Origin of the sequence: Pseudomarimonas salicorniae (genome assembly GCF_023156535.1) — a bacterium.
Lineage (GTDB): Bacteria > Pseudomonadota > Gammaproteobacteria > Xanthomonadales > Xanthomonadaceae > Pseudomarimonas > Pseudomarimonas salicorniae.
The window spans coordinates 1-44,700 of sequence record NZ_JALNMH010000020.1; the positions used below are offsets into that span (position 1 = coordinate 1).

Genomic DNA, 44,700 nt, shown 5'->3' on the forward strand with positions numbered 1-44,700 from the left:
AACCGGGGATGGGTGAGGTCTTGCGGTCGCAGGCAAGCCAGCTCCTACAGGAGAGCGGCTTCATCCAGGGCGCGGCAGCGCAGCGCGGCGGCGCCGCTCTGTGGGAGTGCCCTTGGGCGCGACAGGGGCGCTGCGGTTTTCCTTGAGACAGGGGCAGGCCAGGCGCTGCGGTCGCAGGCAAGCCAGCTCCTACAGGAGAGCAGCGGCATCCATGGGGGGCGGCGAGGCGGGACGGGGCGGCGCCTTTTGTGGGAGTGCCCTTGGGCGCGACAGGGGCGGTGCGGTTTTTTCTCGAGACCGGGGAGGGGCGTCGCGCTGCGCGCCTGTGTAGGAGCGGACATGGCCGCGACAGGGGGGTATGGAATTCCCGGGAAACCGGGGATGGGTGAGGTCTTGCGGTCGCAGGCAAGCCAGCTCCTACAGGAGAGCGGCTTCATCCAGGGCGCGGCAGCGCAGCGCGGCGGCGCCGCTCTGTGGGAGTGCCCTTGGGCGCGACCGGGGCGGTGCGGTTTTCCTTGAGACAGGGGCAGGCCAGGCGCTGCGGTCGCAGGCAAGCCAGCTCCTACAGGAGAGCAGCGGCATCCAGGGGGGGCGGCGAGGCGGGACGGGGTGGCACCTTTTGTGGGAGTGCCCTTGGGCGCGACCGGGGCGGTGCGGGCCTTCAGGAAGGCTGGGGAAGGGCCGGGTGCTGCGGTCGCGGCCATGTCCGCTCCTACGCAGAGCGGTCGAAGCCTGAGGTCCGAGGCGGGGGGCGGGGCGCCGCGGTTGGGGAACCCGGCCGGGGGGATGCGGGTCCTAGCGGGGACCTGCCCGTGCTTCGAGGTGTCGCGTGTTCCGACTGCTGCTTGTCCTGCTCTGCCTGGCCGCGCCAATGGCCCGCGCCGCCCTGCCCGCCGCCGTCGATGGTCAACCGCTGCCCTCGCTGGCGCCGATGCTGGAGACGGTCACCCCCGCGGTGGTCAACATCCACAGCCGCACCGTGGTGCGGGTGCGCAGTCCGCTGGCAGACGACCCCTTCTTCCGCCACTTCTTCGGCCTGCCTTCGGTGCCGCGCGAACGCGTGCAGCAGTCGCTGGGCTCGGGGGTGATTGTTGATGCCGAGCAGGGCCTGCTGCTGACCAACAACCACGTGATCGAGGGCGCCGACGACATCCAGGTGACCCTGGCCGATGGCCGCACCCTGGCCGGCGAGTTCGTCGGCGCCGACCCCGACACCGATGTCGCCCTGGTGCGCATCCCGGCCGAGAACCTCAGCGCCGTGCGCCTGGCCGATCCTCGCGCGCTGCGCGTCGGCGACTTCGTGGTCGCGGTGGGCAATCCCTTTGGCCTCGGACAGACGGTGACCTCGGGCATCGTTTCGGCGCTGGGCCGCCAGGGCCTGTCCGGGCTGGGCTACCAGAACTTCATCCAGACCGATGCCAGCATCAATCCGGGCAACTCCGGCGGCGCCCTGGTCAACCTGCGCGGCGAGCTGGTCGGGGTGAACACGGCGATCTTCAGCCCCTCGGGCGGCAATGTCGGCATCGGCTTTGCCATTCCGGTCGGCCTTGCCACCGACGTGATGCGCCAGCTGCTGGCCTTTGGCGAGGTGCGCCGCGGCTCGCTGGGCGTGGAGAGCCAGGACATCGATGCGGCGATGGCGAAACTGCTGGGCGTGACCGAACGCCGCGGTGCGGTGATCACCCGGGTGCAGGAGGACTCCCCCGCCGACCAGGCCGGGCTCAAACCCGGCGACGTGGTGGTGGCGATCGACGGCACGCCGGTGCCCGACCGGCAGTCTCTGCACAACGCGGAAGGCCTGCTGCCGGTCGACAAGCCGGTGCGCATCGCGGTGCTCCGCGAGGGCAACCGCCGCGAGATGGAGGTGGTGCTGAAGGCGCGGGTGCGCGAGCTGGACGGCGCCCTGGTCGATGCCCGACTGGAAGGCGCGCGGCTCGCCGAACTGCCCGAGCGCATGCGCCAGCGCGGGGCCCGCGGGGTGCGGGTGGAGCAGGTGGCCCAGAACAGCCGCGCCGCACGCAACGGGCTGCGTCCGGGTGACCTGATCGTCGCCACCAATCGTCGCGACCTCAGCGATCTCGCCGAGCTGCAGCGCCGCCTCGATCCGCCCCCGGCCCAGCTGGTCCTGACCCTGGTCCGCGGGCGCGGCGCCCTGCTGGCGCCGATGCAGTAGCGGCGGGTTCGCTGCCTGCTCTGGCGCCTCGCCGGCAGCACTTGCGGGTTGGGGCGCGATTGTCCGGGGTTCGATACCTCAGCGCGAACGGTGGGACCTTGTCGCAGGCCGGTCGGGTCTTGCGCGGTGGTGTTGCGCAGCGGCGTCAAGCGGGTGTGTCGTGAACTGCCGCGACCCCCTCCCAGCCTCCCCCTACGCGCCCTTCGGGCACGCAAGGGGAGGGGCTCAAGCACCAGCGCTTGCTCTAGCCCCTCCCCTTGCCGCGCTTGGCGCTGTAGGGGGGGTGAGGAGGCGCGCTGGCGAGCCGAAGGGTCACGTGCCGAGGAATGCCCGCAGGCTGCGCCGAAGGGCCGGACGGTTGGGAGGGGGTTATTGCCGGGGGAAGCCCGCAAACGCCGCGAGCGGCTCGGTGGAGCACATCTACCGCCAGGGATGTACGCCAAGCAACGGCAACCGCAACTGCTGGTTCACCTCCCAGAACCGACGCCAATTCGCTGCGATCACGAACATCCACGAGTCATCGGCGTACGGCGGGGCGAGTGCGTAGAGTCGCTGCGGGTGGTCGATGCGATCGAGGAAGTCATTGAATCCCGCCAGGAGGGCGACAGCATCCATCAATTCGTCCGGATTGGCATGCAGCAGGTATCGGAACCTATGGTCTTCGTGGGAGAAGCTGATCCGATACGTGGGATCACCACCCAGTGGGGCAAGTCCCGCCTTTGCGAGGGTCCGGCATCGCTCCTCGGAAGGCTCGAACCCTTCGTCGCGCGAAGGGACGGTCGAATGCGAGATCTTTTCCGGGCGCTGCGAAAGGCGCACCAGGCTTGGTACCGGGCGGAGGATGGAAGCAAGCCTCGACCACGCCTCGACGTATGGGGGCTGCCGGCTGTCCGGGGCCAGCTCGACGCTGGCGAGTCGATGTCCCAGGAGCTGGAACAGGGCGTCGGGTTCCGGCCCTGCGGCCGGATTTATCAACGGCGACGGCTCCCCGCAGTCTGTCCCCCATCCATCCAGCACCGCCGCATCGGTCAACAACGGAGCGGCCTTCGTCCAATCCATCCCCTCTTGCGCCCAGTACTCCCACATTCGGGACCACGCTCCAGCGCGACGCCCTGCGGACGCCGGGAAGGAGGTGCGATCCTGCATCCATGCAAGGCTCAGCGCCCACTGCTGCGCGTGGAAGTCATCCTTCGCTGCGGCTGCGGCCTCGGATAGCCGTGCTTCCAGAAGCCGGCGCCATTCCGCCGACTCGGCCTCCCCTTGAGCACGCCCCTGAACGCGCTCCAGCAGATCGCAGCAGAACCTGCCGCCGTCGTTGGGCGATTGACCCAGAGAGTGCCGCAGCGCGGCAGACCACGCTCGTTCGAGGCGCGCGGATTGCTCCACCGTAGGGCGGAACCGACTGGCGAGGTACGTAGCTGCGCGTGGGGCTTCCGGGCGTTCGATGGCGGCGATCAGCTCGTCGAGTCCTAGCAATCCCCAATCCACCAAGCGAACGATCGAGCGCGTGGTGTCGGCTTCGCTTCCGCACAGGGCCCGGTGGATCAGCGGTCCCTTGGGCACCTCGGCTGCAAGCCCCAGCGTGTCGAGGCCGATCAGCGCTTCGACCTGTAGGGAAACAGGGTAGCGGCCATCGGCCAGCACCCGCTTCAGCAACTGATCCACCGCGGGCGGGCGAGGCGCCACCATCGCCGAGATGAGCCTCACTTGATCGAGTCCATCCGGCGCGGCAAGCGACTCGCGCCCTCCAAGCACATGGCCGTCCAGCCATCGCTCAAAGCAGCCGGCCGCAGCCGCTGCCGCGGCCTGTCGGTGCCGTCCGCCGCCGCGGCGTGCGTACTCCTCCAACACGGCGCATAGGTGCTTGCGCCAACCATGATCAGTCTTGTCTGAGTCCAGAGAGACCAACTCGCCAGCGATGAAGGCGATCGTTCCGGCATCTTCGTCACGCCTTTGGAACTGTTCGATAGCGATCCGCGCCACGGCACGATCCGGGTCATTGCGAAGCCGCTCGAACACGGGAAGCAGCCGGGGGAACAGCAGCTTTCCAGCCGCCGCGGCCCAGCGGGCCCTGTCGGCCTTGGCCGGGCCGGGTCCGCCAGGCCTACCAGCGCCGCGGCTGATGGGGCTGGCCTCGAGATGGGGCGTAACCGCGACTGCAAGTTCCCCTGCCTCGAGGGGCAGGCGTCCGGGACGGCCATCAAACCCGATGTCGGCCACGTCCAGTTCTTCGAGTTCCGCCAGCGCCAGCCCGACTACGGCCGGATCGTCCTGTTGCAGCGCGGACAGAAAGGCATGGGCGCCCAACGGATCGCCTGCGAACATCAGCGCCATTCCCAGCTGCGCGCGGTCCAGCGGATCCGAACATGAGCTTCGGCGCCGGTGGAGTTCACGTACCAGGGCCGCCTGGTCGCCGTCGAGCAGGCCGGAAAGCATCTGCCTGATCCAGCTGGGCGGGAATGCAAGCGCGTCGGCTGCCACCTCCTCCGGGCGTCTACGCTCCAGTCGCGACTTGCCTGAGGGAGCGCTCTGCGGGGGCATGGATTGATCCTGCGCGGTGGGGAGCCCCATTCTCCCTGAACCCATGCAGCGCAGCTCGCCGCGCCGCGCCGGCGTTCGCGGGCTGCGTGGTATCGTCCGGGATGGTTCTGTACGCGCCCTTCCGATGATTCGCGCCATCACCCTTGATCTCGACGACACGCTGTGGGCGGTGGCCCCGGCCATCCAGCGCGCCGAGCAGGCGGTGGACGATTATCTGGCGCGGCATTGTCCACAGACCCGGGCGCGGTTTCCGGTGGCGGCGATGCGGGCCCTGCGCGAGCGGATTGCGGCCGAGCATCCGCAGCTGGCCCACGACTTCACCACCCAGCGCCTGCTCTGCCTGCGCCACGCGCTGGAGGAGAGCGGCGAGGACCTGGCCCATGCCGAGGGCGCCTTCGAGGCCTTCTTCGACGCGCGCAATACGGTCGACCTGTACGCCGATGTGGCCGAAGGGCTGCCGCAGCTGGCCGGACGCTACCCGCTGGCGGCGCTGACCAATGGCAATGCCGACCTCGCGCGGATCGGGCTGGCGGCGCACTTCCGCTTCACCCTGGGCGCGCGCGAGCATGGCGCGGCCAAGCCCGACCCGAGCATCTTCCATGCCGCCTGCGAGCGGCTGGGGATCGAGCCCTCAGCGGTGCTGCACGTCGGCGACGACCCGCAGCTTGATGTCGAGGGCGCGCGCCGGGCCGGACTGCGCGCCTGCTGGATCAACCGCGTCGGTGCGCGCTGGCCGGATGACCTCGCGCCGCCCGACCTGGTCGCCCGCGACCTGCCAGAACTGATCTCCCAACTCAATTGACAGTCAGCCCGACATGGAACTGGGAATGAGCCTGCCGACCTGTTTTGCACCGCCCGATGCCGCCGCCCATGCGACCCCGCTGGTGGCGGTCGACCGCGAGGGCCTGCCTGCCCTGCTGGCCTCGCTGCCCTCCTCCGCCGCGCGCTGGTGCCAGTCGAGTGGATTCGCCGCCGACCCGCACAGCGTGCTGCTGGTGCCGGACGCCGACGGCCGGCCGCTGCTGGCCCTGGCCGGGATTGCCGGCGTGCGCGATCCGCTGGCCCTTGGCGCCGCGCCGCTGCTGCTGCCCGCGGGCGACTACCGCCTGGATGGCGAGCGCGGCCTGCGCCTTGACCCCGGCACCGCCCTGCTCGGCTGGGGCCTTGGCGCCTACCAGTTCACCCGCTACCGCCAGCCGACCCGCACGCCGGCCCGGCTGGTGCTGGGCGAGGATGCCTCCAGCCAGTCCGAGGCCTTCGCCCAGCTCAAGGCCAGCACCCTGGTCCGCGACCTGATCAACACGCCGACCGAGGACATGGGCCCGGACGAGCTGGAAGCCGTCGCCCGCCGCGTCGGCCTGGCCTACGGCGGCGAGGTGCGCTGCGTACGTGGCGATCAGCTGCTGGCGGAGAACTTCCCGGCCATCCACGCCGTCGGCCGCGCCAGCCACCGCGAGCCGCGACTGATCGAGGTGTTATGGGGCAATCCCGAGCACCCGCGACTGTCGATCGTCGGCAAGGGCGTCTGCTTCGACACCGGCGGCCTCGACATCAAGCCGGCCGACGGCATGCGCAACATGAAGAAGGACATGGGCGGCGCGGCGCACGCGATCGGCCTTGCCCAGCTGGTGATGGCGCGCAAGCTGCCGGTGCGCCTGCAGCTGCTGGTCGGCGCGGTGGAGAACGCGATCAGCGCCAATGCCTACCGCCCCGGCGAGGTGCTGCGCACGCGTGCCGGGATCAGCATCGAGGTGGACAACACCGACGCCGAGGGCCGCATCGTGCTCTGCGATGCGCTGACCTATGCCGCGGAGTCCAAGCCGGCCCTGCTGCTCGACTACGCCACCCTGACCGGCGCCGCGCGCATCGCCCTCGGCCCCGACCTGCCGGCGCTGTTCTGCAACGACGAGACCCTGGCGGCGGAGTACCTGCGCGCCGGCGAGGAGAGCGCCGATCCGCTGTGGCGTCTGCCGCTGTGGCGGCCGTATCTGAGCTACCTCGCCAGCAATGTCGCCGACCTTGCCAACTCCGGCGGTTCGCGGATGGCCGGGGCGATCACCGCGGCGGTCTATCTCGACCGCTTCGTGCCGCGCGAGCTGCCCTGGGCGCATATCGACGTCTACTCCTGGAACGACAGCCACCGCCCGGGCCGCCCGCCCGGCGGCGAGGCCCAGGGCCTGCGCGCCGCCTTCGCCCTGCTCAAGGCGCGCTTCGCCGCCTAGGGCGGGCGCGAAGCGCTGCCCGGTCCGTCGCCGCATCGCCGATGCGGGACGCCCGCCGGGGCCAAACGGACAGCTCGCGATGGCGCGCGCAGGCCGCGGCCTCCATCCGACTTTGCACCTGGCACGGGGCCGGATCCCGTCCCGGCGATGATGCCGGAAGAGGCGGGGTCAGCCTTCGAAACCGTCGGCGAAGATCGCGCCGAGCGAAGCGGGCTGACAGCTGCCGCGCTCGAACAGGCGGATGTCGTCGATCCACCAGCCGGTGCCGGACACCGAGCTGTCGGAGCCGAAGCGGAAGCGCAGCAGCAGCTCACGCCCGGCAAAGTCGGCCAGACTGACCCGCGATGTGGTGAACCCGGCGATGCTTCCGTGCCAGGCGCTGCGACCGGAAAGGGGGTTGGATACGCTGTTGTTGAGGGACCCATCGTACGCCCCGCCCAGAAAGCGGTTGGCATTCGCGGCAACGCCGCCCTGCGCGGCCAGGATGTCGCTCCAGTTCACGCCCCCGTCCAGCGAGTATTCGAGCACGCCGCCGTCAAAGTTGGCCTCGGTCTGGTAGCGGTGGGCGAATTCGAGGATGGACTCCCTGCCCGCGGCCAGGGACAGCGGCGTCACTAGGCTCAACTGGCGATCGGACACGTCGTCCGGGTCGGACACGAACCAGCTGCGGGTGGGCGAGCTGGCGGCGCTGCTGACCACGGCAAAGTCCGCGCCCGCGCCGCTGCCGGAGACGGTCCAGTTGCCGCTGCCCGCTTCGACGTCGTCGCTGAAGCGCAGCACGTCGGGGCCGGAGGCTGCTGCGGCGAGGATCACCACATTGCCGTCCTCGACACCGCCGCATCGTCCGTTGGCGGGCCGTGCACCGATGTCCTCCGCGCGTACCGCGTAGTACCGGGTAGCGCCGGACAGCACGTCGACATCGGCGAGACCGGTGGCGTTGCGGCATGACTCGATGAGGGTGGCCGGGCCGGGCGTGAAGCCCGGGCTGTCCGAGCGGTAGACGTTGTAGCGCAGCGCAGAGCCGGCGCCGCAGCGCCCGCTGCCGGCAGCCCAGCCAAGGTTGATCGCGCAGGCCGCGGTGCCGGCACTCTCGGCGCTGGCCAGGCCGGCAAAGTCCGGCGGCAGCGCGCAGCTGCCGGTGGCAACCGTCGAGGCGCAGGGCCCGGCCGCAGACGGGCAGACCTGGCCGCTGTCGACGGCGATCACCCGGTAGGCATAGGCGCTGCCGCCGGAAACCGTGCCGTCGACAAAGGCGGTCGTGCCGCCGCCGACCTCGCCGATCTGGACGAAGCCGCCGCCGGGGCAGCTGCCCGCGCTGCGCTGGATCCGGTAGCGGTCGGCGCCGGCCACCGCCGTCCAGCTGACGGTGATCTGGTTCTCGGCCGTCGCGCTGGCGCTGGTCGCGGGCGGTGCGGCGGGCGGATCGCAGGTGCCGACGCCATCGATGAACTGCGGCGCGCTGCCGAGCGGATCGAGATGGTCGCGCATGCGGGTCGCCGCGCTGCCGAGCCCTTCCCAGGCATGGAACAGGCCGCCGTACTGGTCGCGCAGGCTGCTGCCGGTGGCGCCGCAGGCCGAGGGGCCGCCTGAGAGCACGCCGACCAGGCGCTGTTCGGCGTTGTACAGGGGCGAGCCCGAGGAGCCGGGCTCGGTGACCGAGGGCGGCAGACTGGCCGGCATCGGACTGATGTTGGGCAGACGCGGCGGGGTCGGGTCCCAGTTGGCGCGCCAGTGCACGTCGCGGGCGCTGGCGATGCTGTCGAGGGTCAGATTGCTCTCGACGAAGGTGATGCGCTTTTCGTCGACGCCGGGATGGTGGATCGAGGCGCACAGGCCGGCGGTGCTGGCCGGGTCACCGGGGGCCTCACAGACCATGCTGGACGGCGACGGCGCCCGGCGATCCCAGCCTGCCCAGTACAGGTTGAAGCCATTGCCGGGCGCCGGAGTGGCCAGCTCGATCAGGGTGAAGTCCGAGCGCTCGCCCGCAGCGCCCGGTCCCGAGAAGGGATTGGCGGTCTGGGCGAGGAAGCGCAGTCCCTGCGTGGTGCTGCTCGGCTTGGGCAGCACCGGGCTGGAGCCGCTGGAGGCCGGCACGCGGCAGGTCGGCGACTCGTAGTTCCAATAGACCAGCACGGTCGCCGCAGCCGAATCATTGGCGACGCCGCAGTGCGTGGCGGTGGCGAACAGCATGCGCCGGTCGTTGGCAGTGTTGTTGAGCAGGGAGCCGGTGCAGGTATCGGTGCCGCCGCGGGTCCAGGCGCCGACCGCGCGCCGCGGCAGGTTCCAGGGATCGCCGTCCGACAGGCAGGCGACATCGGTGTTGCAGGCGCCCGACTTGCAGGCCTTGGACTTCACCCCGAAGCCACGATAGCCCTGATTGATCGAGTCGAGCTGCAGCTCCACCTCGGCCAGCCCGGAGGCGGGTACGCGCAGGTGCAGGAGCGCTTCCTCGCCAAGCACTACCGGGGTCCACAGCTGCCCGTGCGGGAGCATATGTTCACGGGTGAACGGACCGACCTTGCTGCGTCCATCGGTCGAAACGATGTGCAGGGAGGCGCCGGCGGGCAGGGCGAAGCGCGAGAAGCCGAAGTTGAGGTGGGCGGCACCCTCGCCGCGCACGCGAAGCCGCCAGACCCAGTCGCCGTCCGCCAGCTGCGACCAGTCGCCGGCACTGGCGGGAGTGATCTCGACAGGTCGGGCGACCGCGAAGCGCTTGGGCTGGCCGGGCAACGCATCGCGCAGCGCGTCCTCGCGGGCCAGCTTGTGCAGGTCCAGCGCCTTGAAGGTTTTCACCGGCACGTTCTGTGAGGACTCGAGCAAGTCCGCCTCGGGCGTGGCCGCCAGCGCGACCTGACCGGCGCACGCGAAAAGCGCCGCCAGGGCTAACAGGCGGAGCATCGGATGGGTACGAGTTGGCTTCATCGGCATGCTGGCGGAATTCCGGAAGACGAATCGGTACTGCGCCGCGGCCGACGGGCCCCGGAGCAGCCCGCGAGGGTACACCGCAACCGCGATCGGGCCAGCCCTGGTCACGCCGCTGTCGCGCGCGCGTCAGAACATGAGCCGGATCAATTGTCGAATCTGTGCGGCGCCGTTCGTCCATGGGTGACAGCTGTCATGCGAAGAAGGTGCCTTCCGGCACCACGATCCGAAACGGCCTGCCGTTACACTGCAGGCCCACGCCGAAACTCCTAGCGATGAACGACTCCTCGTCCCTGCTCTCCGAACTGCGCATCGACCGTGGCAGCCGCGCCGCGCCGCCGCCCAAGCCCTCGCGCTGGCCGTGGGCGGTGGCCGTGCTGGCCCTGCTGGTGGCCGCGGCCACGGTGGCCTGGAGCTTTCGCGAGGAAGCCCTGCCGGTGCGTACCGCGACAGCGCAGGAGATCGCCGCGGGCAGCGTGCCGGTCGCCTCCTCGGTGCTCGACGCCTCGGGCTATGTCACCGCGCGGCGCATCGCGACGGTCTCGTCGAAAATCACCGGCAAGGTCGCCGAAGTGCTGATCGAGGAAGGCCAGGCGGTAGAGGAAGGCGAGCTGCTGGCGCGGCTGGAGGCGGTCGACGCGCAGGCCCAGCTGGCCCTGGGCGAAGCCCAGCTCGCCGCGTCGCGCAGCGAGGTGGCGCGCGCCGAGGCGCAGCTTCGCCTGGCCGAGCAGACCCTGGTCCGCCAGCGCGATCTGGCCGGGCGCAAGCTGGTTGCCCAGGCCGCGCTGGACCAGGCGGTGGCCGAACGCGACGCCCTGGCCGCGCAGCTGCGCAGCGCGCGCGATGGCGTCCGCGTCGCCGGCCAGTCGCTGGCCCTGGCACGGATCGGGCTGGACAACACCGAGATCCGTGCGCCCTTTGCCGGCGTGATCACGGTCAAGGCCGCACAGCCGGGCGAGATGATCTCACCGGTCTCGGCCGGCGGTGGCTTCACCCGCACCGGCATCGGCACCGTGGTCGACATGGACTCACTGGAAATCCAGGTCGACGTCAACGAGAGTTTCATCGGCCGGGTCAAGCCGGGCCAGAAGGTCGAGGCGGTGCTGAATGCCTATCCCGAGTGGCGCATCCCGGCCGAGGTCATCGCCATCGTGCCGACCGCCGACCGCAGCAAGGCGACGGTCAAGGTGCGCATCGCCTTCCTCGAGCGCGACGCGCGAATCGTCCCCGACATGGGCGTGCGGGTGTCCTTTCTCGCCGACGCGCCGGAGGCCGCGCCAAGCGCTGCCCCGGTTACCGCGATCAGCGTGCCGGCCGAGGCCGTGGTCACCCGCGACGGTGCCGAGATCGTCTACGTGGTGCGCGAGAACACCGCACAGCGCCGCGAGGTCAGCGCCGACCCGGCCCGCGACGGCCGGCGACGCATCGCCCGGGGCCTGGCCGCCGGCGAGCGCGTGGTGCTCTCGCCGCCGCCCGAGCTGAAGGACGGCGGCAAGGTGACCGAGGCGGAATCGTGAGCCCGGCCTTGAACATAACGTTTCATCATGCCTTGCAGTGGTGCTGGAAGGCATCGCCAGCAAGCTGGCTCCTACACGCGGCCGAGGTCGCGTGCCGCTTTCCATCCACCGCTCCCAACCCGAGAGGCACGCCATGTCCGAGGCCCTGGTAGAGATCCGCAGCCTGACCAAGCACTACACCCGCGGCAAGCAGACCGTGGAGGTGCTGCACGGCATCGACCTCGACATCCCGCGCGGTGACTTTGTCGCCCTGATGGGGCCGTCGGGCTCGGGCAAGACCACCCTGCTCAACCTGATCGGCGGGCTCGACACCCCCACCAGCGGCAGCGTGAGCGTCGAGGGCCGACGGATTGACGAGTTCAGCACCGGCGAGCTGGCCCGCTGGCGCGCCGAGCACATCGGTTTCGTCTTCCAGTTCTACAATCTGCTGCCGGTGCTGAGCGCGCAGAAGAACGTCGAGCTGCCCCTGCTGCTGGCGAAGATGGGCAGCGCCGAGCGGGCCAAGCGGGCCAAGGTGGCACTGACCCTGGTCGGCCTGGCCGATCGTGGCGGGCACAAGCCGAACGAGCTGTCCGGCGGCCAGGAACAGCGCGTGGCCATTGCCCGCGCCCTGGTCACCGACCCGACCCTGCTGGTCTGCGACGAGCCCACCGGCGACCTCGACCGCAAGACCGCGGACGAGGTGCTCACCCTCCTGCAGACCCTCAACCGCGAGCACGGCAAGACCATCATCATGGTCACCCACGACCCCAAGGCCGCGGAGTTCGCCAACCGCACCGTGCACCTCGACAAGGGCCTGCTTGCCGACGAAGCCACCGCGCACTGAAGGGGATTCCCATGACCCGGACCGGATTCGTCCTTGCCAACCTGTTCCACAAGAAGACCCGCACCGTGCTCACGCTCGGCTGCATCATCTTCGCCTTCCTGCTGTTCGGCCTGCTGCAGTCGCTGAACCAGATCTTCAGCGCCGGGGCCGACTTCGTCGGCGCCACCCGCATCGTCACCCAGTCGCGGGTGTCCTTCACCAATTCGCTGCCGATGCGCATGGTGCCCGAGATGGACGCCATCCCCGGCGTCGAGCGGGTCATGTACCAGCAGTGGTTCGGCGCGGTGTTCCGCGACGACCCGCAGATCTTCGCCTTCGCCGTCGACCCGCAGCGCCTGCGCGACGTCTACCCGGAGTGGGTGATGCCCGACGAGCACTGGACCGCCTTCCGCGACATCCGCCAGTCGATGATCGCCGGCAAGCTGCTGGCCGAGAAGCACGGCTGGAAGGTCGGCGACCGCATCCCGATCCAGTCGAACATCTTCCCGCGCAAGGACGGCAGCAAGGACTGGGAGTTCGAGCTGGTCGGCATCTATGACGGCATCGACGAGGAGTGGAAGAAGCAGACCGCGGGCGGCCTGTACATCAACCGCGACTACTTCGCCGAGGCGGCGCAGTTCGGTGGGGGTCTGGCCGGCATCTTCATCGTCAAGCTGCAGGACCCCGGCATGGCCGAACAGGTCGCCTCGACGATCGACCGCCGCTTCGAGAACACCGCCGACGAGACCAAGTCGATGGCGGAAAAGGACTTCCAGGTCGGCTTCATCAAGCAGATGGGCGATATCGGCCTGATCGTGCGCTGGATCCTGTTCGCGGTGTTCTTCACCCTGCTGCTGGTGGTCGGCAACACCATGGCGCAGAGCGTGCGCGAGCGCGTGCCGCAGCTGGCCGTGCTCAAGACACTGGGTTTCACCGACAACGCGGTGCTCGGCTTCGTCCTGGCCGAGACCTTCGCCCTGTGCGCGATCGGCGGCCTGCTGGGCCTTGGCCTGGCCACGCTTGCCGGCGCGGGCCTGGCCGCCGCGGCCGGACCGATGCTGCCGATCGCCGTCGACGCCGCGGTCTGGATCGCCGGACTGATCGCGATCATCGTGCTGGCCCTGGCCGTCGGCCTGCTGCCCGCCCTTCGCGCGCGCAACCTGAAGATCGTCGATGCGCTGGCCGATCGCTAGCGCAACGCGCCCCGCGCGCCCCGCGGACGATGTGCGGGGGGCGGGTGTCCGGTTCGGGCGCGAAGTTCGCATTCGCCCCGGTCCCGCTGTAGGAGCCAGCTTGCTGGCGATAGTCGCCCCGGATGGGACGATCGCCAGCAAGCTGGCTCCTACATTCGGGTGTTGTGGAAGGTCTGCTTCGCGCCCAAACCCGTCATTGCCGTCCTGTTGATTCTTTCGCACCACGCATCCGATCCGGAGCCCCGCCATGCTCAGCCAGATCCTTGCCATCTCTGCCTTGAACCTGCGCAGCATCCCCGAGCGCTGGGGGCCGTCCCTGGTCATCGTGATCGGCCTTGCCGGCGTGGTCGCCGTGTTCACCGCCCTGCTGGCGATGGCCCAGGGCTTCACCGCCACGCTGCAGGACGCCGGCAGTGACCAGAACGCCATCGTGCTGCGCGGCGGCTCCGGCGCCGAGCTCAATTCCGGCTTCGGTGGCGACACTGCCGACCTGATCAAGCTCGGCCCCGGCATCCGCAAGGGCAGCGATGGCAAGCCGCTGGCATCGGGGGAGCTGATGGTGATCACCGAGCTGTTCAAGAAGGGCGAGACCCGCAACGGCTCCAACGTCACCATGCGCGGCGTCGAGCCGGCTTCCTTCGAACTGCGCCCCCAGGTGCAGATCGTCGAGGGCCGGCGCTTCGAGTCCGGACTGCGGGAGGTGATCGTCGGCGCCGGGGTGGCGCGCCAGTTCGAGGGTGTCGGGGTGGGCGAGACGCTTCGCATGCGCGGCTCGGACTGGAAGGTGGTCGGCGTGTTCGAGTCGGGCGACGTCAACGAAAGCGAGATCTGGGTCGATGCCGGCAGCGCGCAGTCGGCCTTCAATCGCGGCAACGGCTTCTCCGCCGTGCGCGTGGGCCTGACCTCGCCCGAGGCGCTGGAGACGCTGTCCGCAGCACTGGCCGACGATCCACGACTGACCGTCGAGGTGCTGAACGAGCGCACCTACTACAGCAACCAGACCCGCGGCGTGCGCGGGCAGATCATGGTTCTGGCGGTGTTCGTCACCGCGATCATGGCGATCGGCGCGATCTTCGCCGCGCTCAACACCATGTATTCGGCGGTCGCAACGCGCACCCGCGAGATCGCCACCCTGCGCGCCATCGGCTTCGGCAGCCTGCCGGTGCTGGTCTCGGTCATGATCGAGGCCATGCTGCTGTCCCTGCTCGGCGGCGCCATCGGGGCCGGCATCGCCTGGCTGCTGTTCGACAACCTGTCGGTGTCGACGCTCAACCAGGGCAGCTTCACCCAGGTGGTGTTCGCCTTCCAGGTCAGCATCGGGCTGGTCCTGTCGGGCCTTGTCATCGCCGTCCTGATCGGCTTCGTGGGCGGCCTGCTGCCGGCCATCCGGGCCGCCCGGCTGCCGGTGACCACGGCGCTCAGGGCGGGCTGATCACGCTCGATTGACGGCTACTTGCCGCCGTTTGCTGAAGGGCTGGTCAAGTCTTCGTGAAATGTGCTTTGCTCCGGGCCAGCCGGGCAGGATGCGCCGGCACCTACGGAGAGTGCTCTAGATGGGAAGCCTGCGCTGGCGAGCGCTGACCGGCGTCCTGCTCGTGACGGTGTTCATGCTGGCGGTCGGACTGCCGGCAGCACGGATCGGGCTCGATCGCAGCTTCGAGGCCTTCGAGCTGCGCCATGCCGAGCAGGCTCTTGCGCGGCTGCGCCTGCAGCTCAAGGCCGAGTGCGAGATCTTCAACCGGGGCATCCACGACTACGCCGAGTGGAACGATACGGTGGCCTTTGTCGAGGGCCACGCACCGGACTGGCTCGAGCGCAACCTCGAGGGCAGCCTGTTCGACAACTTCGAGCTGGATACGGTGGTGATCACCGACGCCGGCCTGCGCAGCCTGTCCGCCCGGGAGCCGAAGGCGCAGGGTCGCGGTACGAACCCCGCCGATCCGTCCCTGGTGGCCAGCCTGCTCGAGGAGCCGACCTCGCGCGAGGTGCTTGGCCAGGACGGCCCGTATACCCAGGTCGAGTTCCATGCCGGCCAGCCCTATCTGGTCGGCCGGGCCGCGATCCGCCGCCCCGCCTCCGATCCCGGCACCACGTCCGCAGCCGGCCTGATGGTCTGGGCCCGGGCGCTGGACAGCGACTGGCTGGATCGCGTCGCCGCGCTGACCCAGGTGCCCTTCTCGCTGGCCCCCCCCACCGCGCAGACCCCCGCCGAGCCGCAGGTGACCCTCAGTGGCACCCGGGTGCTCGGCACCCTGCCCTACCGGGACCCCTCGGGGCGGCTGACCGCGGTCAGCCTGGTCAACATGAGCAAACCCCTGGCCGACCAGCGCGCCGCCGCCGAGCAGGTGATGGGCTGGGTGCTGGTGGCGAGCATCCTGTTCACCGCCCTGATCGGTGGCTATCTGATCGAACTGCTGGTGGTGCGGCGCATCGTCCGGGTCAGCGACGCGCTCGGGCGCCTGCGCGCCTCGGCCGGCGAGCGTGCCCGCGGCGACGAGATCGACGCCCTCGACCAGGGCCTCAGCGAGCTGAGCAGCGAGCTCGACGCCACCACGCGAAGCTGGCGCGAACAGGCCGAGCGCGATTTCCTGACCGGGCTCGGCAACCGGGCCAGGCTGCTGGGCGATCTGCCGCGCGCCCTGGTCGAGGGGCCGGATAACGACACCCTGGTCGGCCTGCTGCTGGTCGACATCGATGGCTTCAAGGCGGTCAACGACTCACTCGGCCACCACGCCGGCGATGCCTTGCTCCGCGAGGTGGCCCTGCGCATCGGCGACTCGGCGCTGCAGCCGGCGACCGCCTATCGCCTCGGCGGCGACGAGTTCGCCGTGCTCGCTCCGCACCTCGGCTCGGTCGAGGAGGCAGCTGACCTTGCCGAGCGGATCAGCCTCAGCCTGCAGATGGTGCGGATGATCGAGGGCCGGCCGCTGGCGATCGGCGCCAGTATCGGCATCGCCACCTCCCCCTATCGCAACCCGGTGCCGGCCTCGGAGATGATGATCCGCGCAGATATCGCACTGTTCGACGCCAAGAACGCCGAACGCGGCGGTTCTCGGGTGTTCTCCGAACAGGCGCACGCCGACTTCCGCGACCGCATCGAGATGGAGTCCTCTCTGCGCCGGGCGCTGGAGGAGAAGCGCCTCAGCTGCGCCCTGCAGCCGATCGTCTTCAGCCGCGGCGGCGGCATCGCCGGATTCGAAGCCCTGGCGCGCTGGTTCGAGCCGGGACGCGGCTGGATCGAGCCGGCGCGCTTCATCGCCGCCGCCGAACGCGGCCAGCTGGTGACCCAGGTCGACCTTGCGGTGATCGGCCATGCGCTCGAGCACTGGGCGCGGCTGCGCGGCCAGCTGCCGCAGTCGCGGCTCAACGTCAACGTGTCGGCGCAGACCCTGCTCGATCCGCGCTTCTTCCCGGCCTTCGAGGCCCTGCTGCGCCGTCACCAGGTGCCCGCGCGCGCCCTGGCGGTGGAGTTGACCGAAAGCGAACTCGGCATCAGTGACGACCGTATCGAGTTCGGCATTGCACACCTTCGCCAGCTGCAGGTACCGGTGGTGATCGACGATTTCGGCGTCGGGGCCTCATCGCTGGGCCGGCTGGCGCGGCTGCGTCCGTCCGGCGTGAAGATCGACGGCAGCTTTGTTCGCGACCTCGACGGCGACGGCGGGCGCATCTGCCGCGTCGTGGTCGAGCTGGCCAGGGAGCTCGGCATGCGCACCACCGCCGAGTTCGTCGAGACCGCCGAGCAGGCCGAGCGGCTCATGGCCATGGGCTGCACCCTGCAGCAGGGCTTCCGCTACGGGCCGCCGATGGACAGCGACCGTCTTGACGCCTGGATCGACGAGCGCCTGCGCACCTTCGGCGGCTTCAACCCGGTGCCCTCGACGCTGAACTGAGCCAGGGGCCGTCGCTGGCCGCTGGCGATCGCGGCGGTGGCAGGCATTGCCAACGGCCCTCGGAGCCTTGGGGGTTCGCCCTTCGATACCTCAGGGCGAACGGCCGTGTTTGGACGCCATGCGACGTACGCGCGCTTCGCGCCTCTCAGGTCGGATACGAGCCCCAAACCGTTCGTGCTGAGGTATCGAAGCACGAACGGCCCGCGGCAACCTGAGGGTTCGCCCTTCGATACCTCAGGGCGAACGGCTGCTCTGGACGCCATGCCGCGTAAACGCGTTTCGAGCCGCCATGTCGAACAAAAGCCCCCGTGCCCTTCGTGCTGGGGTATCGAAGCACGAACGGCCCGCGGCAACCTGAGGGTTCGCCATTCGATACCTCAGGGCGAACGGCTGCGTGGGCTGGGCGCGGAAAGGTTGGAAGCGCTACACCTGCCCCTGCCGGAGGCACCGCCTAACCCGCAGCACGGCGCGGCAGCCGCCAGCCGGGACGGACGAAGTGGCAGGTGTAGCCGCTCGGATAGCGCTGCAGGTAGTCCTGGTGCTCGGGCTCGGCTTCCCAGAACGGGCCCACCGGCTCGACCTCGGTGACCACCTTGCCCGGCCACAGGCCGGAGGCGTCGACATCGGCGATGGTGTCCAGTGCGACCTGACGCTGGGTCTCGTCGACGTAGTAGATCGCCGAGCGGTAGCTCGGCCCGCGGTCGTTGCCCTGCCGGTTCGGCGTACTGGGGTCGTGGATCTGGAAGAAGAACTCGAGCAGCTCGCGGTAGCTGATGCGCTGCGGATCAAACACGATCTCGACCGCCTCGGCGTGGCTGCCGTGGTTGCGGTAGGTGGCGTTCGGGACGTCGCCGCCGCTGTAGCCCACCCGCGTCGAGACAACCCCGGGCAGGGCCCGGATCAGCTCCTGCACGCCCCAGAAGCAGCCTCCGGCCAGCACGGCACGTTCGGTTTCCTGGCTCATCGATGGCTCCCGGAGGTGGACACGACGCAGAGTATCGCTCCGGCCCTGCATGCCCGGGGTGGAGATGCCCGCCCTGATCTACGCTCGCAGGGCGCGGCTCATCTCGACGCAGGCAAGCAGGCTGCCATCGGCCAGCGGCTGGCTGGCCGCGCCCAGCTCGCGATACCCGGCTGCGCGATAGAAGCCGACGGCGTTCCTGGAGGCGAGCACCCGGGCAGTGGAGTTGCCGTGCTCGCGCATGGCCTTCTCGCAGGCAGCCAGCAGGCTGCGGCCGACCCCGCCCCCGGTCCTGTCGGGGTGCACGTAGAGCGCCTGCAGGAAGCCCTCGCTGGCCTCGCAGAGGGCAAAGCCGGCCACATCCTCGCCGCGTTCGGCGACGAAGGCGGCAAAGCGCCCGGACTCGAGCAGGCCGCGCATCCAGTCCATGCGCCGGGCATCCGGCTCGGGCGACCAGGCCGCCAGCACAGTGCGCGGGTAATGCTCGCGGTCGATGGCGCGGACGCTGGCATAGTGGACCGCCACCATGGCCTCGGCGTCGTCGACGCGGGCCTCGCGCAAGATCACCGCCGGGCCGCTCACGGCGGCGCCTCGCGGTTCTCGGTGCCTTCCCCCGGGGTGACGAAAAGCATCCGCGTGGGCGTCTCGATGTGCGCGGTATGCCAGATGTCGGCGGGGATGATGACGTATTCCCCGGCATGGCCGAGCACGACCTCGCGATCGCCATCGGCGAGGCGCATTCGCATCCGCGCCCTCCCCTGCAGCAGCACCACCAGCTCGTCCCCCGCGGGATGCCGCTCCCAGCACGGCCAGTCGCTATCGAAGGCGTGCTCGGCGATCAGGACATGGCCGGAGAAGCCATCGAAGCGCCGGTCAAGCTCGGCGTACAGTCCTTCGCTGACCGGGATCGGCGTCATGCGCAGCCCGGGGTCCAGCACGGCGAAGCAGTTGGCGAGGCTGGGCGGTGCGTCGGGCATGGCTGGGACATTCCGATCCGATCGTCGACGCCTGCATGCTGCAGCACCCGGGGCGCGGCGACAAGCCATGCCCGGGCGGTACTCCGCCATTCGTTCGCGCGAAGCACGCCAGGCTTGACCCCCCGGTGCGTCTGGGGTGCACTGCGGGTCCAATCGCGAAGGAGGAGCAAGCATGGGACTGTTCGACTTCGTCAAGAATGCCGGCGCCAAGATCTTCGGGAAAGAAGAGGCCAAGCTGGATCCGGGCCGGGGGTTCAGCGCGCATCTGCGTGACAACGGCATCGATCCTTCCAGCTTTCGCTTCAAGGTTTCGGGCGACGGCCAGGTGTTGGTCAGCGGCTGGGTGCCGAACCAGGAGACGCGTGAGAAGGCCGTGCTCGTCATCGGCAATATCGAGGGCATTTCCCAGGTCGACGACCGCCTGCGCGTCGGCGCGCCGCCCGCCACGTCCGCTGATGCCGCGCCACCGCCTGTCGAGGAAGCCGGCGGCGAGGTCGAGGAGGAGGAGCTGGCCGAGGAGGCGCCGTGGTCCTCGCGCACCTACACGGTGAAGAAGGGAGACACGCTGTCGGCGATCGCCAAGGAGATGTATGGCAACGCAGGCAAGTACCCGGTGATCTTCGAGGCCAACAAGCCGATGCTCAAGGACCCGGACAGGATCTACCCGGGCCAGGTACTGCGCATTCCCGAGCTGCCGGGCTGACTTCGCACCCCGTTTGAACCAACCGACCCGCCATCGCGGCGGGTCGCCCCCAGGGCCTGCCGGCGATGTTCGATCGGCGGATCGAAGGGCGGATTGGGGCGCATATTTGCCGTTCGCCCTGGCCGGCGAATGGGGCCTTCTTTCTGGATCCAGAGCCGGATCAAGATCAACATCAAGGGCGTTTCGAACCGTCCTTCGGCCGGCCCGAGTCACTTCTCTTTGCGTGCCCAAAGAGAAGTAACCAAGAGAAAGGGCACCCCGGTCAGGCGCCTTCCGGGCTTCCTGCCCTCCAGGTACGCGTGCGGGCTCCGAGGGTTCGCCGACAGCGCATCCTGCGCTGGGCGAACGCGAGCACGTCCCTATGCTCGCCCCTGCGGACCTTGTTCTCCGCCCGCCGCCAGACAGGGGCCCCATTGATCGGCCATCCTGGCCGCACAGCCCGTGGGCTGGTCGGGCAAGCCTTTTCAGGCGGCGTGTCGCGGAACGCGGCCCTCGAATCTCAAAGACCTCAACGCGCGTGGGTCCCGTGTGCAGCGCCGAGTAGCGCAGGAACCCGGCGGGGAAAGGCGTGGATGTTTGAGCGCATGGATGCGCGAGTTCACGCCGGCCGCCGGATTCCGAGCAACGCAGGGGACCGGCATTGCGCAGCAATGACGGCGCGGAAGTCGGGTCGGCTTCTCTTTGGTTACTTTCTCTTGCCGATCAAGAGAAAGTGACTCGGGCCGACCGCAGGTCGGTCTGAAAGCTCTTGATCCTGTTCTTGATCTGGCTTCGCCCGAAAGGCCCATTTCGCCGGCCAGGGCGAACGGCAAATATGCGCCCGTATGCGCCGGCGGGTGGGGCAACCTGGCGGGGCGCTACAGCGCCAGACGCTCCCGAAAGGCCCGCGCCTGGCGTCGGGAGACCTCGACCTCGGCGCCGCAGCGAAGGGTCAGGGTGTAGCCCTCGCCGACCGCAGGGTCGACGCGCACGACGTGCCGCAGGTTGACCAGGGCACCGCGCGAGGCACGAAAGAACAGGGCTGGATCAAGCCTTGACTCGAGACTGGCCAGGGAGCGGGTCAGCAGCGCGTGCTGGCCGCGGAAGTGCACCGTCGCGTAGTTGCCATCCATCTCCACATGGCTGATCTCGCCGGCGGCGACAAACCAGCAGCGCTCGCCATCGCGCAGGAACACCGGATCATCGGCACCGAGTACGCTGCGCTGGGCCTCCGCCTCGCCGCGGGCGTCGAGCGCCCGCTGCAGGGCCTGCTTGAGGCGCTCTGGCTCCACCGGCTTGAGCAGGTAGTCCAGCGCATTGCGCTCGAAGGCGCGCACGGCGTGGGCATCGTAGGCGGTGCAGAAGACCACGGCCGGCGGCGAGAGCAGCCGCTCGAGTACGTCGAATCCGCTGCCCTGGGGCAGCTGGATGTCGAGCAGCAGCAGATCGGGCGCCAGCGCCTCGCAGGCCGACACCGCGCTGTCGACGTCGTCGGCCTCGCCGACCACCTCGACCTCCGGATGCGCGGCGAGCAGGGTACGCAGCTCGCTGCGCGCCAGCCGGCTGTCGTCGACCAGCAGCACGCGCAACCGGCTCATGCGGGCCACTCCAGCGTTGCCCGAACGGTGTCGCTGTCCAGCTGGGAAAGATCGAATCGGGCCGGCGGCCCGCGCTCTTCGAGTCGCTGGCGCAGCCAGGACAGGCCCACGCCGCTGCCCGGGCTGGGCGACCGGCCAAGACGTCCGGGGTTCTCCACTACCAGTTTCACTCCCTGGGCCAGCGGCTCGGCGACCACGCGCAGCAGCCCGCCGCCGGGCGTCACCGCGATGCCGTGCTTGACGGCGTTCTCGACCAGCCCCTGCAGCAGCATCGGAGGCAGCTCGACAGCGGCGCAGCGGGCATCAAGGCGGAGGTCCGTGCGCAGGCGCTGCTCGAAGTGGACGGCCTCCACCGCCAGGTAGTCCTCGATCACCGCCCACTCCTCGTCCAGCCTGACGCGATCGCGCTGACTGTGCTGCAGGGCATGGCGCAGGGTGTTCGACAGCCGGGTGACCATATCCCGGGCGCGCGGCGGATCCTCGTTGATCAGCGCACGCACGTTGTTCAGCGCATTGAACACGAAGTGCGGATTGAGCCGCGCGCGCAGCGCCTCAAGCTCCAGCCCGCGGCGCGCGGACTCGGCGCGCAGCCGGGCCAGCTCGTTCTCCCGCGCCTGGCGCCGTGCCACGACCCCTACCCAGACCGCCAGCCAGGCGCCCAGCAGGACCGCGGTGTTGAACCAGTAGCCGAGCAGCGAACCGAAGCGGTAGTCCGCCTGCCCGCCGGGCATCTGCAGCCAGCCGAACTGAAGCCCGCCGACGAGGGCAAGTGCGATCAGCGCCTGCAGCATCGAGGCGGCCAAGGCGACGCCTGCGGCCAGCCTCCAGCCCAGAGCGGTGCCGCCGAGCCGCAGCCAGCCGCGCCGCAGGGTGAGGCTGCGCAGGGCCTCGCTGGCCGCCCACAGGCCAAGCGCCAGCATCAGCGCGATCAGCACCAGGCCGGAATGCAGGCCGACGTAGCGCTGGAATTGCCACAGGTTGAGCGCGGCGAAGCCGCCCCAGAGAGCGGCCTGGAAAAGCTGGCGAGGCCAATGGCCTCGCCAGCCCGCACCCGACGCGGAGCCCGCCGCAGTCACTCGGCGATGTGCTCGCGCACTTCGGCGAGCAGCCAGTCATGATCGTCGAACATGATGAAGTGATAGGCCTTCGGAGCCATGGCGATCTCGACCCCCTCGAGCGACGCGTACTGGGCGGCGAAGATGCCACGCGTGCTCTCCTCCGTCGATCCCATCGGCTGGTAGGCGGCCCAGGCACCGAGCACCTTGGTGTCGGCCTCGACCTGCGAGAGCTGCGGCCGCAGGTCGGTGGTGAACAGCTCGTACATGGCCTGGGTGGTGGCGTGGCGATCGCTGTCCTGGCCCCACTGCTGGATGGTCGCCACCTTGCCGGTATCCCGCGTCATGCCCATCGCTGCCGCACCCTTGGCCTGCTGGAAGAACGCCTCGTCCGGCTGCGCCTGCATTCCGGCGCGCATGCCGTCGGCCATCGGCTTGACCGCTTCGACCGTGGCCGCCGGATTGGTCGCCGCGGGAAAGAACGGCAAGGAGTCCACAACGACCAGTTTCCCCACCTTCTCCGGCGCCTCGATCGCCAGCATCAGGGCCAGCGCGCCGCCAAGGCTGTGTCCGATCACCACCGGCCGGTCGAGCCCGGCGTGGTCGATGTAGTCGAGCACCCGGGACCGCATCTCGGGCAGGAAGGGCCTGTCGGCCTGCCCCTCGATCGCCGGCAGTCCGGCAAAGCCCGGCAGCTGGATCAGATGGCACTGCACGCCGTCGGCGCGCAGTGCCTCGCAGGTCGGCGCCCAGGTCTCGGCCGCCGAGTTCAGGCCGGGAATGAACAGCACCGGCCGGCCCTCGCCACGGACCTCCACCTGCAGGCCGTCATGCAGCGCCGGCTTGGCCTGGGTGGACGCGGACAGGGTGAACAGGGCGGCGAACAGCAGGGATGTGCGCATGGGAATCTCCTCGTCGGTGCCCGCCTCGATGGAGGGGGCGTGGCGCCATCCTCCCGCCCGCCCGGCCGCGCGTCGCGGCCGCGTCCACCAGCGGCCGAATATCCGGGCAAACGGCGCACGCCGCAGTCGAGCGGCACCCCGCGGATCGGCTCGGAAGTCGGGAAGGGGACAGGTCCGCGGCGGCGGTACGCAGGGGCGAACGGCACAAGCGGGCACAAGGTTCGCATTGCCCAGGATCCTTCGAACCGGAACGCTTTCTGCGGGAGTGCCCTTGGGCGCGACCGCGGAGTTCCGCTCTGGCCACGGTGTGTGGTCACTCCGTAGCGCTGCGGTCGAAGCCAAGGGCGCTCCCACCGCCGGGCTTGGTGGGCGTCAGCGTAGCCTCGCCTTCCTTGGGCGCACCGAGACGGGCGGCCGGACGGTACGCCCGGTGCGGCCAGCCGCACCCTATGCGTGTCTTTTACGCGCCCTCAACGGCCGGCAGCGCGCAGGGATTCTCCGAGCTTCTTCAGGCCCTCGATAAAGCTGACCCTGGGCTGGTAGCCGAAGTCGCTGCGCGCCGGGCCCATGTCGTACCAGTGCGGGGTGGCGAGCTGCTCGGCGAGGAAGCGGGTCATCGGCGGCTCACCGGACAAGGGCAGCCAGCTCCAGGCCCGCTCGCAGGCCGCTCCGAGCCAGTAGGCGGCGCGATACGGCATCAGCTTGTCGACCATCGGCGCGCCGGCGGCGCGCAGCAGGCTGTTGATGACGTCGGCGACGGGCTTGGGCTCACCGTTGGAAATGAAATAGGCCTTGCCGGCGCATTTCGCCCGCGGCCTGTCATGCAGGGCATCGAAGGCGGCCAGGTGGGCGGACACCGCGTTGTCGATGTAGGTCGTGTCGATGCGGTTGCTGCCGTCACCGACCAGACGCAGGCGTCCGGCACGGGCGCGCTCGGCCAGCCGCGGCAGCAGGTGGTTGTCTCCCGGCCCCCAGATCAGGCGCGGGCGCAGCGAGACGGTGGCGAGGTCCGGCCCGTTGGCCTCCAGCACTGCCGCCTCGGCGACTGCCTTGGTGGCGGGGTAGACCGCCTTGAAGCGGGTCGCCACCGGCGCCTGCTCGGCCGACAGGCCCTCGACCGGTACCGCGCCGCGATGGGCCACGCTGGGCGTCGAGGTGTGCACCAGGGTACGCACGCCGTTCATGCCGCAGGCGGCTATCACGTTGCGCGTGCCGCGCACATTGGCCTCGAAGTAGTCGCGGAAATCGCCCCAGGCGCCGGCCTTGGCGGCGACGTGGAATACCGCATCGACGCCGCGCAGGGCCTCGCTGAGCCCGCCGAAGTCACCGATATCGACCTGGGTCTGGGAGACGCCCATCGCGGCCAGGGGCCGGTAGGTGTTGCGCGACAGGCTGCGTACCTTGATCCCTCGCTCGACCAGGGCCCGGCACAGGGCCTGTCCGAGGAATCCTCCGCCGCCGGTGACTGCTACCTGCATGTTTGTTCCTGACTGTCCGGGTCGCGGGTCCAGCGCAGACGCGCGAGCCCCGCCGCATCGTACTCAACCCAGGCCAGCTGGTCGAAGGCCTGCATCAATGCGCGGCAGGCCTCGCCGCCCAGCCCGGGCACGAACAGGCTGGGCTCGCGCCAGTCCCCGGCCGTCCCCTCCGCCGGCAAACCGATCAGACCGCGCCCGGCCAGTTCGGCGCGCAGCGTTCGCTCGCGTTCCCGGTTCCCGACATCGTCCAGCGCCCGCCCCTGCGGATTGCGGGCGCTGACCAGGCTGGCGATGGGGCAGGCATGCTCGGCCAGCCAGCGCGCCAGGCGCGGCGATGGCCGGTCGATGCGCGTCTCGATCCAATCGTCGTCGAGCAGGATCCGGTAGCAGGTAGCGCGGAAGGCCGCCTCCAGCGGATGGCTCATGCGCCGGTCTGCGCGGCGGCCCAGCGCGCCAGCTGCTCGCGGCCGATCTTGGCGTTGTGGCGGATGTCGACCGGGAAGCGCGGATGGAACATGAAGCGGTCGATACGCCGGGTGTGGGCATGATGGCTGCCCAGTTCACGCAGCTCGGCCTCGATGCGCCGCCGGTCGGCGGCGTCGGCCTTGGCCTGCAGTTCCACCACCAGGACCGGCCGCTGCCGCGGGTACTCGCCAATGCCTACCAGGGCGCTGCGGCGTACAGCTGCGTGCTGGTTGAATACCGGCTCGACCTGCTCGGTGAACAGCGGACCATCGGCGCACTCCACCCGCTGCGACTTGCGACCGCAGAACCAGAGTCGGCCATGGTCGTCGAACCAGCCGAGGTCGCCCATGCGATGGACGATGCGCTCGCTGCCGTCGGGGAGGCGCTCGAGGATCTTCGCCCTGGCGGTGGCCTCCGGGCGGGCGTGGTAGCTGTCGGTCGCACTTGGCCCGGCGACGGTGATCTCGCCGACCGTGCCCGGAGCCACGGGCAAGGTCGCCGACCAGTCCTCGATCACGGCATCGGTGATGGCAATCAGGCGCACTGTATTGCCCGCCACCGGTCGGCCGATGCAGGTGCCGGCGCCGGCCTCGGTGGCGATCCGCGTCTCGCGCAGCTCGCGGCCCTCGATCACTGCCACGGGCAGGCATTCGGTGGCGCCGTACGGGGTCCAGATCTCGCCGTCCTCGGGCAGCAGCCGCTGCATGCGCGCGACCACGTCGGGCGGCACCGGGGCGCCGGCCGAGGTGACCCGCTTGAGCGAGTCGAGTCGGATCCCACGCTCCACGCCATAGCGACTGAGCACATCGACCAGGGCCGGCGAGCCGAACATCTGGGTCACCAAGAAGGTCTGGATCGCTTGCACCAGCTTGGCTGGATCCGCCCTGGCCGGGCGCGTCGGGTCCATGTCCGGGATGATCGAGGTCAGCCCGAGCGCCGGATCGAACAGCGCAAAGGGGGGGAAGGTCGGCAGGTCGACCCCGCCAGCCTCGATGCCGAAGGCCTCGCGCAGCATGGCGACCTGGGCGACGAAGTGACGGTGCCGGTAGCACACGCCCTTGGGCACGCCGGTGGAACCGGAGGTGAAAAGGATCGCCGCAAGATCATCGGGCGCGGTGACGCAGAGCACATCGCTGCGGTCCCGTCCGCGGGCTTCGATGTCGACCAGCTTCGTTCCGCCCCAGGGCGCGAAACGCCCTGCCGTGACCGTACGCTTGACGCTCGCGCGTGCCCAGCCCAGCAGCAGCCGGGCGACATGCGCCAGCGGGATGCCGATGAAGCCGGAGGGCGCGGCCTCGTCAAGGCACTGCTTCAGCGCCCGCTTGCTGATACCCGGATCGATCAGCACGGGCACGATGCCGGCCTTGAACAGGGCGAACATCAGCAGGAACAGCTCGGGCGATGGCCGCACCATCAGCGCGCAGCGCTCGCCGCGTGCGAATCCCGAGGCCAACAGCCCGCGCGCGATGGCATCGCTGCGCGCATCGAGGTCGCGGTAGCTGAGTACGGTGTCCCAGGCGACGCCGCCCGAGGGCGAGCGACCGCTGGGACAGCGGATGGCGATGGCGTCAGGCTGCTCCCGGGCCGCCTCGCTCAGCGAGGCCGCGATATTGCAATGCTCGGTCATGGTTGGCTTCGCTGCGAATCGCGCAAGCATGCCGGCTGGCGCGGAATCGGCCAAGCCCGGCGGCCGATTCGGGCGCGACGCGGACATTCATAGGGTGCGGCTGGCCGCACCGGGCATACCGTCCGAACGCTCGTATCGGTGCTCCAAGGCACACCCTATGGATGTCGCCGACGCCCAACGAAGCCCGACTGTGGGAGCGCCCTTGGGCGCGACCGCGGCGTACCGGGTTCACCACAGACCGAGGCCAGAGCGCGTCTCCGCGGTCGCGCCCAAGGGCACTCCCACAGAACATCGGCCCATTTTATGAACCGGGGAGAATGCGAACCTCGCGCCCTTTGCTCGCTCCAGAATCGCAGGAGAATCCAGGCGCCCTGGGTCGCTCGTTCCGCGGGCTAGCTCCCCCGCGCCCGGGCAAAGGCCGCGGCGAGGGCGTTGTCGGCGGGGGCGGGCTGGCTGGTCGGGCGGGAAGGCCCGCCGCGCGCGCCGGCGCCCCTGGGGCCGCGGCCGGCAGCGCCCGGCGCTTCGCCGCGGCGCGGTGCAGGCTCGCTGTCGTCGAGGCGGCGGGTCAGGGCGATGCGTTTGCGGGCAAGATCGACGTCGAGCACCTTGACCTTGACGATATCGCCGACCTTGACCACCTCGCGCGGATCCTTGACGAAGCGGTCGGCCAGGGCGGAGATGTGCACGAGACCGTCCTGGTGCACGCCGATGTCGACGAAGGCGCCGAAGGCAGCGACATTGGTCACCACGCCCTCCAGCACCATGCCGGGGCGCAGGTCCTTCATGTCCTCGACGCCGTCTGCGAAGCGGGCGGCCTGGAAGGCCGGGCGCGGGTCGCGGCCGGGCTTCTCCAGCTCCTTCAGGATGTCGCGCACGGTGGGCAGGCCGAAGCGCTCGTCGGTGTAGCGTTCGGGCTTCAGCCCGCGCAGCGCGGCCGCATCGCCGATCAGCGCGCGGACCGGCTTGCCGCAGTCCTTGACCATGCGTTCCACCAGCGGGTAGGCCTCGGGATGCACCGAGGAGGCATCCAGCGGCTCGTCGCCCTCGCGGATGCGCAGGAAGCCGGCGCACTGCTCGAAGGTCTTCTCGCCCAGGCGCGGCACCTTGAGCAGCTCGCGGCGTGAGCGGAACGGGCCGTTGGCGTCGCGGTGCGCGACGATGTTCTCCGCGACCGTGCCGGACAGGCCGGCGACCCGCGCCAGCAGCGCGCTGGAGGCCGTGTTCACCTCGACGCCGACCGCGTTCACGCAGTCCTCGACCCTGGCGTCCAGGGCGCGAGCAAGGGCAAACGGATTGACGTCGTGCTGGTACTGTCCAACGCCGATCGCCTTGGGCTCGATCTTGACCAGCTCGGCCAGCGGGTCCTGCAGGCGGCGGGCGATCGACACCGCGCCGCGCAGCGAGACATCGAGGTTCGGAAACTCCGCCGCCGCCAGCGCCGAGGCCGAGTACACCGAGGCGCCGGCCTCGCTGACCACGATCTTCTGCAGCTTCAGCTCCGGATGCTTCTTCATCAGCTCGCCGGCGAGCTTGTCGGTCTCGCGCGAGGCGGTGCCGTTACCGATGGCGATCAGCTCAACGGCATGTTCAGAACAGAGCCGGCGCAGCGCGCTGATCGATGCATCCCACTGCCGCTTCGGCTCGTGCGGATAGATGGTGTCGGTGGCGACCAGCTTGCCGGTGCCGTCGACCACGGCCACCTTCACGCCGGTGCGCAGGCCCGGGTCGAGACCCATCACCGCACGCGAGCCGGCGGGCGCGGCCAGCAGCAGATCCTTCAGGTTGTCGCCGAACACGTTGATCGCCTCGGCCTCGGCCTTTTCGCGCGCGGCGCCGATCAGGTCCAGCGACAGGGTCATGTGCAATCGCGCCTTCCAGCACAGACGCACCGAATCGCGCAGCCAGCGGTCGGCCGGGCGCCCCTGATCGGACACGCCGACGCGCTGGGCGATCCGCGCCTCGGCCTGGGCATGGCCGGCGTCGGGATCGTTGCCGGGATCAAGATCGAGGCTGATGATCTCCTCGCGACGCGCTCGCAGAAGGGCCAGCATGCGGTGCGAGGGAATCTGCGCCAGCGGCTCGGCGTGGTCGAAGTAGTCGCTGTACTTGGCGCCCTCCTGCTGCTTGCCCTCGACCACCCTGGCCCTGGCCACCCCGGTCTGGCTCAACCATTGGCGCAGGTCACCGAGCAGGGTGGCGTCCTCGCTCCAGCGCTCCAGCAGGATGGCCCGCGCACCGTCCAGCGCCGCCTTGGCATCGGCCACGCCCTTGTCCGCATCGACATAGCGCGCCGCGCAGTCTTCCGGCGACAGCGAGGGATCACCGAGCAGCGCGTCCGCCAACGGCTCCAGACCGGCCTCGCGGGCGATCTGCGCGCGGGTGCGGCGCTTGGGCTTGTAGGGCAGGTAGAGGTCCTCCAGCCGCGCCTTGCTGTCGGCGTTCTCGATCTCGCCGCGCAGCGCATCGTCCAGCTTGCCCTGCTCATCGATGGAGGCGAGGATCGCCGCGCGGCGGTCCTCCAGCTCGCGCAGGTAGGTCAGCCGCTCTTCCAGCGTGCGCAGCTGGGTATCGTCCAATCCACCGGTCACCTCCTTGCGGTAGCGGGCGATGAACGGCACCGTCGCGCCCCCATCCAGCAGCTCCACCGCGGCATTCACCTGGTCGGGCTTGGCGGCGATATCTTCCGCGATGCGGCGGGCGATGCGGGCGGCAACGGTGGGGTTCTGCGACATGTCCGAAGGCTTTCCTGAAACAGCGGGGAGGGCGATTGTCCCCGCCCCGGGCCGGATGGCAACCGGTTGACAAGGGGCGAGCGGCTGGTTCGGGCGCGAAGAAGACCTTCCGCATAACCCGCAGTAGGAGCCAGCTTGCTGGCGATCGTCCCATCCGGGGCGCCTATCGCCAGCAAGCTGGCTCCTACACGCAACGGCGCTGTAAGGGCCGGTTTGCGCCCTTCCGGCGCGTCTGAATCCCGCCCTCTTTCGACCGCATTCTCGCAACTCAACGAGACCCGACTGTGGGAGCGCCCTTGGGCGCGACCGCAGCGCTACGGATTCACCACAGACCGCGGCCAGAGCGGGTCTCCGCGGTCGCGCCCAAGTGCACTCCCACAGAACATCGGCCCCTTTGATGGACCGGGGCGGAGGCGCACTCCGCGCCCTACCCAGGCACCGACGGATTCGGGTCGCCGACCCGCTGCGGCGAGAACCCCCCCGGTTCAAGGCGGTAGTAGCGGTGCGGCAGGCCGGCGAACTCGAAATCCGTCTGATAGCGAAACCCAAGCTTCTCCATGACCCGCTGCGAGGGGATATTGCCCGGAAGCGTCCATGAGCCCACCGCGGGCAGTCCACCCGCGCCGAAGCCGACCGACAGGGCGCCCGAGGCCATCTCCGTTGCGAACCCGCGCTGCCAGAACCGGGACGGCACGGCGTAGGCCAGTCCGACCTCCCGTCGCCCGTCGAGACCCGGCAGGTCATACCACTTGAGTCCGGCGCGGCCGACGAACTCGCCGCTATGCAGATCATGGAAGGCCCACAGGCCAAATCCATGTTCCTGCCAGTGCCCCATCGCGGCCTCGAGTCCTGCCCGGGTTTCCTCATCGGACAGCGACCGCCCGTCGACCGAAAGATGTCGCATGACCTCGGGGTCTTGATGAAGAGCGCAAAGATCGCCGAGATGCGCTTCGCTGAGCGCCGTCGCCCGCAGTCTTTCCGTCCGCCACGTCTCGGGCATGCGTGCGCGTTGCATGTGCTTGTCTCCACTCCAGGCAGGCGAAGGGTAACGCCCGGGCGCCCCGGGGTCTGCCTGCGGGCACCCTACAGCCCCCAGGGCGCCGCGCTGCTGCCTCGGCCGTAGCGCGTGCGCGCCTCGGCGACGCGGAGGGCCTTGACCCGACCCTCTGCGGCGAGCGCATCCAGCGCGGCGATGACGATGGATTCGGCATCGACCTCGAAGAAGGCGCGCAGGCCGGCGCGGGTATCGCTGCGGCCGAAGCCGTCGGTGCCGAGGGTGACGTAGCGCTGCGGCAGGAAGGCGCGTATCAGCTCGGGCCAGGCGCGGACGTAGTCGCTGGCGGCGATCACCGGACCGTTCGCCCGGCCGAGGGTGCGCTCGACCCACGAGGGCTCGACATCTTCGCCGAGCCGCCTGGCGCGCTCGACCGCCATGCCTTCGCGCTGCAGCTCGGCGTAGCTGGTGGCGCTCCACACCGCGGCCTCGATGCCGAATTCGGAATTCAACATATGCTTTGCGCGCAGCACCTCGCTGATGATCGCGCCCGATCCGAGCAGCTGGACGACGGCCTTGTCCGGCTGCGCCGGCAGGCGATGCAGGCCGCGGCGGATGCCTTCGCGATCGGCCTCTCCGATCGAGGGCTGCGGCAGGTTCGCGTTGCCCACGGTGAGGTAATAGAACACGTCCTCCTGCTCGCCCAGCATGGCCTGCATGCCGGCTTCAACGATGACCGCCACCTCGTAGGCGAAGGCCGGATCGTAGGCGCGGCAGTTGGGCACGGTGGCGAACATCGGCAGTGAAGCGCCGTCCTGGTGCTGCAGGCCCTCGCCGTTGAGGGTGGTGCGCCCGGCGGTGGCGCCGAGCAGGAAGCCGCGGGCACGCTGGTCGGCGGCGGCCCAGACCAGGTCGCCGACGCGCTGGTAGCCGAACATCGAGTAGTAGATGTAGAACGGCAGCATGGCGAGGTCGCTGACGCTGTAGCTGGTCGCCGCCGCAATCCACGAGCTGATCGCGCCGGCCTCGGAGATGCCCTCCTCCAGGATCTGCCCACCGCGCTCCTCGCGGTAGTAGAGCATCGAGCCGAGGTCCTCGGGTTCGTAGAGCTGGCCCTGCGGCGCGTAGATGCCGACCTGGCGGAACAGCGAGGCCATGCCGAAGGTGCGCGCCTCGTCGGCGACGATCGGCACGATGCGCGGGCCGAGCGTCTCGTCCTTGAGCAGGCTGCCGAGCATGCGCACCACGGCCATGGTGGTCGACATCTCCTTGCCCTCGGCCTCCAGGGCAAAGCGTGCCCAGCCCTCGACGGCGGGCAGCGCAACGGCGTGTGTAGCTTTCTGCCGCCGACGCGGCAGGTAGCCGCCGAGCGCCTCGCGCCGCGCCTGCAGGTAGCGCAGTTCCGGGCTGTCTGCAGCAGGCTTGTAGAACCGCAGCTGCTCGATGGCAGCATCCTCCAGCGGCAGGCCGAAGCGGTCGCGGAAGGCGCGCAGCTGTTCGGTGTCGAGCTTCTTCTGCTGGTGGGTGGTCATCCGCCCCTGGCCGGCGCTGCCCATGCCGAAGCCCTTCATGGTCTTGGCCAGGATCACCGTTGGCTGGCCGCGATGGGCGACCGCCGCGGCATAGGCCGCGTAGAGCTTGCGCACGTCATGGCCGCCACGCCGCAGGCGGTCGATATCGGCATCCGACAGGTCGGCGACCAGGGCCGACAGCTCGGGCGACTGGGCAAAGAAGCGGTCGCGGTTGTAGGCACCGTCATTGGCCGACAGGGTCTGGAACTGGCCGTCAACGGTGCGGGCGAAGGCGCGCAGCAGCTCGTTCTGGGCGTCGCGAGCAAACAGCAGGTCCCAGTCCGAACTCCAGATCACCTTGATCACATGCCAGCCCGCACCGGTGAACAGCGCTTCCAGCTCGTCGATGATCCGGCTGTTGCCGCGCACCGGCCCGTCGAGCCGCTGCAGGTTGCAGTTGATGACGAAGGTCAGGTGATCGAGGCGCTCGCGCGCGGCCAGCGACAGCGCGCCGATCGACTCCGGCTCGTCCATCTCGCCGTCGCCGAAGAAGCCCCATACACGCCGTTCCCCCGCGTCCTTCAGTCCGCGATGGTCCAGATAGCGCAGGAAGCGCGCCTGGTAGATGGCATTGATCGGACCAAGGCCCATGGACCCGGTCGGGAACTGCCAGAAGTCCGGCATCAGCCAGGGATGCGGGTAGGAGCTGAGGCCGCTGCCGCCGATCTCCCGCCGGTAGTGCTCCAGTTGCTGTTCGCTGAGAAACCCCTCGAGGAAGGCGCGGGCGTAGACGCCCGGCGCCGAGTGCGGCTGGAAGAACACCAGATCGCTGCCGTCGGGATGGCCGTCGGCCTTGAAGAAATGCTGGAAGCCGACCTCGAACAGGTCGGCCGCCGAGGCGTAGCTGGCGATATGGCCGCCCTGCTCGCCGCCGTCGCGATTGGCGCGCATCACCATGACCATGGCGTTCCAGCGGATCGCCGCGGCAATCCGCGCCTCCAGCGCCTCGTCGCCCGGATAGTGCGGCTGCCGGGCCAGCGGGATCGTGTTGCAGTAGGGCGTCACCCGCGCCCGCGCCGACTGCACGCCGCGGGCCAGCGCGTGGTCGGCGAGCTTGTCGAACAGGAACTGCGCGCGCTCGACGCCGTGCGCGGCGACGATGGCGTCGAAGGCCTCCAGCCACTCGCGGGTCTCGGCGGGGTCGCTGTCGGCGTGTCCAGCGGCGGCGGAGAGCAGCAGTTCGGCGCTTCGGGGCAGATCGCTCATTGGGGTTTCCGCGGCAAAACCCGCATTATCGGCGCTCGGCCGGACACGCGGCAGGTCAGCGCCGCCCGGCATCCACCGGACCGTGGAGACTCATGAGCCAGGATGACGCGCAGCGCGGGCAGCGCCCGCGATGGATCGACCGCTTTCCGGCCCTGCGCCGGGCCGGGCGGGGGCTGTTGGCCTTCTGGTCGCGGGACCCGCTGACCCTCTCGGCCTCGATCGCCTTCTACACCTCACTGTCCTTTGCCCCGCTGCTGACCTTCGCGGTCAAGCTGCTGTCCAGCCTCAGCCCCGAGCGCGAGGCGCGCTTCATCGCCGAACTGGCCACCATCCTGGGCCCGCAGGTGGGCGAGGCCACCCGGCTGGTGCTTGCCCGCGTAGATGCCGAGGGGCTGGAGGGCGTCTCCGACTGGGTCGCGCTGGGTGCCATCGCCTTCTCCGCCAGCGCGGTGTTCGGCCAGCTCCAGAAGTCGATCAACCGGCTCTGGGGCCTCGACGACGAGGGCCGGGGCGGCTGGCGCGGCTGGATCCGCGACCGGCTGGTGTCCTTCGGCATGCTGGTCGGCATGGGCATGCTGCTGCTGACCACCTTCGTTGCCAGCAGCGCGATCGCCGCGCTGTTCACCGGCAGCTCGCCCGTGGTCACCGCCTTCAGCGAGCTGAGCGCGACCTCGCTGATCGCCCTGGCCTTCGCGCTGATGTTCCACTACGTGCCCTACGTGCGGCCCTCGATGCGCCGCTGCCTGATCGCCGGCGTGGTCACCGCCCTGCTGTTCCAGCTCGGCAAGTGGGCGCTCGGCCTGTACTTCGCCCGCGCCGGCATCGGCAGCGCCTACGGCCCGGCCAGCGCCATCGTGCTGCTGATGGCCTGGTCGTACTACGTGTCGCTCCTTGTCCTCGCCGGCAGTGCGCTGGCCCGGCCGCCGACGCCGGCCAAGCCGGAGGATGTCGAAGACGACTACCAAGACGTGGACCAAAACGGGAACGGCGCCCGCTGAGGCCTTCTCCGGGCCGAGCCTATCAGGGCAAGCAGGGCCCACCCCGCAACGATGCCGATGCGGGGTGGCTGGGACCAACTAGACCGGCCGCCGGCCCAGCGCCTGACGCCCCAGCCAGCCCATGGCCGCGAGCAGCAGGGCGAGCGCCCAGGGCGAGTCGACTGGGATCACCGCGGGCGCCGCGAAGGGCGGGTTCGAGCTGCCGTTGGCCACCGGGCCGGATCCGGCCGCATTGCGGGCCGACACCGCCGCCGTGTAAGTCCCGGGAGGGACCCCGGAGATCGTGCAGGTGGTCGGTGGCGGGTTGCCGCTGACCGTACAGCTGAGCCCGCCCGGCTGCAGCGTCACCGTGTACTCCGTGATAGGTGCGCCGCCATTCGAAGCGGGAGGATCCCAACGGACCACCGCGGTGGAGCCGGTCAGTCCCACCTGGACATTGGTCGGCGCCGAGGGTGCGCTGGCATTGTCGCTGCAGTTCACCGTCACGCTGGTCACCGGGCCGCCGCTCACGGATGTGCTGGTCTGGGCGGCGACGCAGGTCTGACTGGGACTGCTCGGCTGTACCCACACGCTGACGGCATAGGTGCCGCCGTCGACGACCGGCAAGGCGAAGGTGAAGCTGCCGTTGCCGGCGATGGCCAGGTCATCGCCATCGTTGTTCCGCAGGATGAGGCCGCTGCCCGACAGACCGCTCACCGAGCCGCCAATCGTGTATCGCTGGGTCGTGCAGGTGACCCGCAGGTCCGTGACATTGGCGCCCATGATGACGCCGCTCACGACAGGCGCGCCCTTTCCGGCCGACTGCCGACCGATCTCGCAGATCTGGTTGGGCGTTGTCGGCTGGGTCCGGACGGCGACCGAGTAGGGGCTGCCATCGGGAAGCGCGGTCGCAAAGGTGAAGGCGCCGTCGCTGCTCGCTGTGAGCGCATCGCCATCGTTGTTCTGCAGCACCACGCTATTGCCCGCAGCCAGTCCGGAAACGCTGCCGCCCACGGTGTAGGTGTTGGTGCTGCAGGTCACCAGGATGTCGCCCACGTTGCTGCCGCTGATCATTCCGCTGATGGTGCCGCCGCCCTTGCCCGGCGTCTGGCGGCTGAGGGCGCAGGTCTGGTTGGGCATGCTGGGCGCCGTGAGCACGCTGACGCTGTAGGCGCTGCCATCGGGCAGCGCGGTCGCAAAGGTGAATGCACCGTTGGCGGAGAGACTGAGGTCGTCTCCCCCATTGTTCTGAAGCACCAGCGTGTTGCCGGGGGCGAGCCCTGCGACACTGCCGCCCACGGTGTAGGTGTTGGTGGTGCAGGTGACGAGGATGTCGCCCACGTTGCTGCCGCTGATCACTCCGTCAAGGGTGGCGCCACCCTTGCCCGGCGTCTGGCGGCTGAGGGCGCAGGTCTGGTTGGGCATGCTGGGCGCCGTGAGCACGCTGACGCTGTAGGCGCTGCCATCGGGCAGCGCGGTCGCAAAGGTGAATGCACCGTTGGCGGAGAGACTGAGGTCGTCTCCCCCATTGTTCTGCAGCACCAGCGTTTTGCCGGCGGCAAGCCCGCTGACGCTGCCGCCCACGGTGTAGAGGTTGGTGGTGCAGGTCACCAGGAGATCGGTGACGTCGGCACCCATGATCATCCCGCTGTTTGCCGGGCTGCCCTTGACGATGGGCTGTCGGCCGACCTCGCAGGTCTGGTTCGGGGTGCTCGGCTGGGTCGACACGGTGACCGCATAGGCGCTGCCATCGACCAGCGCGGTCGAGAACGCGAATGGCCCGTCCGCGGCAACGGTCAGGTCATCGCCGCCGTTGTTCTGCAGCACCACGCTGTTGCCGGCCGCAAGCCCGGCGACGCTGCCGCGCACGCGATAGCTGGGCACCGCGAAGACGTAGGCGGCCCCGCTGGCATATGCGCTGTTGTTGGCGTCGTCACCGTTGATGCCGGTCGCATTGCTGCTCTCGTCGATTGCGCCCGCCACAACGGTGCCACCCGCGATGACCACCACGTGGCCGAAGTAGTCCGATTCGTCGCCGCTGCTGGACTTGAGGAAGCTCGTCTGCGTCCAGGTTCCGGCACTGCGGGTGTACAGGTAAGCCGCCCCGCTCTCCGACAGGTCGTCATTGCCGCCATCCCCATCGACGCCCGTGGCGTCGCTTGACTCGTAGGGCGCCCCCACGGCAATGACATCACCCGAGATGGCCACCGAATTCCCGAAGGTGTCGTAGTTGCCGGTGTTGCTGGCCTTGAGATAGGCCTGCTCGCCCCAGCTGCCGCCGCTGCGCACGAATACGTAGGCGGCGCCGCTGCCGGGTGCGGCGTTGTTGGCACCGTCACCATTCACGCCCACCGCATTGCTGGCCTCGTTGAACGCCCCCACCACGAGCATGTCGCCGTCCAGGCCCACCGAAGTGCCGAACGCGTCGAAGTTTCCGGTGTTGCTGGCCTTGAGGTAAGCCTGCTGGGTCCAGGTGCCTGCGCTGCGCAGGAATACGTAGGTCGCTCCGCTGCTGTTCGCGCCGTTGTCGCCCTGGTCGCCATCGACACCGGTCGCGCTGCTGGCCTCTCCCACGGCGCCAATCGCGAGGGTATTGCCGTGAATGGCCACCGCGTGGCCGAATCGATCGTTGCTTTCGCTGTTGCTGGCCTTGAGGTAAGCCTGCTGGCTCCAGTTGCCGTTGCTGCGCACGAAGACATAGGCCGCACCGCTGGACGGGGCGGTGTTGTCGCTCTGGTCGCCATCGATACCCGTGGCGCCACTGCTTTCCTGGTGTGCACCGACGACGAGGGTGTCGCCGTCGATCGATACCGACCAGCCGAACTGGTCCTGGAACTGGGCGTTGCTGGCCTTGAGGTAGGCCTGCTGGCTCCAGACACCGCCGCTGCGCACAAACACGTACGCGGCGCCGCTGTTCTGCGCCGCATTGCTGGACTGATCACCGTTGATCGCGGTCGCGTCGCTGTCCTCAAGCCACGCGCCCACCACCATGGTGTCGCCGTCGATCGCAACCGAGCGGCCGAACTGGTCGTCCGCCCCCGTGTTGCTGGCCTTGAGGTAGGCCTGCTGCACCCACGTGTTGCCACTGCGGACGAACACGTAGGCGGCACCACTGGCGTAGGCGCCGTTGTCGCTCTCGTTGCCGTCGACGCCGGTAGCGCCACTGGCCTCGTACGGCGCACCCACCACCAGCGTGTCACCGGACAGCGCCAGCGCGAAACCGAACCGGTCGTTGGCTTCGGTGTTGCTGGCCTTGAGGTAGGCCTGCTGGGACAGGGTCGGGTCGATCGTGACCGGATACACCGCGCCGCGATCGTCGACCTGGAGCGCGACACGCCGGTCCTCGAGCACCATATTGGCCGGAAGCGCGCGGCCGGTCGCGTCCCAGACCTTGAGTCCTGCGTAGCGCAGTTCGGTGTGCGCATCGAACAGGCGCAGCGCCTGCTCCGACCCTTCGCCCTCCAGAGCAAGTGCCAGCGGCGTATCGACGGCGAGCACGATCTCCAGCGGAGCATCCACCGCGCCGGGCGCCGGAGGCTCGCTGAGCTCGAACCACTGCTGGGCGCCGGTGGATCGGTTCTCCCACCATTCCCGGAACGTTTCTGACCAGCGCGTGTGCAGCACATCGTGCTCTGCGCGCTGGGAGATCGGATCGCCCAGCTGGGCCAGCGCCCCTGCATAGCCGAGCGCTTGCGGGCGAATGCCGATGGCAAATCCGCGCTGCGCCTCTGCCCCGGTCACGACCGTACTGCCGTCATCCTGGAAGGCGAGCCGGTAGCCCTGGGCCGGATTCCCTGCTTCAAAGCCGTCCCGCGACGGCTTGGGCTGGTACTCCGCTGCCTGGATCTGGTCGCGGATCCGCGACCAGTCGGCCTCCGGAAGCGAGGCGGGCGAGGGCTGCGCCGCGACTGCGAAGCTGCCTGCGAGGGCGAGGCTGGCGGCGCACGCGCCGCGCCAGATGCCGGACAAGATGATCATGGAGGAGTTCCCGGAAGCGAATCGAAAGCAGGCCACGGAGCCCTCCTGGCCCATCGCCACCCTGTCGCTCCCGCCCTGGCGGTCCCGACTGGACAGGACAACAGCGGTCTCGTCGTGAGATGTCGCCCCCCGTGACCGGACCTTAGCGATAAGCACCGCCTGAGGTAAGCGGGGTTTTCGCTAATCCGACGCCTGGATCCTTAGGGAATTTCGGAAGCTCAGGCTGAAGCCGGTCGCGAGGGCCACAGCCACCCGATCCTCCGACACCCTCCGAGGTCGTCTTGCCACGGAAAAGACGACCCACAGGCTAGCTTTAGCGGATGCCAGGCCCCGACCTCATCGAACTGCGCCCCGAGGGCCTCTACTGCCCCGCGGGCGACTTCCATATCGACCCCTGGCGTCCTGTTCCGCGGGCGGTGATCACCCATGGGCATAGCGATCACGCGCGCAGCGGGATGGGCGAGTACCACGCTTTGGCGGACGGCGCCGGTATCCTGCGCTGGCGGCTGGGCGAGGTGCCGCTCATCGAGTACGGCTATGGCGAGGCCTTCGACCTCGGCGGCGTGCGCGTCTCGCTGCACTCGGCGGGGCATGTGCTGGGCTCGGCCCAGGTGCGCATCGAACAGGGCGAGCGGGTCTGGGTGGCGAGCGGCGACTACAAGCGCCAGCCCGACCCGACCTGCGCGCCGTTCGAGGTGGTGCCCTGCGACACCTTTATCACCGAGGCCACCTTCGCGCTGCCGGTGTATCGCTGGCAGGACACGCCCGAGGTGGCGCGGGAGATCCTGGCCTGGCAGGCCGAGTGCGCGGCGCGCGGGGTGGCCGCGGTGCTGCTGTGCTATGCGCTGGGCAAGGCGCAGCGACTGCTGGCCGAACTCGGGCGACTCGGCGCGCAGAAGCTGTGGCTGCACGGGGCGATGGTCGCCGGCGTCGAGGCCTATCGCGCAGCAGGCGTGGCGCTGCCGGAGACGCGCGCGGTCAGCGAGTTGGAGAAGGGCGAGGACACCGCCGGCGCGCTGGTGTTCGCGCCGCCCTCGGCCGCCGGCACGCCCTGGATGAAACGCTTCCGCGGCGCCCAGCTGGGCTTTGCCTCGGGCTGGATGCGGGTCCGCGGCAACCGCCGCCGTCGCGGCTACGAGCGCGGCTTCGTGGTCAGCGATCATGCCGACTGGCCGGCCCTGCTGCAGACCGTCGAGGACTGCGGCGCCCGGCGCGTGATCGCCACCCACGGCGATCCCTCTGCCCTGATCCGCGTACTGCGGGAACGCGGTGTTCAGGCTGACACGTTTACCACACCGTTCGACAGCGGCGACTGATGGACGCCTTCGCCGCCCTCTACCAGCGTCTCGACCGCAGCACCGCCACCCGCGACAAGCAGGCGGCGATCGACGCCTATCTGGATGCCGCCGACCCCGGCTCGGCGAGCTGGGCGGTCTGGCTGCTGTGTGGCGGCCGCCTGCGCGGCCTCGCCCGCAGCGGCGAGCTGCGCGCCTGGGCCGCCGAGGCCAGCGGCCTGCCGGACTGGCTGGTCGAGGAAAGCTACAGCCACGTCGGCGATCTGGCCGAGACCTGCTGCCTGCTGCTGCCGGAGCCGGCTGCGCCGCCGCCCGAGCGCAGTCTGCAGCAGTGGATCGAAGAGGATCTGCTGCCGCTCAAGGGCGCTGATGAAGGGCCGCGGCGCGAAAAGGTGCTCGAAGCCTGGCGCACCCTGCCCTTCGCCCAGCGCCTCGTCTTCACCAAGCTGCTGACCGGCGCCCTGCGCATCGGCGTCGCCCAGGGACTGGTGCAGCAGGTGCTGGCGCGGCGCTCCGGCCAACCGGCAGCGACGATTGCCCAGCGCCTGCTCGGCGACTGGGCACCCTCGGCAGCCTTTCATGCCAACCTGCTCTCGCCCGAGGCGCAGCCGGGCGATGCCACCCTGCCCTACCCCTTCTTCCTCGCCTCTCCGCTGGAACGTGAGGTGGAGACGCTCGGCGCCATCGACGACTGGCTACTGGAATGGAAATGGGACGGCATCCGCCTGCAGCTGATCCGCCGCGGCGGCGAGACCGCGCTGTGGTCGCGCGGCGAGGAGCGCCTCGATGGGCGCTTTCCCGAGATCGAGCAGGCCGCCGAGGCCCTGCCCGACGGCAGCGTGCTGGACGGCGAGCTGCTGGCCTGGCGCGAAGGAGATCCGCTACCGATGCCGTTCTCCGCCCTGCAGACCCGCATCCAGCGGCGCAAGCCGGGCGCGAAGTCGCTTCGTGAGGCGCCGGTGCGATTGCTGACCTACGACCAACTCGAAGCCGCAGGGCGGGACCTGCGCGAAACGCCGCTCGCAGCCCGCAGGGCCAGGCTCGCCTCGCTGCTTGAGCAGATTGCTTCACCGTGCATCGGTCTATCGCCGACGGTCGAGGTTGGCGAATGGCAGGCCGCTGCCGCGCTGCGCGAGACCGCCCGCGAACGCGGCGTCGAGGGCCTGATGCTCAAGCGCCGCGACTCGGTCTACCAGGCCGGGCGCCGCCGCGGCGACTGGTGGAAGTGGAAGATCGACCCGCTCACGGTCGACGCGGTGCTGATCTACGCCCAGGCCGGGCATGGAAGGCGCAGCAACCTGTATACCGACTACACCTTTGCGCTGTGGGATGGCGAGGCCCTGGTGCCGGTGGCCAAGGCCTACTCGGGCCTGTCGGATGCCGAGATCGGCCGGCTCGACCGCTGGATCCGTAGCCACACCACCGAGCGCTTCGGCCCGGTGCGCGCGGTGCAGCCGCTGCAGGTGTTCGAGCTGGCCTTCGAAGGGGTCAATCGCAGCCCGCGGCACAAGTCGGGCATCGCGGTGCGCTTTCCGCGCATCCTGCGCTGGCGCGAGGACAAGCCGGCCGCCGAGGCGGATCGGCTGGAGCAGCTGGCGGCGCTGGCGCGATGAACGCACGCCGCTCGGACAGCGCGATGGACGCGGCGCAGGCGCGGCTCGAGGCCTGGTTTGCGGCGCAGGGCTACGCGCCGCTGGCGCACCAGCGCGAGGTGTGGACGGCCTATCTCGCCGGCCGCAGCGGCCTGCTGCATACGCCTACCGGCAGCGGCAAGACCCTGGCGGTGGCCGGCGGCCCCTTGATCGAGGCCCTCGCCGAGGGTGATCGCGGCGGCGCGCCGCGGCTGCTCTGGATCACCCCGCTGCGCGCCCTGGCGGCGGATACCGCGCGTGCGCTGCAGGTTGCCATCGACGGACTGGGCCTGGGCTGGCAGGTGGTGCTGCGCACCGGCGATGCCAGCGCGCGCGACAAGCGCCTGGCTCGCTCGGGGAAACGCGAGGTGGTGGTGACCACGCCCGAGTCCCTGTCCCTGCTGCTGTCCTATGCCGATACCCAGGCCAGCCTCGACAGCCTGCGCGCGGTGGTGGTCGACGAGTGGCACGAGCTGCTGGGCAGCAAACGCGGTGTCCTGCTGGAACTGGGCCTTGCCCGGCTGCGCCAGCGGGTGTCGGGGCTGCGCTGCTGGGGGCTGTCGGCCACCCTGGGCAATCTTGAGGAGGCCGCGCAGGTGCTGTTGCCCGGCGAGGCCAAACCGCACTGCGTTGGCGGCGCGCCGCGGCGACGCACCGAGGTGGAATGCCTGCTGCCCCGCGAGCCCGGCCGCTTTCCCTATGCCGGCCACCTCGGGCTCTCCCAGCTGCCCCAGGTGCTGCAGCGGCTGATAGCCGCGCCGAGCAGCCTGGTCTTCACCAACACCCGCGCGCAGGCCGAGCTCTGGCACCAGGCGCTGTCCGCGGTCTGGCCGGAAGACCTGTCGACGCTGGCCCTGCACCATGGCTCGATCGACCCGGCGCAGCGCCGGGCGGTCGAGCAGGCGCTTGCCGCAGGCCGGCTGCGCGCGGTGGTCGCGACCAGCAGCCTCGATCTCGGGGTCGATTTTCCGCCGGTCGAGCAGGTGCTGCAGATCGGCAGCCCCAAGGGCGTGGCCCGCCTGCTGCAGCGCGCCGGGCGCGCCAAGCATCGACCCGGCGAGAGCGGGGCGATCCTCGGCGTGCCGACCCATGCGCTGGAAATCGCCGAGTACGCCGCCGTGCGCCGGGCGGTGGAACGCGATGCGGTGGAGTCGCGGCCACCCTTGGTCGGCTGTCTGGACGTACTCGCCCAGCATGCGGTCACCCTGGCCCTGGGCGGCGGCTTCGAGGCCGACGCGCTGTTCGCCGAGGTGCGGCGCAGCCATGCCTATGCGGCGCTGGAGCGCGCCACCTTCGATGCCGTGCTGCGCTTTATCGAGGTCGGCGGCGAGGCGCTGGCGCACTACCCGGACTACCGCCGCGTGCGTCGCGACGAGACCGGCCGCTATGTGCTGGACGACCGACGCATCGCCCTGCGCCACCGGCTGTCGATCGGCACCATCAGCAGCGACGGCGCGCTGGCGGTCAAGCTGCTGCGCGGCAAGACGCTGGGCCATGTCGAGGAACGCTTCGTCGGCCAGCTTACGCCGGGCGACCGCTTCCTGTTCGCCGGGCGCGCCCTGCAGCTGGTGCGGGTGGAGAACATGGTCGCTCTTGTGAAGCTGGCGCCCAAGCATGATGGCCGCGTTCCACGCTGGCAGGGCGGCCAGCTGCCGCTGTCGAACGCGGTCGGACCGCGCGTGGCCGAGGTGCTGGCCGACCCGCAGGACGCCGCCGAGCGTGCCGCGCTGGCGCCGCTGCGCGAGGCGCAGGCACGGCGCTCCCGGCTGCCCACGCCGGGCGGCCTGCTGGTCGAGCGCGCCGCCTCGCGCGAGGGCGAGCACCTGTTCGTCTATCCGTTCGCCGGCCGCCAGCTGCACGATGGTCTGGCCGCGCTGTGGGCCTGGCGACTGTCCCGGATCGCCCCGGGCACCTACACCTTCAGCTGCAGCGACTACGGACTGATGCTGTCCGGCGATGCGCTGCCTGCGCTGGACGCCGCGGCCTGGGCCGCCCTGCTGTCGCCGGACGGCCTGCATGAGGACCTTGCGCGGTGCCTCAATCTTGCCGAGCTGGCGCGCCGGCAGTTTCGCGAGGTTGCGCGCGTCGCTGGCCTGCTGCCGCCCTCCCTGCCCGGTCGCGCACCGCGCTCGCTGCGCGCCCTGCAGGCCAGCAGCGCCCTGCTGTTCGACGTGCTCAGCCGGCATGACCCCGGCCACCTGCTGCTGGCCCAGGCCGAGCGCGAGGTGCGCGAGCAGCAGCTGTGCGAGGACGCGCTGCGCGTCCTGCTGCGGCGGTTGTCCGCTTCGCCACGCAGCGAGGTCACGCTCGAGGGCTTCAGCCCGCTGGCCTTCCCGCTCTGGGCGGAGAGCCAGCGCGGCCAGCTCAGCACCGAGGACTGGACCACCCGCGTGCGCCGCGCGGCCGAGAAGCTGGAGCGCGGACTTGCCCGCTGAGCATGCTGTTTCACTTGTTGACCAGACTCTGCTGCTGCTCGGCGAGCGCGCCGTCTACTGGCCGGCGCAGCGCGCCTTGCTGATCGCCGACCTGCACCTTGGCAAGGCCGATGTGCTGCGCCGCGCCGGCATTCTCGCGCCGCGCGGCAACACCAGCGCCGACCTCGAACGCCTGACCGCGCTGGTCGACCGCTACCGGCCGGAGGCGCTCTGGATTCTCGGAGATATGCTTCATGGGCCGCTGCGCGAGGCACCGTGGCTGGATCGCTGGCGGGATTTCCGCCAACCCCATCCCGGGCTGGAGATCCGGGTCATCGCCGGTAACCATGACCGCTCGCTCGATCCATCCCGACTCGGCGTCGAGCGGGTCGAGGGCATGGTGGAACTCGGGGGGCTGCGCCTGACCCACGAACCCCCTGCCGTCGCCGATCCGCTCGCGATCTGCGGCCACCTTCACCCCTGCGTCCGCCTCCCCGGCCTGGCACGACGCTGGCCGGCTTTCCGGCTCGACTCCACAGGCCTGCTGCTGCCGGCGTTCTCACTGCTGACGGGGGGTACCCTGGTCCAGCGCCGCGATGGTGTCCGCTGCTTCGCCTGCGTGGAAGGCAATGTCGTCCCGCTGCCCGCCTCGCCCGGATCCCGGCGACGGGCGAACGCTCCGAGCTGAGCGGCAACAGTGGGCGCGAAGTTCGCATTCGCCCCGGCCCCGCTGTAGGAGCCAGCTTGCTGGCGATAGGCGCCCCGGATGGGACGATCGCCAGCAAGCTGGCTCCTTGTACCTTGGATCCGGCTTCAGATTCGCCTATACCACCGGTCGATTTCCGGGGAAGCCGCTTGCTCCTTGGGGCAGCTTTGGCTGACCTCGTATGT

29 protein-coding genes are annotated in these 44,700 nt (G+C 70.0%); 14 read left to right on the plus strand and 15 right to left on the minus strand.

Annotation, left to right across the window (positions count from 1 at the left end):
• Positions 1–829 precede the first annotated feature (829 nt).
• Positions 830–2,173 carry a Do family serine endopeptidase gene (locus M0G41_RS17760; RefSeq protein ID WP_425511277.1) on the plus strand — a complete coding sequence of 448 codons (1,344 nt, stop codon included), beginning with the start codon at positions 830–832 and terminating at the stop codon, positions 2,171–2,173.
• Between the two features lie 420 nt (positions 2,174–2,593).
• On the opposite strand, the gene M0G41_RS17765 is transcribed toward M0G41_RS17760, so the two are convergent.
• Positions 2,594–4,609: a hypothetical protein gene (locus tag M0G41_RS17765; protein WP_248211502.1), complete on the minus strand. Its 2,016-nt coding sequence runs from the start codon at positions 4,607–4,609 to the stop codon at positions 2,594–2,596.
• A gap of 229 nt (positions 4,610–4,838) precedes the next feature.
• On the opposite strand from M0G41_RS17765, the gene M0G41_RS17770 reads away from it, so the two are divergent.
• Together M0G41_RS17770 and M0G41_RS17775 are read left to right on the plus strand one after the other, a co-directional pair.
• Positions 4,839–5,516, plus strand: coding sequence for an HAD family hydrolase (locus M0G41_RS17770; protein ID WP_248211504.1), 678 nt, complete (start codon positions 4,839–4,841; stop codon positions 5,514–5,516).
• Positions 5,517–5,541: 25 nt separating this feature from the next.
• Positions 5,542–6,936 (plus strand): leucyl aminopeptidase family protein, encoded by a 1,395-nt coding sequence (locus tag M0G41_RS17775; protein ID WP_248211505.1) that lies wholly within the window; start codon positions 5,542–5,544, stop codon positions 6,934–6,936.
• Between the two features lie 168 nt (positions 6,937–7,104).
• Here M0G41_RS17775 and M0G41_RS17780 read toward each other — a convergent pair whose 3' ends face one another.
• Positions 7,105–9,756 carry a hypothetical protein gene (locus tag M0G41_RS17780; RefSeq protein WP_248211506.1) on the minus strand — a complete coding sequence of 884 codons (2,652 nt, stop codon included), beginning with the start codon at positions 9,754–9,756 and terminating at the stop codon, positions 7,105–7,107.
• Positions 9,757–10,133: 377 nt separating this feature from the next.
• Here M0G41_RS17780 and M0G41_RS17785 point away from each other — a divergent pair, with 377 nt between their 5' ends.
• The 5 genes from M0G41_RS17785 (at position 10,134) to M0G41_RS17805 (ending at position 17,266) form a co-directional block, all read left to right on the plus strand.
• Positions 10,134–11,375 (plus strand): efflux RND transporter periplasmic adaptor subunit, encoded by a 1,242-nt coding sequence (locus tag M0G41_RS17785; RefSeq protein ID WP_248211507.1) that lies wholly within the window; start codon positions 10,134–10,136, stop codon positions 11,373–11,375.
• A 133-nt stretch (positions 11,376–11,508) separates the two neighbouring features.
• A complete protein-coding gene (locus M0G41_RS17790; RefSeq protein ID WP_248211508.1) occupies positions 11,509–12,201 on the plus strand; it encodes an ABC transporter ATP-binding protein in 693 nt (230 codons plus the stop codon).
• An 11-nt stretch (positions 12,202–12,212) separates the two neighbouring features.
• Positions 12,213–13,373 (plus strand): ABC transporter permease, encoded by a 1,161-nt coding sequence (locus M0G41_RS17795; RefSeq protein WP_248211511.1) that lies wholly within the window; start codon positions 12,213–12,215, stop codon positions 13,371–13,373.
• Between the two features lie 247 nt (positions 13,374–13,620).
• The gene (locus M0G41_RS17800) at positions 13,621–14,805 is read left to right on the plus strand and encodes an ABC transporter permease (protein WP_248211512.1); all 1,185 of its coding nucleotides are present in this window, start codon (positions 13,621–13,623) and stop codon (positions 14,803–14,805) included.
• Positions 14,806–14,926: 121 nt separating this feature from the next.
• A complete protein-coding gene (locus tag M0G41_RS17805; protein ID WP_248211513.1) occupies positions 14,927–17,266 on the plus strand; it encodes a putative bifunctional diguanylate cyclase/phosphodiesterase in 2,340 nt (779 codons plus the stop codon).
• A gap of 451 nt (positions 17,267–17,717) precedes the next feature.
• Here M0G41_RS17805 and msrA read toward each other — a convergent pair whose 3' ends face one another.
• The 3 genes from msrA to M0G41_RS17820 all read right to left on the minus strand — a co-directional run bounded on the left by msrA (position 17,718) and on the right by M0G41_RS17820 (position 19,204).
• Positions 17,718–18,230: a peptide-methionine (S)-S-oxide reductase MsrA gene (gene msrA / locus M0G41_RS17810; RefSeq protein WP_248211514.1), complete on the minus strand. Its 513-nt coding sequence runs from the start codon at positions 18,228–18,230 to the stop codon at positions 17,718–17,720.
• Between the two features lie 78 nt (positions 18,231–18,308).
• A complete protein-coding gene (locus tag M0G41_RS17815) occupies positions 18,309–18,809 on the minus strand; it encodes a GNAT family N-acetyltransferase (protein ID WP_248211515.1) in 501 nt (166 codons plus the stop codon).
• Positions 18,806–19,204, minus strand: a complete 399-nt coding sequence (locus tag M0G41_RS17820; RefSeq protein WP_248211516.1) for a cupin domain-containing protein — start codon at positions 19,202–19,204, stop codon at positions 18,806–18,808. Before M0G41_RS17820 ends, M0G41_RS17815 begins: the two co-directional genes overlap by 4 nt.
• A 172-nt stretch (positions 19,205–19,376) precedes the next feature.
• On the opposite strand from M0G41_RS17820, the gene M0G41_RS17825 reads away from it, so the two are divergent.
• The gene (locus M0G41_RS17825) at positions 19,377–19,907 is read left to right on the plus strand and encodes a LysM and BON domain-containing protein (protein ID WP_248211520.1); all 531 of its coding nucleotides are present in this window, start codon (positions 19,377–19,379) and stop codon (positions 19,905–19,907) included.
• Between the two features lie 857 nt (positions 19,908–20,764).
• Here the strand turns inward: M0G41_RS17825 and M0G41_RS17830 are convergent.
• The 9 genes from M0G41_RS17830 to mdeB all read right to left on the minus strand — a co-directional run bounded on the left by M0G41_RS17830 (position 20,765) and on the right by mdeB (position 33,514).
• Entirely contained in the window at positions 20,765–21,484 is a 720-nt protein-coding gene (locus tag M0G41_RS17830; protein WP_248211521.1) for a LytR/AlgR family response regulator transcription factor, read from the minus strand.
• Entirely contained in the window at positions 21,481–22,560 is a 1,080-nt protein-coding gene (locus tag M0G41_RS17835; RefSeq protein ID WP_248211525.1) for a sensor histidine kinase, read from the minus strand. Before M0G41_RS17835 ends, M0G41_RS17830 begins: the two co-directional genes overlap by 4 nt.
• Positions 22,557–23,441 (minus strand): alpha/beta fold hydrolase, encoded by an 885-nt coding sequence (locus M0G41_RS17840; RefSeq protein WP_248211528.1) that lies wholly within the window; start codon positions 23,439–23,441, stop codon positions 22,557–22,559. The genes M0G41_RS17835 and M0G41_RS17840 overlap by 4 nt, the downstream gene beginning before the upstream one ends.
• 470 nt (positions 23,442–23,911) lie before the next feature.
• Entirely contained in the window at positions 23,912–24,919 is a 1,008-nt protein-coding gene (locus M0G41_RS17845; RefSeq protein ID WP_248211529.1) for an NAD-dependent epimerase/dehydratase family protein, read from the minus strand.
• A complete protein-coding gene (locus M0G41_RS17850; protein ID WP_248211530.1) occupies positions 24,910–25,344 on the minus strand; it encodes a DUF3293 domain-containing protein in 435 nt (144 codons plus the stop codon). Before M0G41_RS17850 ends, M0G41_RS17845 begins: the two co-directional genes overlap by 10 nt.
• Positions 25,341–27,011, minus strand: a complete 1,671-nt coding sequence (gene oleC / locus M0G41_RS17855; RefSeq protein ID WP_248211531.1) for an olefin beta-lactone synthetase — start codon at positions 27,009–27,011, stop codon at positions 25,341–25,343. Before oleC ends, M0G41_RS17850 begins: the two co-directional genes overlap by 4 nt.
• A gap of 392 nt (positions 27,012–27,403) precedes the next feature.
• Positions 27,404–29,743 (minus strand): Tex family protein, encoded by a 2,340-nt coding sequence (locus M0G41_RS17860; protein ID WP_248211534.1) that lies wholly within the window; start codon positions 29,741–29,743, stop codon positions 27,404–27,406.
• A gap of 427 nt (positions 29,744–30,170) precedes the next feature.
• On the minus strand, positions 30,171–30,758 hold the full coding sequence (locus M0G41_RS17865) for a GNAT family N-acetyltransferase (RefSeq protein ID WP_343226505.1): 588 nt from the start codon (positions 30,756–30,758) through the stop codon (positions 30,171–30,173).
• A 68-nt stretch (positions 30,759–30,826) separates the two neighbouring features.
• Positions 30,827–33,514, minus strand: a complete 2,688-nt coding sequence (mdeB, locus tag M0G41_RS17870; RefSeq protein ID WP_248211535.1) for an alpha-ketoglutarate dehydrogenase — start codon at positions 33,512–33,514, stop codon at positions 30,827–30,829.
• 92 nt (positions 33,515–33,606) lie between these two features.
• On the opposite strand from mdeB, the gene M0G41_RS17875 reads away from it, so the two are divergent.
• Positions 33,607–34,512, plus strand: coding sequence for a YihY/virulence factor BrkB family protein (locus M0G41_RS17875; protein ID WP_248211539.1), 906 nt, complete (start codon positions 33,607–33,609; stop codon positions 34,510–34,512).
• Positions 34,513–34,590: 78 nt separating this feature from the next.
• On the opposite strand, the gene M0G41_RS17880 is transcribed toward M0G41_RS17875, so the two are convergent.
• Positions 34,591–38,469 carry a fibronectin type III domain-containing protein gene (locus M0G41_RS17880; protein ID WP_248211541.1) on the minus strand — a complete coding sequence of 1,293 codons (3,879 nt, stop codon included), beginning with the start codon at positions 38,467–38,469 and terminating at the stop codon, positions 34,591–34,593.
• 320 nt (positions 38,470–38,789) lie between these two features.
• Between M0G41_RS17880 and M0G41_RS17885 the strand changes: the two genes are divergently transcribed.
• The 4 genes from M0G41_RS17885 to pdeM are packed head-to-tail and all read left to right on the plus strand — an operon-like array spanning position 38,790 to position 44,497.
• The gene (locus M0G41_RS17885; RefSeq protein WP_248211542.1) at positions 38,790–39,785 is read left to right on the plus strand and encodes a ligase-associated DNA damage response exonuclease; all 996 of its coding nucleotides are present in this window, start codon (positions 38,790–38,792) and stop codon (positions 39,783–39,785) included.
• Positions 39,785–41,377: an ATP-dependent DNA ligase gene (locus M0G41_RS17890; RefSeq protein ID WP_248211543.1), complete on the plus strand. Its 1,593-nt coding sequence runs from the start codon at positions 39,785–39,787 to the stop codon at positions 41,375–41,377. The genes M0G41_RS17885 and M0G41_RS17890 overlap by 1 nt, the downstream gene beginning before the upstream one ends.
• Positions 41,374–43,830: a ligase-associated DNA damage response DEXH box helicase gene (locus M0G41_RS17895; RefSeq protein ID WP_425511278.1), complete on the plus strand. Its 2,457-nt coding sequence runs from the start codon at positions 41,374–41,376 to the stop codon at positions 43,828–43,830. Before M0G41_RS17890 ends, M0G41_RS17895 begins: the two co-directional genes overlap by 4 nt.
• Positions 43,820–44,497: a ligase-associated DNA damage response endonuclease PdeM gene (gene pdeM / locus M0G41_RS17900; RefSeq protein ID WP_248211544.1), complete on the plus strand. Its 678-nt coding sequence runs from the start codon at positions 43,820–43,822 to the stop codon at positions 44,495–44,497. The genes M0G41_RS17895 and pdeM overlap by 11 nt, the downstream gene beginning before the upstream one ends.
• The last annotated feature ends 203 nt before the right edge of the window (positions 44,498–44,700 follow it).

Bases quoted from the DNA above. Each gene is read 5' to 3' on its own strand.
- M0G41_RS17765 (WP_248211502.1), bottom strand. From the start codon at position 4,609: ATGCTTTCCGGCCTGCTCGACGGCGACCAGGCGGCCCTGGTACGTGAA.
- M0G41_RS17770 (WP_248211504.1), top strand. From the start codon at position 4,839: ATGATTCGCGCCATCACCCTTGATCTCGACGACACGCTGTGGGCGGTG.
- M0G41_RS17775 (WP_248211505.1), top strand. From the start codon at position 5,542: ATGAGCCTGCCGACCTGTTTTGCACCGCCCGATGCCGCCGCCCATGCG.
- M0G41_RS17785 (WP_248211507.1), top strand. From the start codon at position 10,134: ATGAACGACTCCTCGTCCCTGCTCTCCGAACTGCGCATCGACCGTGGC.
- M0G41_RS17790 (WP_248211508.1), top strand. From the start codon at position 11,509: ATGTCCGAGGCCCTGGTAGAGATCCGCAGCCTGACCAAGCACTACACC.
- M0G41_RS17795 (WP_248211511.1), top strand. From the start codon at position 12,213: ATGACCCGGACCGGATTCGTCCTTGCCAACCTGTTCCACAAGAAGACC.
- M0G41_RS17800 (WP_248211512.1), top strand. From the start codon at position 13,621: ATGCTCAGCCAGATCCTTGCCATCTCTGCCTTGAACCTGCGCAGCATC.
- M0G41_RS17805 (WP_248211513.1), top strand. From the start codon at position 14,927: ATGGGAAGCCTGCGCTGGCGAGCGCTGACCGGCGTCCTGCTCGTGACG.
- msrA (WP_248211514.1), bottom strand. From the start codon at position 18,230: ATGAGCCAGGAAACCGAACGTGCCGTGCTGGCCGGAGGCTGCTTCTGG.
- M0G41_RS17820 (WP_248211516.1), bottom strand. From the start codon at position 19,204: ATGCCCGACGCACCGCCCAGCCTCGCCAACTGCTTCGCCGTGCTGGAC.
- M0G41_RS17825 (WP_248211520.1), top strand. From the start codon at position 19,377: ATGGGACTGTTCGACTTCGTCAAGAATGCCGGCGCCAAGATCTTCGGG.
- M0G41_RS17830 (WP_248211521.1), bottom strand. From the start codon at position 21,484: ATGAGCCGGTTGCGCGTGCTGCTGGTCGACGACAGCCGGCTGGCGCGC.
- M0G41_RS17840 (WP_248211528.1), bottom strand. From the start codon at position 23,441: ATGCGCACATCCCTGCTGTTCGCCGCCCTGTTCACCCTGTCCGCGTCC.
- M0G41_RS17845 (WP_248211529.1), bottom strand. From the start codon at position 24,919: ATGCAGGTAGCAGTCACCGGCGGCGGAGGATTCCTCGGACAGGCCCTG.
- M0G41_RS17850 (WP_248211530.1), bottom strand. From the start codon at position 25,344: ATGAGCCATCCGCTGGAGGCGGCCTTCCGCGCTACCTGCTACCGGATC.
- oleC (WP_248211531.1), bottom strand. From the start codon at position 27,011: ATGACCGAGCATTGCAATATCGCGGCCTCGCTGAGCGAGGCGGCCCGG.
- M0G41_RS17860 (WP_248211534.1), bottom strand. From the start codon at position 29,743: ATGTCGCAGAACCCCACCGTTGCCGCCCGCATCGCCCGCCGCATCGCG.
- M0G41_RS17865 (WP_343226505.1), bottom strand. From the start codon at position 30,758: ATGCAACGCGCACGCATGCCCGAGACGTGGCGGACGGAAAGACTGCGG.
- mdeB (WP_248211535.1), bottom strand. From the start codon at position 33,514: ATGAGCGATCTGCCCCGAAGCGCCGAACTGCTGCTCTCCGCCGCCGCT.
- M0G41_RS17875 (WP_248211539.1), top strand. From the start codon at position 33,607: ATGAGCCAGGATGACGCGCAGCGCGGGCAGCGCCCGCGATGGATCGAC.
- M0G41_RS17880 (WP_248211541.1), bottom strand. From the start codon at position 38,469: ATGATCATCTTGTCCGGCATCTGGCGCGGCGCGTGCGCCGCCAGCCTC.
- M0G41_RS17885 (WP_248211542.1), top strand. From the start codon at position 38,790: ATGCCAGGCCCCGACCTCATCGAACTGCGCCCCGAGGGCCTCTACTGC.
- M0G41_RS17890 (WP_248211543.1), top strand. From the start codon at position 39,785: ATGGACGCCTTCGCCGCCCTCTACCAGCGTCTCGACCGCAGCACCGCC.
- M0G41_RS17895 (WP_425511278.1), top strand. From the start codon at position 41,374: ATGAACGCACGCCGCTCGGACAGCGCGATGGACGCGGCGCAGGCGCGG.